At 34.4% G+C, this 57,671-nt stretch carries 42 protein-coding genes and 3 tRNA genes (2 of these 45 cut by a window edge); 23 read left to right on the forward strand and 22 right to left on the reverse strand.

Features of this window, described 5'->3' with window-relative positions; all coding sequences use genetic code 11:
• Positions 1–1,560: the 3' portion of a GAF domain-containing protein gene (locus tag NJT12_RS02440; protein WP_271334347.1), read on the forward strand. Its footprint begins 810 nt before the window's first position; the window shows 1,560 of its 2,370 coding nt (coding positions 811–2,370); the start codon falls outside the window, past its left edge; its stop codon occupies positions 1,558–1,560.
• Positions 1,561–1,572: 12 nt separating this feature from the next.
• Here NJT12_RS02440 and NJT12_RS02445 read toward each other — a convergent pair whose 3' ends face one another.
• Complete coding sequence (locus tag NJT12_RS02445; protein ID WP_271334348.1) at positions 1,573–2,754, reverse strand: Pycsar system effector family protein; 1,182 nt, start codon at positions 2,752–2,754, stop codon at positions 1,573–1,575.
• Between the two features lie 26 nt (positions 2,755–2,780).
• On the opposite strand from NJT12_RS02445, the gene NJT12_RS02450 reads away from it, so the two are divergent.
• Positions 2,781–6,515, forward strand: a complete 3,735-nt coding sequence (locus NJT12_RS02450; protein ID WP_271334349.1) for a metallophosphoesterase — start codon at positions 2,781–2,783, stop codon at positions 6,513–6,515.
• A 214-nt stretch (positions 6,516–6,729) separates the two neighbouring features.
• Here NJT12_RS02450 and NJT12_RS02455 read toward each other — a convergent pair whose 3' ends face one another.
• Together NJT12_RS02455 and NJT12_RS02460 are read right to left on the reverse strand one after the other, a co-directional pair.
• Positions 6,730–7,590 (reverse strand): SdiA-regulated/phytase-like domain-containing protein, encoded by an 861-nt coding sequence (locus tag NJT12_RS02455; RefSeq protein WP_271334350.1) that lies wholly within the window; start codon positions 7,588–7,590, stop codon positions 6,730–6,732.
• A gap of 85 nt (positions 7,591–7,675) precedes the next feature.
• A complete protein-coding gene (locus tag NJT12_RS02460) occupies positions 7,676–8,728 on the reverse strand; it encodes a hypothetical protein (RefSeq protein ID WP_271334351.1) in 1,053 nt (350 codons plus the stop codon).
• Between the two features lie 95 nt (positions 8,729–8,823).
• Between NJT12_RS02460 and NJT12_RS02465 the strand changes: the two genes are divergently transcribed.
• The 4 genes from NJT12_RS02465 to NJT12_RS02480 all read left to right on the forward strand — a co-directional run bounded on the left by NJT12_RS02465 (position 8,824) and on the right by NJT12_RS02480 (position 15,495).
• On the forward strand, positions 8,824–9,732 hold the full coding sequence (locus NJT12_RS02465; RefSeq protein WP_271334352.1) for an ABC transporter ATP-binding protein: 909 nt from the start codon (positions 8,824–8,826) through the stop codon (positions 9,730–9,732).
• A 7-nt stretch (positions 9,733–9,739) separates the two neighbouring features.
• Entirely contained in the window at positions 9,740–10,576 is an 837-nt protein-coding gene (locus NJT12_RS02470; RefSeq protein ID WP_271334353.1) for an ABC transporter permease, read from the forward strand.
• A gap of 72 nt (positions 10,577–10,648) precedes the next feature.
• Positions 10,649–12,937, forward strand: a complete 2,289-nt coding sequence (locus NJT12_RS02475) for a T9SS type B sorting domain-containing protein (RefSeq protein ID WP_271334354.1) — start codon at positions 10,649–10,651, stop codon at positions 12,935–12,937.
• A 116-nt stretch (positions 12,938–13,053) separates the two neighbouring features.
• Complete coding sequence (locus NJT12_RS02480) at positions 13,054–15,495, forward strand: T9SS type B sorting domain-containing protein (protein ID WP_271334355.1); 2,442 nt, start codon at positions 13,054–13,056, stop codon at positions 15,493–15,495.
• A gap of 115 nt (positions 15,496–15,610) precedes the next feature.
• Here the strand turns inward: NJT12_RS02480 and typA are convergent, their stop codons facing one another.
• Positions 15,611–17,407 carry a translational GTPase TypA gene (gene typA / locus NJT12_RS02485; RefSeq protein ID WP_271334356.1) on the reverse strand — a complete coding sequence of 599 codons (1,797 nt, stop codon included), beginning with the start codon at positions 17,405–17,407 and terminating at the stop codon, positions 15,611–15,613.
• A gap of 168 nt (positions 17,408–17,575) precedes the next feature.
• Between typA and NJT12_RS02490 the strand changes: the two genes are divergently transcribed.
• Complete coding sequence (locus tag NJT12_RS02490; protein ID WP_271334357.1) at positions 17,576–19,285, forward strand: PAS domain-containing sensor histidine kinase; 1,710 nt, start codon at positions 17,576–17,578, stop codon at positions 19,283–19,285.
• Between the two features lie 5 nt (positions 19,286–19,290).
• Positions 19,291–19,704 carry a response regulator gene (locus NJT12_RS02495; RefSeq protein WP_271334358.1) on the forward strand — a complete coding sequence of 138 codons (414 nt, stop codon included), beginning with the start codon at positions 19,291–19,293 and terminating at the stop codon, positions 19,702–19,704.
• A 339-nt stretch (positions 19,705–20,043) separates the two neighbouring features.
• Here the strand turns inward: NJT12_RS02495 and rpsT are convergent, their stop codons facing one another.
• The 5 genes from rpsT to proS form a co-directional block, all read right to left on the reverse strand.
• Positions 20,044–20,295, reverse strand: a complete 252-nt coding sequence (rpsT, locus tag NJT12_RS02505) for a 30S ribosomal protein S20 (RefSeq protein WP_271334360.1) — start codon at positions 20,293–20,295, stop codon at positions 20,044–20,046.
• Between the two features lie 155 nt (positions 20,296–20,450).
• A tRNA-Glu gene (locus NJT12_RS02510) sits at positions 20,451–20,522 on the reverse strand.
• Between the two features lie 44 nt (positions 20,523–20,566).
• Positions 20,567–20,638 (reverse strand) — tRNA-Glu (locus NJT12_RS02515).
• Between the two features lie 45 nt (positions 20,639–20,683).
• Positions 20,684–20,755, reverse strand: a tRNA-Glu gene (locus NJT12_RS02520).
• Between the two features lie 77 nt (positions 20,756–20,832).
• Positions 20,833–22,311: a proline--tRNA ligase gene (gene proS / locus NJT12_RS02525; RefSeq protein ID WP_271334361.1), complete on the reverse strand. Its 1,479-nt coding sequence runs from the start codon at positions 22,309–22,311 to the stop codon at positions 20,833–20,835.
• A gap of 101 nt (positions 22,312–22,412) precedes the next feature.
• On the opposite strand from proS, the gene NJT12_RS02530 reads away from it, so the two are divergent.
• From NJT12_RS02530 to NJT12_RS02555, 6 genes are all read left to right on the forward strand, one after another.
• Complete coding sequence (locus NJT12_RS02530; RefSeq protein ID WP_271334362.1) at positions 22,413–23,414, forward strand: hypothetical protein; 1,002 nt, start codon at positions 22,413–22,415, stop codon at positions 23,412–23,414.
• A 54-nt stretch (positions 23,415–23,468) separates the two neighbouring features.
• Positions 23,469–24,971: an OmpP1/FadL family transporter gene (locus tag NJT12_RS02535; protein WP_271334363.1), complete on the forward strand. Its 1,503-nt coding sequence runs from the start codon at positions 23,469–23,471 to the stop codon at positions 24,969–24,971.
• Between the two features lie 12 nt (positions 24,972–24,983).
• Positions 24,984–25,115 (forward strand): hypothetical protein, encoded by a 132-nt coding sequence (locus NJT12_RS02540; RefSeq protein ID WP_271334364.1) that lies wholly within the window; start codon positions 24,984–24,986, stop codon positions 25,113–25,115.
• Positions 25,116–25,190: 75 nt separating this feature from the next.
• The gene (gene rimO, locus NJT12_RS02545; RefSeq protein WP_271334365.1) at positions 25,191–26,504 is read left to right on the forward strand and encodes a 30S ribosomal protein S12 methylthiotransferase RimO; all 1,314 of its coding nucleotides are present in this window, start codon (positions 25,191–25,193) and stop codon (positions 26,502–26,504) included.
• A 42-nt stretch (positions 26,505–26,546) separates the two neighbouring features.
• Positions 26,547–27,116, forward strand: a complete 570-nt coding sequence (locus NJT12_RS02550; RefSeq protein ID WP_271334366.1) for a hypothetical protein — start codon at positions 26,547–26,549, stop codon at positions 27,114–27,116.
• A 34-nt stretch (positions 27,117–27,150) separates the two neighbouring features.
• On the forward strand, positions 27,151–28,056 hold the full coding sequence (locus NJT12_RS02555) for an N-acetylmuramoyl-L-alanine amidase (protein WP_271334367.1): 906 nt from the start codon (positions 27,151–27,153) through the stop codon (positions 28,054–28,056).
• Positions 28,057–28,604: 548 nt separating this feature from the next.
• Here the strand turns inward: NJT12_RS02555 and NJT12_RS02560 are convergent.
• The 7 genes from NJT12_RS02560 to NJT12_RS02590 all read right to left on the reverse strand — a co-directional run bounded on the left by NJT12_RS02560 (position 28,605) and on the right by NJT12_RS02590 (position 39,667).
• The gene (locus tag NJT12_RS02560) at positions 28,605–29,699 is read right to left on the reverse strand and encodes an outer membrane beta-barrel protein (protein ID WP_271334368.1); all 1,095 of its coding nucleotides are present in this window, start codon (positions 29,697–29,699) and stop codon (positions 28,605–28,607) included.
• Positions 29,700–30,293: 594 nt separating this feature from the next.
• The gene (locus NJT12_RS02565) at positions 30,294–31,259 is read right to left on the reverse strand and encodes a glycoside hydrolase family 5 protein (protein ID WP_271334369.1); all 966 of its coding nucleotides are present in this window, start codon (positions 31,257–31,259) and stop codon (positions 30,294–30,296) included.
• An 11-nt stretch (positions 31,260–31,270) separates the two neighbouring features.
• Complete coding sequence (locus NJT12_RS02570) at positions 31,271–32,503, reverse strand: glycoside hydrolase family 27 protein (RefSeq protein WP_271334370.1); 1,233 nt, start codon at positions 32,501–32,503, stop codon at positions 31,271–31,273.
• A gap of 102 nt (positions 32,504–32,605) precedes the next feature.
• A complete protein-coding gene (locus NJT12_RS02575) occupies positions 32,606–33,646 on the reverse strand; it encodes an IPT/TIG domain-containing protein (RefSeq protein WP_271334371.1) in 1,041 nt (346 codons plus the stop codon).
• Positions 33,647–33,665: 19 nt separating this feature from the next.
• Positions 33,666–35,264 (reverse strand): RagB/SusD family nutrient uptake outer membrane protein, encoded by a 1,599-nt coding sequence (locus NJT12_RS02580; RefSeq protein WP_271334372.1) that lies wholly within the window; start codon positions 35,262–35,264, stop codon positions 33,666–33,668.
• Between the two features lie 13 nt (positions 35,265–35,277).
• Positions 35,278–38,475 carry a SusC/RagA family TonB-linked outer membrane protein gene (locus tag NJT12_RS02585; protein ID WP_271334373.1) on the reverse strand — a complete coding sequence of 1,066 codons (3,198 nt, stop codon included), beginning with the start codon at positions 38,473–38,475 and terminating at the stop codon, positions 35,278–35,280.
• A 313-nt stretch (positions 38,476–38,788) separates the two neighbouring features.
• Positions 38,789–39,667, reverse strand: a complete 879-nt coding sequence (locus tag NJT12_RS02590) for an AraC family transcriptional regulator (protein WP_271334374.1) — start codon at positions 39,665–39,667, stop codon at positions 38,789–38,791.
• Positions 39,668–39,972: 305 nt separating this feature from the next.
• On the opposite strand from NJT12_RS02590, the gene NJT12_RS02595 reads away from it, so the two are divergent.
• The 6 genes from NJT12_RS02595 to NJT12_RS02620 all read left to right on the forward strand — a co-directional run bounded on the left by NJT12_RS02595 (position 39,973) and on the right by NJT12_RS02620 (position 48,286).
• Positions 39,973–41,109 carry a glycoside hydrolase family 26 protein gene (locus NJT12_RS02595; RefSeq protein ID WP_271334375.1) on the forward strand — a complete coding sequence of 379 codons (1,137 nt, stop codon included), beginning with the start codon at positions 39,973–39,975 and terminating at the stop codon, positions 41,107–41,109.
• Positions 41,110–41,397: 288 nt separating this feature from the next.
• Positions 41,398–42,789 carry an MFS transporter gene (locus tag NJT12_RS02600; RefSeq protein WP_271334376.1) on the forward strand — a complete coding sequence of 464 codons (1,392 nt, stop codon included), beginning with the start codon at positions 41,398–41,400 and terminating at the stop codon, positions 42,787–42,789.
• A 28-nt stretch (positions 42,790–42,817) separates the two neighbouring features.
• On the forward strand, positions 42,818–44,008 hold the full coding sequence (locus tag NJT12_RS02605) for a glycoside hydrolase family 130 protein (protein ID WP_271334377.1): 1,191 nt from the start codon (positions 42,818–42,820) through the stop codon (positions 44,006–44,008).
• Between the two features lie 6 nt (positions 44,009–44,014).
• On the forward strand, positions 44,015–45,205 hold the full coding sequence (locus NJT12_RS02610; protein ID WP_271334378.1) for an AGE family epimerase/isomerase: 1,191 nt from the start codon (positions 44,015–44,017) through the stop codon (positions 45,203–45,205).
• Positions 45,206–45,209: 4 nt separating this feature from the next.
• Positions 45,210–46,445 (forward strand): glycoside hydrolase family 26 protein, encoded by a 1,236-nt coding sequence (locus NJT12_RS02615; RefSeq protein ID WP_271334379.1) that lies wholly within the window; start codon positions 45,210–45,212, stop codon positions 46,443–46,445.
• A gap of 554 nt (positions 46,446–46,999) precedes the next feature.
• On the forward strand, positions 47,000–48,286 hold the full coding sequence (locus tag NJT12_RS02620) for a glycoside hydrolase 5 family protein (RefSeq protein WP_271334380.1): 1,287 nt from the start codon (positions 47,000–47,002) through the stop codon (positions 48,284–48,286).
• A gap of 129 nt (positions 48,287–48,415) precedes the next feature.
• Here NJT12_RS02620 and mgrA read toward each other — a convergent pair whose 3' ends face one another.
• Positions 48,416–49,372, reverse strand: coding sequence for an L-glyceraldehyde 3-phosphate reductase (mgrA, locus tag NJT12_RS02625; protein WP_271334381.1), 957 nt, complete (start codon positions 49,370–49,372; stop codon positions 48,416–48,418).
• 110 nt (positions 49,373–49,482) lie between these two features.
• On the opposite strand from mgrA, the gene NJT12_RS02630 reads away from it, so the two are divergent.
• The gene (locus NJT12_RS02630; protein WP_271334382.1) at positions 49,483–49,713 is read left to right on the forward strand and encodes a DUF433 domain-containing protein; all 231 of its coding nucleotides are present in this window, start codon (positions 49,483–49,485) and stop codon (positions 49,711–49,713) included.
• Positions 49,713–50,048, forward strand: a complete 336-nt coding sequence (locus NJT12_RS02635) for a DUF5615 family PIN-like protein (RefSeq protein ID WP_271334383.1) — start codon at positions 49,713–49,715, stop codon at positions 50,046–50,048. The genes NJT12_RS02630 and NJT12_RS02635 overlap by 1 nt, the downstream gene beginning before the upstream one ends.
• 182 nt (positions 50,049–50,230) lie before the next feature.
• Here NJT12_RS02635 and NJT12_RS02640 read toward each other — a convergent pair whose 3' ends face one another.
• From NJT12_RS02640 to NJT12_RS02655, 4 genes are all read right to left on the reverse strand, one after another.
• Entirely contained in the window at positions 50,231–50,833 is a 603-nt protein-coding gene (locus NJT12_RS02640; protein ID WP_271334384.1) for an HdeD family acid-resistance protein, read from the reverse strand.
• A gap of 342 nt (positions 50,834–51,175) precedes the next feature.
• Positions 51,176–53,473: a beta-glucosidase BglX gene (gene bglX, locus NJT12_RS02645; RefSeq protein WP_271334385.1), complete on the reverse strand. Its 2,298-nt coding sequence runs from the start codon at positions 53,471–53,473 to the stop codon at positions 51,176–51,178.
• Positions 53,474–54,079: 606 nt separating this feature from the next.
• Complete coding sequence (locus tag NJT12_RS02650) at positions 54,080–55,459, reverse strand: sialate O-acetylesterase (protein ID WP_271334386.1); 1,380 nt, start codon at positions 55,457–55,459, stop codon at positions 54,080–54,082.
• Entirely contained in the window at positions 55,449–56,543 is a 1,095-nt protein-coding gene (locus tag NJT12_RS02655; protein ID WP_271334387.1) for an SGNH/GDSL hydrolase family protein, read from the reverse strand. Before NJT12_RS02655 ends, NJT12_RS02650 begins: the two co-directional genes overlap by 11 nt.
• Positions 56,544–56,762: 219 nt before the next feature.
• Here NJT12_RS02655 and NJT12_RS02660 point away from each other — a divergent pair, with 219 nt between their 5' ends.
• Positions 56,763–57,272, forward strand: coding sequence for a C40 family peptidase (locus NJT12_RS02660; protein ID WP_271334388.1), 510 nt, complete (start codon positions 56,763–56,765; stop codon positions 57,270–57,272).
• A gap of 295 nt (positions 57,273–57,567) precedes the next feature.
• Here the strand turns inward: NJT12_RS02660 and NJT12_RS02665 are convergent, their stop codons facing one another.
• A protein-coding gene (locus NJT12_RS02665) for a L,D-transpeptidase family protein (RefSeq protein ID WP_271334389.1) crosses the window boundary here: on the reverse strand, positions 57,568–57,671 show its 3' end. It continues 1,477 nt past the right edge of the window; only the last 104 of its 1,581 coding nucleotides appear in the window; its start codon lies off the right edge, out of view; its stop codon occupies positions 57,568–57,570.

Genomic DNA, 57,671 nt, shown 5'->3' on the forward strand with positions numbered 1-57,671 from the left:
TATAATCCTGAAGAAGAAAAATTCATCAGACCCATAAAATTCGACAATCAGCTTCAGAGTTTCCTGCTTTCAAAAGATCAGGAAGTCGATTGCAAAAATGCTTTCTTCGGATGTTCATTTGAGAATTTATTAGATAATAAAGAACCTTTTATAATTTCTAACGTAAATAAATTCATTGAACAATCATCTAATAAAAAACTTGGCGAACATTTACTAAAACAAGGCATTCAGAGTTGTGTTTTTGCACCTGTTATCAAAGACGATCATTTATTAGGGATTGTTGAATTGGTTTCTAAAAATGTAATGGACTTAAATAGTGTCAACGCGACAAAACTCGAATTGGTACTTCCCTACTTAACAGATACAATCGATCGCTATAATACAGATATGCAGCATCAGATTGCATCTATTATTCAGCGTGAATACACGACAATTCATCCAAGTGTATATTGGAAATTCAAAAAAGAATCCCAAAATTATTTTCAGAATGCAAACCATACCAAAGATTATATTTTTAAAGAAATAGTCTTTAAAAATGTGTATCCTTTATATGGCCAAATCGACATCAAAGGCTCTTCTGAACATAGAAACGAAACGGTTAAAAAAGATCTTAAAAATCAATTAACAGCTCTATTAAAGATTTTCGAATCTCAGGATCCTAATACGAACTTAGTACTTCTGGAGCAAAGAAAATTTGAATTGGAATCTTTTCGAAATGATTTAGATTCTCCTTTAAAAGCAGATACAGAACAGTATATTCAACGTTATATCGAAGAAGAGATTCATCCTCTTTTAAAGAACACACCCGAAACTCAAAAGAGTAAAAAACTAGAGCGTCAGTATTTTGAAAGTCTTGACGAAAAAAGCGGCTTATTTTATCAGGAAAGAAAGAAATTTGATAATGCAATGTCTATTATCAATAAAAGACTGGCGACTATTTTAGATAAAAAGCAAATCGAAGCACAACAAATTTATCCACACTATTATGAGCGTTTTAAAACCGATGGTGTTGAGCATAATTTATATATAGGAGCCTCTATTGCGCCTACAAAACCTTTTGATATCATGTATTTGCACAACTTGCGTTTGTGGCAATTGCAGACTTTATGCGAAATGGAACTGGAGCATCATCAACTTAAGGAATCTTTGCCGTATGAGTTGGATGTAACTTCATTGATTTTGGTATTTAGTGCTGCGCTTTCGATCCGTTTTAGAATGGACGAAAAACGTTTTGATGTTGACGGAACTTATAATGCCCGATATGAAGTGGTAAAAAAACGTATTGACAAATCGAATATTAAAGGCACAAAAGAGCGTATTACAGAAAAAGAAAAGATTACGATTGTCTACTCTCAAAATAGCGAAGAGGCAGAATATCTAAAATACATCAAATATCTGCAGCACAAAAAAATCCTTGAACCATCAATTGAACAATTTGAGGTTGAAGATCTTCAGGGTGTTTCAGGCTTGAGGGCCATTCGTGTAAAAGTGATTAACAACAATACAAATCCGGTAAAACAAAAAATTACTTATCAGGACTTATTAGATGAGCTTAACTAATTATAGTTAAGCTTATTGAATAGTTTTAAATGCGATTACAAAAGCAACAACCGTCACAATGATTCCAATCATGAAAAAGTTGTAAGCAATACGCAATAAATTATATTTACGCTGTAGCACTAATCCCAGATAATATAAATCCTTGATCATGGTTGAGTATAAATAATCCCGATCTTTCATCATTTCATTCATTGCCCAGTCATACTCTTCTAAAGGCATTTTGTAGAAATTCCCAAAAAATAATAAATTTATCTTTTTAGCCTCGATATCTTCTCGGGTAAAAACTCCCGTCGTAACTTTTGGTCTTGTCGAAAGAATCGCAAAGATGATAGTAACGACACTAGAAATTAACATTATAAATGTTGGGATCACCAAATGCGCATTCTTCGGACTGTCTAATTTTGGAATAATAGATGAAAGTGCGATCGAAATAATAATTGCATTTACAGACAATAAAATATTCGCTTTACTATCAGCAATTCCGCTTAATCGCGTATGATTTCCCAGAGTAACACGAAACAAAGTATCTACGCCACGATCCGGTTTCTCTATTTTATCTTTCTTTTTATTTTCGTCTTCGATTTTATCTGCCGCTTTCTTTTGTTGCTTTTCAATTTTCTTTTGCACAAGTAGTAAGTTTTTCTCTTTTAAAGGTTGCCATTTTCTCAAGGCATAATCAGTATAGAACCGATGTTTGTTCATTAAAAAGTTTAAATTTTCTTTCGCCCATTCTGAATTCGAAAAATTTAAGTTCCAGGTATTTTTTAATTCAATACGCAATAACTCACAAGTAGTTGCATATTCATTTCCCATAAGGTGCGCAAAATCAGCATCTTTAATTATTTTTTCTAAATGAGTTTTTGGAATATACTCTTTTACCGTGGCCATAATTAAACTGGAAACGGTTGCAATAAACTCATCAGATTGCTCTTTTTCTTTCAAAAAAGCTGTTGCAATTTTCACACTTTCTTCTTCATGATTTTCATAACCTTCTACATATCCGGTGTCATGAAACCAAGCCGCAACAAGAAGCTTTTCTTTATCATTTTCTTTAACATCTTCTTTTTTACAGAGCTCTTTTACGGCATTTACTACCGATAAAGTATGGTTAAAATTATGATAAGAATATAAATTAGAAAGTTTATCTTTGAGTAAATTACTGACGAAATCTTCGGATTGTTCTATTAAATTCATAGAGAATATTTTTACACCACTAAATTATGAAATTGTTTTTGGATAATCATTTTATTACTAAAATTAAAAACTGTTCTTTAGCAATAGTTACATTATTACTTGCCTATTCCTGTGCGACGCATAAAGCACAATACGGGAAAAATGTGAGCGCTAACGAGACAGAAAACGCAACTGATACTATAAAAATTGCCCATACTCTTTATTTAGTTGGCGATGCAGGAAATGCAGATGAACTTCAAGCACAGCAAACACTTGAATTGTTGCATAAAAAATTAAAAAAAGCGAGCAAAAAATCGACTTTGATATTTTTAGGAGATAATATATATCCTAAAGGTTTTCCTGCTAATGATGATGCTTCAGAGAAGGCTTTGGCAGAAACAAAATTGACAAACCAATTAAAATTAACAGAAGGTTATCGAGGAAAAACAATCGTTATTCCCGGAAATCACGATTGGTATAACGGTATCAAAGGTCTTGAACGCCAGGCTGATTTTGTAACGAAATACCTAAATGATAAAAAATCATTCCTGCCAAGAAAAAGTTGTGCTATAGAAGATGTCAAAATCGACAGCACCACTACCATAATTACAGTTGATAGTGAGTGGTTTCTGGAAGACTGGGATAATCATCCTACAATTAATGACAATTGCGACATTAAAACCAGAGAAGATTTTTTTGATGAATTAGAAAGTCTTTTAAATAAAAATCAGGAAAAAACAGTTATTCTTGCTATTCATCATCCTTTGATGAGTAACGGAACTCATGGCGGACAATTCTCATTAGAGAAACAATTGTTTCCGTTAGAACAAAAAATACCATTACCCATAATTGGCTCTTTTATCAATTTATTGAGAAAAACATCCGGAGTAAGTCCGCAGGATATTCAGAACAAGCAATACACTATATATGCCAAGAGAATTAAAACGCTTTTGCAAAAGCAGAAAAATGTAATCGTCGTTTCCGGACACGATCACAATCTGCAATATGTTAACAAGGAAAACATTAAGCAAATTATTAGTGGTGCAGGATCAAAATCTGAAGCTGCCAGAGCTATAAATCCTACTGAATTCTCTTATGGAGGAAATGGTTATGCAACATTGACTTTATTTAAAAGCGGTGATGCAAAAGTGTCTTTCTACGGAAATGAAAACAACAAAGAAAAGCTGCTTTTTGAGCATGAAATCATTAAGGCAAAAGAAATTAATTGGGCTGCAAAAGTCGATAATAAATTCCCTGCAACGGTTACCACTTCAATCTATTCTGAAAAAATGACCCAGAAAAGTATTTTTCATAAATTCTTATTCGGAAATCATTACAGAAAATATTACAGCTTACCAATTGAAGCCAAAGTTGCAACCGTAGACACATTAATGGGTGGTTTGAAGCCTATTCGTGAAGGCGGAGGACATCAGTCAGTTTCTTTACGAATGTCAGATCCTAAAGGCAGAGAATATGTAATGCGTGCATTGAAAAAAAGTGCAACCGTATTTTTACAATCTGTTGCATTTAAAGATCAATATGTTGTTAACGATTTTGAAGATACATATGCCGAAAATTTCCTTTTGGATTTTTACACCACTTCTCATCCTTATACTCCTTTTGTGATAGGGAATCTGGCTGATCATTTAGGAATTTCCCACACAAATCCCATTCTATATTATATTCCGAAACAAAATGGCTTAAAAGAGTTTAATTCGAATTTTGGAGATGAATTATATATGGTTGAAGAAAGACCGGCTGATAATCATCTGGATGCGAAAAATTTTGGCAACCCGACTAATATTATTAGTACCGGTGATATGATGAAGAATCTTCATAAAGACGAGAAATACTCGGTTGATGAAAAAGAATATATAAAAGCACGTTTATTTGATATGCTTATTGGCGACTGGGACAGACACGATGATCAGTGGCGTTGGGGTGAATATAAAAAAGAGGGAAAGGTAGTTTACAAACCTATCCCGCGTGATCGTGATCAGGCTTTTTCAAAATATGACGGAACTTTGCTTTCGTTGTTAATGAACATTCCTGCGCTTCGCCATATGCGTAGTTTCAAAAAAGAAATCGATAATGTAAAATGGCTTAACAGGGAACCATATCCAATGGATTTGGCTTTCCTGAAAACTGCCGAAGAAAAAGACTGGATTGCCCAGGCGAAATATATTCAGGAAAACTTATCAGACAGTGATATCGATAATGCATTTAAAAGCCTTCCAAAAGAAGTTCAGGATGAAACGATTGAAGATATCAAACGAAAATTAAAAAACAGAAAAAAGGAACTTCAAAAATATGCTTCGAAATATTTTGATGTTTTGAGTCGTACTGTAATGCTTGCGGGAACAGATAAAAAAGATAAATTCATAATTAATCATGATGCTCATAAAAGTATCGAAATCAAAGCATACCGAATTAAAAAAGACGGTGATGAATTGGTATACACTAAAAAAGTGACTGATGCCAAAACTAAAAATTTATGGATTTATGGTTTAGATGACAATGATGTATTTGAGGTTGTTGGGAATCATAAATCAAAAATTAAAATTCGTTTAATTGGTGGTCAGAACAATGATACTTACAACATTGAAAACGGAAAAAGAGTTATTGTCTATGATTTTAAATCAAAACAAAACACTTATAATCTTGACGCTAAGACTAAAACAGAATTGACTGATGATTATGATGTGAATTTATACAATTACGAAAAACCAAAGTATAATGTGATATCAGGATTACCAAACATTGGTTATAATCCTGACGATGGTGTAAAAATGGGTGTAAATTTAAATTATACCGTTAACAATTTCAAACAGAATCCCTATACACAAAGACACGTTTTAAACGCATTCTATTATTTTGCAACAGGAGGTCTTGAATTTAATTATGCTGCACATTTCCCGGGATTATTGGGTAAATGGGTTATTGATGTTGACTCTCAATATACAACTCCAAATTTTGCAATAAATTATTTTGGATATGGAAATGAAACGGTAAATAATACTGATGCCTTTGGGATGGATTATAACCGTGTTCGTATTCAGAAATTTAATGTTTCAGGAGCGATCAGGCATGTTGGCAGATACGGAAGCGAATTTAGCTTTCAGCCTATGTTACAACAAATGAGGGTCGAAGAAACTAAGGACAGGTTTATTGACGCACCAAATATTATAAACCCAAATGTTTTTGACAGTCAGGTATATGGTGGGGCAAAAATTAAATATTCGTTTAAAAATGCTGACTTTGCTGCAAAACCTACATTAGGAATGGCTTTTATGGTTTCCGCAGCCTGGATGGCGAATTTAAGTGATTCTAAACAAAACTTTCCAACTATAGAAAGCTACTTAGGTTTTACGCATAAAATCGACCATAACGGCAAATTAGTACTGGCTTCTATCGTAAAAGGAAAAGCTATTTTAAATAATAACTATGAGTTTTACCAAGGGGCAACTTTAGGCGGCGATACTGATTTACGTGGTTATAGAAATGAACGCTTTTTAGGAAGTTCGTATTTTTCTCAAAGTACGGATTTACGACTGAGCATTGGTAAAATTCAAAAAACAATTGCGCCTTTGACTTACGGAATCCTTGGTGGTTTTGACTATGGAAGAATATGGCTTGATGGTGAAAGTTCCAGAAAATGGCACCAGGATTATGGTGGCGGACTTTGGATTAATGCTATCAATGTTCTGACAGCAAGAATATCTTATTTTAAATCTCCTGACGAAGAAGGCAGGGTGATTTTTGGAGCTGCATATAGCTTTTAGTAACGTACTGAGGTGCTAAGCTGTTAAGCTTCTAAGTATTTTTTTAGCTTAGGGTAAAAGCAGCAAAGATTTTAGCCACGAATTTCACTAATATATAATTTATGGAGATTCGTGAAATTCGTGCCAAACTTTTTTATTCTTAATTTGTTTTGTCAGTTGAAACTTCTTTTTGTAAAGCTTAATGACTAGAAGCTTAGCAACTCAGAACCTTAAATTACTTTAATTTAAACTCGTAAACGTTCCCTCCTACTTTTTTTGTTTTTTCGTCGGCGATCAGTAATGTATTGTTGTCTTTAAAAACAACTGCTTCTTTTTGCGAATAGTGATTTAGTTTTATTTCTGTTTGAGTTCCTTTGTGAAACAAATCATCTTTGAAACCAGTAAATAAAACAATCTTATCATGACTTAATAAAACTACTTTTTTTCCATCAGGACTAATTGTTGCTCCGGTTAACACACAATGACTGTAATTATCACAGGTTTTAAATTCACCAATTTTAGTCGCTTTTTGAGTTCCTGCAGCATTTAATATTTTATAAACAAAAGCTGTTCCGTCAAAATCTTTGCTTCGGTTTTTAGTAAAAAGGTAAAAATAATTTCCATGTTCAAAAAAACCTTCAACATCAAAGAACATTTCTTTTTTCTTTGGCGGAAATTCAGTTTGTTCCGGATATGAGAAAGAAATTTTATATTCGGCCACAGCAAGATCTTTATTCAATTGGTCTTTATTCACTTTATAAATACACAAATCTTTGCGTTCATTATCATTGTTTCCAAAATCTCCAATATAGATATTGCCGCTTTTATCTTTTGTAATATCCTCCCAATCTACATTTGTAGCGTTAGAAATGGTGATAGTTTTAGCCAATTTACCTTCTGAATTAATAGCGTAGATTGCATTTTTATTTCCACTGTCTTCTAAAGTATAAATTAAATTTGTCTCTGGAAAATAGGTAATTCCAGAAACCTCCTTTAATTTTTTAGGAAGCGCATAAAGTGTCTTAAAATCAGTATTTGATTGTTGCTGACAAGCCAGTAAAGCAATAGAAACCCCAAGTAAAAAAAACTTTTTCATAATATTATTTTTATTTTCAATCATATAATATAATTTAAAAACATTACGTTGATATGAACTTATTTAACTTATATGGTTAATAATTTTAAATCAAATTTGTGTTTTTAAAGTTGCGCGTGATAAACTCAAACGCTGCATACATAATATGCCCCATTGATTTGGCATTTTTAAACTTCATATCATTTGTATAACGGTACAATTCCATTTTTAGTTGATTCAAATGCTCTTCGGTCGAAATAGTATCGTGACACATTATATTCAATAGTTTTTTGATTCTGTTTTCTGCAGAATGAATACGTTTAGCAAGAATTGCTCTTTCTTCGTCTTTGTATTGAATAATAGATCGGTCTTCTAATTTTTCTTTGATCAGTTGTATCATAGGATAATTTTCCTTGAAAAACTGGGGACGATAAACTTTAAAATTCCCTTCGTAACATTGTTGGTCAAAATCAATTGGACGAATTTTATAAACTACCTGATCAAAATCGTGAATTGGCACAATCACATAATTATAAGCTCGCATATCGCCCAAAAGTCTGATCATACAACGTTCATTAAACTTCACGAACTCTTTTGCAATCTGGGATTTTTCAGTCTCGGTGCAATTATGCAACAAAGTGTCCATAAAAACATCACCCGGAATCCCTATAATATGTTCCTCGATTAAAGTGTCTTTGTAGACCAAGAAGTTAATTTTATCAGGCGAAAGAATATCCTCTAATTCCAGTCCGTAAATTCTCGAGGCATCAGCTTTTTTAATATAGAAATGAACATAATTATCATTGAGAATATTTCGAACTTTAATTCTAAAAGGTTTTGAGTTTCCAAAAGTGCAATAATCAATCGCATCAACATTCAGGAACTGGATGATCTCGCTATTTCCGTCAGAATGCAAAAGCGAATAGATTTTTTTCAGATTTAAGTCAATTTCGCTTCTTTCGAATTCATTATAATAAACCCTAATCCACAAAGTATCCGTTTCATTTTTATCATATACATTTACAGAACCTGAAAATCGCAATAAATCATCATAGAAGACAGACACTTTCGAAATGCGCTCGTATCTTTCTAAATAACTTAAAAGCGATGGTATTAAGGGATAAGATGGTTTTTTTAAAACCATTAAAGGTTCACTCATTTTGAATATCTTTATTACAAATTTACATTAAATAAAATTTAGCGTAACAATATACAGACTGAATCGTCATACTAAAAACTAAAACTGAAATAAATTTGGAAACCATACTTACTATTGAGAATCTTCATAAAAGATACGGGCGAATTCAAGCCTTAAAAAATGTTTCTTTTGAAATACAAAAAGGCCGCGTTTATGGCATTTTAGGACCAAACGGAAGCGGTAAATCGACCACGTTAGGGATTGTTTTAAATGTTGTAAACCGTACATCAGGAAGTTACAGCTGGTTTGGAGGAAAAGTTCAGACTCACGAAGCCCTAAAAAAAGTTGGGGCTATTATAGAAAGACCTAACTTTTACCCGTACATGACTGCCGAAGAAAACCTGAAATTGGTTTGTAAAATAAAAAGTATCAATTATGCTAAAATCAACGAAAAACTTGATTTAGTAGGTTTAACCGAAAGAAAAGAGAGCAAATTCAGCACTTTTTCTTTAGGAATGAAACAACGTCTTGCGATTGCATCAGCCCTTTTAAACGATCCCGAAATTTTGATTTTAGACGAACCTACAAATGGTTTAGACCCTCAGGGAATTCATCAGATTCGTGATATCATCAAAAAAATAGCTTCGCAGGGAACTACAATCTTACTTGCTTCGCATTTATTAGATGAAGTCGAAAAAGTTTGCTCGCATGTAATTGTTTTACGAAAAGGCGAAATTCTTTACTCAGGTTCAGTAGATGCCATGTCTGCAAACGAAGGCTTTTTTGAAGTTATGGCAGATGATAATACTACACTAAAAAGTATCCTGATAACACACGCAGCAATAGACAGAATTGCAGAAGAAGACGGGAAAATTTTGGTTTATTTAAAATCAGATTTATCAGCATCAGAACTCAATCAGTTTTTATTTTCTAAGAATATTACATTAAATCATTTAGTAAAACGTAAAAACAGTTTAGAAGCTCAATTTTTAGAATTAACCAAAAACACCACTACCAAAAACTAACTAAGCCATGAACAGACTTCTCTCTATAGAATTACAAAAAATCTGGAAAAACAAAGCCAGCCGTGTCCTTACTTTAACTTATTTCATATTACTTTCGTTCATTGCATTAATTGCTTCAATAAAGTTTGATATAGGACCAATTCATATCGACCCATCCGAAATGGGAATTTTTAATTTTCCGTTTATCTGGCATTTTACTACTTATTTTGCAGCAGTGCTTAAATTTTTTCTGGCCATAGTTATTGTATCCATGATGGCCAATGAATATAGCTACGGTACTTTGAAACAAAATCTAATTGATGGCTTAAGCAAAAAAGAATTTATTTTATCTAAATTTCTAACTGTTGTCCTTTTTTCTTTAGTCTCTACTGTTTTCGTTTTTATTATGAGTTTAATCCTCGGATTGTGTTTTTCATCCTATAATGAATTTGGCATAATTTTCAGTGATTTGGACTACCTGTTGGCTTTTTTCGTAAAATTATTAGGATTCTTTTCTTTTTGCCTTTTTCTGGGAATTTTAGTCAAAAGATCTGCATTTGCACTTGGTTTTTTATTAGTCTGGGTATTTATCGAATCAATAATAAAAGGTCTTTTAGTTTTTAAAATCTTCCCAAATAGCAATACAGGCTCGTATATCACACAATTTCTTCCTTTAGAGGCAATGTCAAACTTAATTGTTGAACCTATTTCAAGATTACAATTGATAAAAACCATTGGCACACAAATGGGCGTTGAAAATACTAAAGATTATAGTGTACATTATTTCTCGATTTTAATCGTTTTGGTCTGGACATTTTTATTTATTTACTTTTCTTACAAACTATTAAAAAATAGAGATTTATAGTATATTTGCTACGCTATGAATTATTTTAAAGTTTTTTCCTTTGTTTTGTTTTTCTGCTGTTCATCCGTAAAGATGAATGCGCAAAATATTACCGTAGATGATACAAGAACTCCCCAACAGCTTATTGAGAATACTTTAGTAAACAGCTCTTGTGCTGCTGTTTCAAACTCAACAGGCAACGGAGATACATTTAGGCCAGGGAAGCAAAGTTTTGCTTATTTTAATAGAAATGGAAGCAGTTTTCCTTTTGAGGAAGGCGTAGTATTACTAACGTCAACAAGTCAAAGTGCGGTTGGACCATTTGTTAGCAATGCTAACGACGGTCAGGATGACAATACTGGATGGGGACGTGATAGCGATCTGGACGATATACTGGGAATCACTTCTGTAAATACTACAGTTTTAGAATTTGATTTTATAGCTTACACAAGTTCCCTGAGTTTCAATTATATTTTTGCTTCAAATGAATATCAATATAATTATCCTTGCGACTATTCTGATGGATTTGCTTTTTTAATCAAAGAAACCGGAACTACTGATCTTTACAAAAATTTAGCCGTATTACCCAATACAAATACCCCCGTTTCTTCTGTAAATATTCGCCCAAAAATTGAACCTGGAGTAAGACCGGGCGGCATTGCTTACACAGGCTGCGAGGCTTCAAACCTAAATTATTTTAATGGAACAAATGGCAGTACAAGTCCGGTAAATTACGCTGGGCAAACTGTAGTTATGACCGCAGAAGGCACAGTGGTTGCAGGAAAAACATATCATGTAAAATTGGTAATTGGTGATGCTACGATTAAGTTGCAAAATTCAGCTATTTTTCTTGAAGCCGGGAGTTTTGCTTCAAAAATTGTACTTGGAGGAGATCGTACCATAGCTACTAATAATCCTGCATGTTTTGGAGAAAAGATTATTTTAGACAGCAAACTAACAGCTGCTGATTATAATTTTAAATGGTCAAAAAAAAGTGATCCTACAGTTACTTTGGGTACAAATTCAACTTTTGAGGTTACAGATGCCGGAAATTACATAGTAGAAGCCACTGTAAAAGGCACAACATGTATATTATCCGGGCAAATTAAAATTGAGTATGCTCCCGAAATTCTATCAACTAATACGACCTTACTACAATGTGATGCTGATACAGACGGAATTACAGTTTTTAATTTAACAAAAGTTGACAATATCGTCAAGAATAATGTAGCAGAGAACCTTAATAAAGGATATTATGAATCATTAATTGATGCTCAGGCAAAAACAAATCTAATAGGAACACCTCAGAATTATACAAATAAAATTCCTGACCAAATTCTTTTCGCCAGAATTGAAAACCAATACGGCTGTTTTAAAATTGCCGAAGTAAAATTACAAGTTCCCACCACAGCAATTCCGGATCAAAATCCAATTGCGACTTGCGACGGAGATGACAAACAAGATGGTTTTTATCAATTTGATTTTAGTGCAGAAGTTACTCCACAAATTTCAGCAGGTTTACCCGGAGGATTAGTTTTTAATTATTACTTAAATACTAATGACGCATTAAATGATATGAATGTTCTACCAAACATCTTTAAAAATACCGTTGCTTTTAACCAAATTATTTATGCTAAAGCCACGAACGGAGCCGATTGTTTTGATATTACTCCAATTACTCTTGTTGTAAATACTTTTGATCCTCCAAGTTTTCAGGATGAATCAATATATTTATGTAAAGGAGAAAATACAACACTAACTGTTGCTACAGGTTTTACCAGTTATTTATGGAGTACAGGAAGTACTGCCAATTTCATCACCGTAAATTCTGCCGGTGATTATTCCGTAGTTGTAACAGATGTAAACGGTTGTGAAAAAACGAAAAAATTTAAGGTAACTTTATCTGAACCTGCTTTAATAACCGAAACTGTTGTTAAAGATTTTTCAGGGGTTGATAACTCCGTTTTAATAAAATATACCGGAAGCGGTAATTACGAATTTTCTTTAGATGGAAATGTTTTTCAGGATGATCCGTTGTTCACTAACGTAAAACCGGGAATCTATAATGCAATTGCGAGAGATAAAAATGGTTGTGGATTGTCTAATTCACTTATTACTTATGTTCTGGACTATCCAAGGTTTTTTACTCCAAACGGAGATGGCTATAATGATTTATGGCTTATCACAAACATAGATAAGCTTCCTGATTATAAAATCTATATTTTTGATCGTTATGGCAAATTTTTAAAACAGATGGATCAAAATAGCAGTGGCTGGAATGGTCTTTATAATGGCCAGCAGTTACCCGCAGACGATTATTGGTTTACTTTAGAATTTGTAGACGGCAAGACTGTGAAAGGACATTTTAGTTTAAAAAGATAATTTTTTTGATTTTAAAAAATATTGATTCTGCAAAATATTAAGAATTGAAATAAACATTTTTTTACAAATAACCAAAAATAACTGATTTATCTTATATTTACATCTTACTTAACAAGATGGGACCATTTAAATTATCATTTTTTTTATTTTTTATTTCAATACATTTTTACGCACAAAATGATTGCACTGATGCAATTACTGTCTGCGGAAATTCAGGGTTTCAGGGTTTATCTGTTAGTGGATACGGGAATGTTAATGAGTTTTCTTTTTCAAACAGTTGCATGCAACGTGAAAATAATAGCATTTGGCTAAAACTTTCTATTAAAACCGCAGGAACTTTAGGGTTTATTCTAAAACCGGACAGCACAAATCTAAATGAAGATTTTGATTTTATAATCTTTGGACCCAATGCAACATGCAACGCTCTTGGCAATGTATTGAGATGCTCAAGCACAAATCCGTTAGAGGCACAACTTAGTAATAATTACACCGGAATGACCGGCACAGCTACAGATATCTCTCAAGGTCCGGGACAAAATGGGAACGGCTATGTTAAGTGGATAAATGTTAATCCCGGCGAATCTTATTTTCTTGTCATTGACAGACCAATAGGAACCAGTAATTTTTCACTGGACTGGCTCGGAACAGCAACTTTTAATACTCCTCCGGATCTGAATGTCTTAAATCATACTGCTCTTAACATGGAAGACGCAGATATCAGCGGGACTGAAAATCAATCGTTAACTTTTGATTTAACGAAGAACAACGCTACAATAATTGGAGGACAATCTGATGTCAAAGTAACTTTTCATTTATCTTCTAATGATGCCATAACAAATTTAAACCCTATTGCAAATCCAACGCAATATAAAAACATTCAGAATACGCAGATCATTTTTACCCGAATTACGAACACTATAACTAATTGTTACAATTGGACATCTTTTACTATTAAAGTTAGCGACAAGGTTATTTTCCCGAAAAACAAATACGAAACCTGTGATGAGAATGATGCAAATGGTAAAGATGGAAAAACAAAAATAGATTTAAACAAAGTTACGGCTGCCATTTTTGATAATAAAAATGTATCTAACCTGACCATTAATTATTATTTCTCAGAAAATGATGCAAAAAACAATACTAATCCAATATTAAATAATTTTATAAATAATATCCCTTTTGAACAATCGCTCTTTATCGCAGCCTTTAGCGAGAAACTAAGCCGTTCTATACAAGAAATTAAATTAATTATAAATCCTCTTCCTGACATTATAAATTACACATTGGTACAATGTGAAACAGGAATATCCCCAAAAGGTTTGTCTCTTTTTAATTTAAATGAAGCTAATTCGGCTTTTAATACGAGTCCGGATGTTACAACAACTTATCATATAAGTAATGAAGATGCTTTAGACAATAAAAATCCTTTAAACGCCACGTATACAAATATCAGTAATCCGCAAACAATATTTGCACGCAATACAAATCAAAATACTACTTGCGCCACCATTAATAATTTGACATTGAAGGTGAATGCAATTTCAGAAACAGTATACAGCTTAGATCCTGCTTGTGACGATGATGGCACTGAAGACGGATTATACAGTTTCGATTTAACAAAATCAAACATACCAATTCCGGCCAGCCAAACTTTAAAATATTACTCAAACGAGAATGATGCCTTATTAGAACTTAACCCAATTCAAAATCCTGCATCTTATCACAATGAAACTCCCTATAATCAAGATGTATTCGCCCGAATTGAAGAAGGAAATGATTGTTATGCAATCAGCAAAATTAGATTAGAAGTAAACAGACTTCCTAATCTTAAAACAAATACGACTACAAATGTATGCGAAGATAACCCGGCATATTCTACAATTTTAGAAGCAGGATTATTAGATAGCACTACTTCGTCCAGTGATTTTACTTACCAATGGAAAAAAGATGGTGTAGAAATACCAAACAAAATTACTTCAAGTTTAGAAGTAAATAAAACCGGCATTTATGAAGTGACGGTAAGAAACAAATCAAACTGCACAAAAACAAGGACTACTGAAGTTACTGCATCAAATCTTGCAAAAATTCTAAGTATTGATATTGAAGATTTAATGATGGGCGATTCTAATAAAATAACTATAAATATTGTTGGAAAAGGAGATTACGTATACAGTCTTGACACACCAAATGGTCCTTATCAAGAGTCAAACGTTTTCGAAAATATAACTTCAGGTATTCATGAAGTTTACGTAAATGATAAAAAAAATTGTGGTACAACAAATAAGATAGTTGCCGTCATTGGTGCTCCAAAATTTTTTACGCCAAATAACGATGGTTATAATGATTACTGGAATATTAGCGGACTTACTGCTACAAATAAAAATGCCACTATTTATATTTATGACCGCTTCGGGAAATTATTAAAACAAATTCGTCCGTTAGATCCAGGATGGGACGGGCTATTTACCGGAAATCCTCTTCCGGCAGATGATTATTGGTATACATTAAAACTAGAAGATAACCGGGAAGTAAAAGGTCATTTTAGTTTAAAAAGATAATCGCTATAAAATTCTAAATATTTAATAACAGATTCTCGAATATCAGTACGGGATCAAAAAAAATCCCAAACTCCTTAATTGGAATTTGGGATTTTTATATTGAAATTTAAATTTATTAGAATTTAAATCTTTTTCTATCAGTTTCTGTCAAATAGATTTTTCTCAAACGAATAGATTTTGGTGTAACCTCTACATATTCATCTTTTTGAATATACTCTAAAGCTTCTTCAAGAGAGAAAATAATTGGTGGGATGATTCTTGCTTTTTCATCATTTCCAGAAGAACGAACGTTAGATTGTTTTTTCTCTTTAGTTACGTTTACACACATATCATCGGCACGAGAGTTTTCTCCAATTACCTGACCTTCGTAAATTTCAGCATTTGGTTCAACAAAAAACTTACCACGATCTTGTAATTTATCGATAGAATAAGGAATCGCTTTTCCTTTTTCCATAGAGATCAATGAACCTTTGTTACGTCCAGAAATTTCTCCTTTGTATGGCTCATATCCTATAAAACGGTGTGCCATAATAGCCTCACCTGCTGTTGCAGTAAGTAATTGATTACGCAATCCAATAATTCCACGAGATGGAATATTAAATTTCACAATCATACGTTCCCCTTTAGTTTCCATAGAAAGCATTTCTCCTTTACGCAATGTAACGAATTCAACTGCTCTTCCTGAAAGATTTTCTGGCAAATCGATTGTCAATTCTTCAATTGGCTCACATTTTTTACCATCAATTTCTTTGATGATAACTTGTGGCTGACCAATTTGTAACTCATACCCTTCTCTTCTCATTGTTTCAATAAGAACAGATAAGTGAAGTACTCCACGACCAAAAACCATGAATTTATCAGCAGAATCAGTTTCACCTAACTTCATAGCTAAGTTTTTCTCTAATTCTTTTGTCAATCTTTCTCTAATATGACGAGAAGTTACAAATTTACCCTCTTTACCAAAGAATGGTGAATCGTTGATTGTAAACAACATACTCATTGTAGGCTCATCAATTGCGATAGTTTGTAAAGCTTCAGGATTTTCAGAATCGGCGATTGTATCTCCAATTTCAAAACCTTCAACTCCAATAATAGCACAAATATCTCCAGCGATTACTTCTTGTACTTTTTTACGGCCTAAACCTTCAAAAGTATGTAATTCTTTAATACGTGATTTTATAACTTTACCATCTCTTTTTACCAAAGAAATTGGCATACCTTCTGTCAATACACCTCTTTCAAGACGACCAATAGCGATACGACCTGTAAATGCAGAGAAATCTAAAGATGTAATCAACATTTGTGGTGTTCCTTCAGATACTTTAGGAGCCGGTACGTTTTTGATAACCATATCCAATAATGCTTCAACATTATCAGTTACGTTTTCCCAATGATCAGACATCCAGTTGTTTTTAGCAGAACCATAAACAGTTGGAAAATCTAATTGCTCTTCTGAAGCACCTAATTCAAACATTAAGTCAAAAACTTTCTCATGAACTTCTTCAGGAGTACAGTTTTCCTTATCAACTTTATTGATAACTACACAAGGCTTAAGACCTAAATCAATAGCTTTTTGTAATACAAAACGCGTTTGTGGCATTGGACCTTCAAAAGCATCAACTAGCAAACATACACCATCGGCCATGTTTAATACACGTTCTACTTCTCCTCCAAAATCGGCGTGACCAGGAGTATCGATAATATTGATTTTTGTTCCTTTATATTGAACTGATACGTTTTTTGAAGTAATAGTAATACCTCTCTCACGCTCTAAATCGTTATTATCAAGAATTAAATCACCTGTGTTTTCGTTGTCACGAAATAACTGACAGTGATACATAATTTTATCAACCAAAGTGGTTTTACCGTGATCGACGTGGGCAATAATTGCAATATTTCTAATAGATTCCATCTGAGATTTTTAATGGGTGCAAAGGTACACTTTATTTTGATATAAAAAACGTTTCTGCGATAGTTTGCGTCTAGACAAGTAATTAGTTCATCAAAACAACGTAAATTTTACCATCGAAATGAACTTTCCTTATTGTTTAATTATAGTTAATTTAACTATATTTGAGTAATGAAAAGTAAAACTCTCCAAATTACTCTAGTTTACGTTATCATATCGCTAATTGTGGCTATAATCTGCCATAAAATACTTACTACCTACTTTTCTAAGATAGAATACTTTTATTTATTTGTTATAAAAGACGTCCTTTTTATACTCATTACAGGATTAATTTTCAGATACATACTATCGAAAAATGAAAAGAAAAACATCTCTATTTTCGAAAAATTAAAAAAAACAAATGAAGAGATCAAAGAATCGAACGAAAAATATGACATTGTTGCAAAAGCGACTAGCGACACTATTTGGGATTGGAAAATTCAGGAAGACAGTATTAATTGGAACAAAGGAATCGAAAGCGTATTTGGATATAATCCCGCAGATGTAGGAAACACATCAAAATGGTGGTTTGATAAAATTCATCCTGAAGACAGTATCAGAATGTCTATCAAATTATATTCATTTATTGAACAAAAAACTGAAAAATGGCAGGATCAGTATCGCTTTAGATGTGTTGACGGAAGCTATAAATACGTACTTGACCGGGGGTTTTTATTGAAAGATGAAAACGGAAGAGCCATTAGAATGATTGGAGCAATCCAGGACATTACCAAACAAAAAGAAGAAGAACAACGATTAAAACTTCTGGAAACTGTAATCACACAATCTAAAGATTCTATTCTAATTACAGAAGCGAATTCAACAGATCGTAAAATCCCTAAAATAGTATATGTAAATCCCGCTTTTTCACAAATGTCCGGATATCTCTCTCATGAAATAATTGGGAAATCTCCAAATATTTTCAAAGGACCAAAATCAGACTCAGAAGAATTAAAAAAACTATTAAGAGCAATAAAGAATAAAGAAGAATGCTTAATAGAAACCATTAGTTATACCAAGAAAAAAGAAGAATATTGGGTTCGATTTTCAATGATCCCCATTTTTAATAATGAAGGATCAATTTCGCACTGGATTTCTATACAGCGAGACATAACAGATGAAAAAAAATTAGAAACAGAAAAAGAACATCTTATCAGGGAACTAACCCAAAACAACAAGGATTTAAAACAGTTCTCCTATATAACATCACACAACCTGAGAGCGCCTTTATCCAATTTAATCGGACTATTAAATTTAATAGAAGATATTCCTGTTGAAGATCCGGAACTTCAGGAAATCCTTGCCGGCTTTACCAAATCAACACATTTATTAAACGAAACCATAAATGATCTGGTAAAAGTCATCATCATCAAAGACAATCCTTCTATGCAAAAAGAAGAAGTTTCTTTAAAAGAAGTTTTTGAGAATGTCTTTAGCCAATTGTCTTTCCAGATAGAATTACACAAACCGATAATTAAATTAAATTTCGAAAAAGTTCCACTGCTAAACACAAACAAGGCTTACATCGAAAGCATCTTACTTAACCTACTGACTAACTCCTTAAAATACAAATCGGAAAACAGGAAATTAAAGATATCGATTACCGCCGAACAAATAGATCACAAAGCTATCTTAACTTTTAAAGATAACGGAATTGGAATTGATCTGGACAGGAATCGAGACAAAGTTTTTGGCCTCTATCAACGATTTCACAATTATCCTGACAGCAAAGGACTAGGCTTATACCTTGTAAAATCACAAGTAGAAACTATGGGAGGAACAATAACCATTGAAAGCGAAGTCAATAAAGGCACAACATTCACAATAACATTCAAAAATTAATTCACATGCTCGAGCAAATTTTATGCATTGATGACGACCCAATCACGCTCATGTTATGCAAAAAAGTAATTTCGAAATCATCATTCTCTAAAGAAATCATCACTGCTCAAAATGGTGAAGAAGCACTGATGCATTTCAACACTTTAAAATACACCAATATTAAAAACAAAGTAAACAAAAAACCAGAATTGATCTTCTTAGACCTGAACATGCCAGTCATGGGTGGCTGGGAATTTTTAGACCACTTTACGTCTCCTGCTTACGCAGAATTCAACACTGCGAATGTCATTGTATTATCTTCTACTATTGACCCTGAAGATTTAGCCAAAGCAAAAAAATACCCTATTATCATAGACTTCCTCTCAAAGCCTGTTACTCTGCCAATGCTTGAATACCTTAAAAAGAAAATAGGAATTTAAAAACAAACCCATTGCAAACTAAACAACAATAGAAGGTCAATTAAATAAAAATCCAACATTACAATAAAACCGAAACAAATCAAGCAGGAATTGAAATGGATTAAAACAAACGCTTCAGCAGAATCTTTTAATGCCAAAGTAAAAGCATTTAGAAGTCAATTTAGAGGAGTACGAAAAGTAGATTTTTTCTTATTCAGATTATGCAATCTTTTTGCGTAATCCCCAACTTTTGCGTTTGATCCCATTTAACATAGACACTTTGGGATTTTCATTTTTATTCAAACAAAAAAAAGTCCTCTAAAGAGGACTTTTTTTATATATTTAGGAAATTGTAATTAATTACAATTTAGCAACATGTTTAGTTAATTTAGACTTCAAGTTAGAAGCTTTATTATCATGAATGATGTTCTTTTTAGCTAATTTATCTACCATAGAGATTACAGTTGATAATTTTGAAGCTGCATCAGATTTATCAGTAGCTAATCTTAATGCTTTAATAGCGTTACGAGTAGTTTTGTGTTGGTATCTGTTAAGAACTCTTCTTTTTTCGTTACTTCTGATTCTTTTTAATGCTGACTTATGATTTGCCATTTTTTTTAATTTTTAGATGTAATAATTATTATAAATACTAGTTAAAAAAGAAAAACCTCCCACAATTGAAAAACAATCACTTTGGTTTTAACTAATAAAACAAAAATCGAGACACCAACTTTTATTTTACAAAACTTATTTACAACTAATTGTAGTAGTCTGTAAGGGAATCGAACCCCTGTTACCAGGACGAAAGCCTGGAGTCCTAACCCCTAGACGAACAGACCAGTATCCTCTAAGTTTTCTCCAATTTTAATAAATTGAAATTTTGTAGCCCGTAGCGGAATCGAACCGCTCTTACATGGATGAAAACCATGCGTCCTAACCGATAGACGAACGGGCCATTTTAATTCTCAGTATTTCAAGAAAAAATTCGCAGTAAAAGTAGTAGCCCGTAGCGGAATCGAACCGCTCTTACATGGATGAAAACCATGCGTCCTAACCGATAGACGAACGGGCCTGCTTCTCTAATGCGGATGCAAAAATACAACTATTTTTAAGATGTACAATACCTGATGCAAAAAAAATTAAAAAAAATTAATACGCCTTAGCAAACAACACTCTTTTTGAAGAAGGATTACCAGTAAACACACAGGTTCCCGCCTCTTCTACAGCATCTAATGGGATACAACGAATCGTTGCTTTTGTCAAGTCTTTTATTTTTTCTTCAGTAGCGGCTGTACCATCCCAATGAGCAGATACAAACCCTCCTTTACCATCTAAAACTTCTTTAAATTCCTCAAAGCTATTTACTTCCGTGATATGAGTATCACGATAATTTAATGCTTTATTAAATAAATCAGTTTGTATTTGCTCAAGCAAGTCATTTATATAAGTAACGATTCCTTCGCCGGAAACAGTTTCTTTTGTCAATGTATCACGTCTGGCAACTTCAAAAGTTCCATTTTCTAAATCTTTTGGACCAACAGCAATTCTTACAGGAACACCTTTTAATTCCCATTCAGCAAACTTGAATCCTGGTTTTTGAGTTGTTCTGTCATCATATTTAACTGAAATTTTCAACTTTTTAAGCTTAGCAGTTAAGTCATTTACTGCCGTTGTAATCTCTGCTAATTGCTCATCTGTTTTATAAATAGGCACAATAACAACTTGTATAGGTGCCAAATTAGGAGGCAGCACTAATCCCTGATCGTCAGAGTGCGTCATCACCAAAGCTCCCATTAAACGAGTAGAAACTCCCCATGAGGTTCCCCACACGTGTTCTTGTTTCCCTTCGGCATTTGCAAATTTCACATCAAAAGCTTTTGCAAAGTTCTGACCTAAAAAGTGAGATGTTCCTGCCTGTAATGCTTTTCCGTCCTGCATTAATGCTTCAATACAATAGGTTTCATCGGCACCGGCAAAACGCTCCGTTTCAGTTTTTATACCTTTAACAACCGGAATAGCCATAAAGTCCTGAGCAAAATCAGCATATACATTCATCATCTTTTCAGATTCTTCTAGTGCTTCTGCCTTTGTAGCATGTGCTGTATGCCCTTCCTGCCATAAAAACTCAGCAGTTCTTAAAAACAAACGCGTACGCATTTCCCAACGAACAACATTTGCCCATTGATTAATCAATAAAGGCAAATCTCTGTACGATTGTACCCATCCTTTATATGTAGACCAAATAATTGCTTCACTGGTAGGACGAACAATAAGCTCCTCTTCTAACTTCGCATTTGGGTCAACCATTAATTTTCCAGGTCTGTCCGGATCATTTTTTAATCTATAATGTGTTACGATAGCACACTCTTTTGCAAATCCTTCTGCATTTTTTTCTTCCGCCTCAAACATGCTCTTAGGCACAAATAAAGGGAAGTACGCATTTTGATGTCCTGTTTCTTTAAACATTCGGTCTAACTCAGCCTGCATTTTTTCCCAAATAGCATATCCGTACGGCTTAATAACCATACATCCTCTAACGCCTGAATTTTCAGCTAGATCTGCTTTTACAACCAGCTCGTTATACCATTTTGAATAATCTTCTGATCTTGTAGTGAGGTTCTTACTCATATTGAATAGTTTGGCACAAATTTTGTTTTAATAATTTTAACTAAATAGTTTGACAAAACTAACTATTTTTGTAATGTGCAACAATAAAAAACTCCACAGATATGAAAACTTATACAACTCTCCGCCAAAACTCAAGTCATTTTTACTTAATTGGATTATTGAGTTTTCTACTAGCATCATGTGGTTCTTACCAAAATACTTCTTATCATGACAATGATGGAGTATACGGCGGCTCACCAAGAACCTATGCTCAAACAACTACCACAAATACAAATAATCAATATAAGGATTACTTTAGATCATTGCAAGATGACAATCAGTCAACTGAAATTTTTACAGATGTAGATAATTATGGTAATTATTCTGACAGCGATAGTATACAATCAGTCGCAAATGCTTACCCAGCCTGGGGAAGCGCCAATTCAGACGTTTCTGTAAATATTTATTCTGACCCTACATGGTCAATGGGATTCGGACTTGGATTTGGATATCCTTATTACGGATGGGGTTACGGAGGAGGATGGGGTTATCCTAACTACTGGGGACCTGGATGGGGCTACCCGGGATGGGGTTATCCTGGATATTGGGGACCTGGCTACAATAGATACAACAATTACTCATATAGCTACGGAAGAAGAGGATCTGCATCTTATTACGGAGACAGAAACTATGCTTCTAACAGAGGAGGTTACACCAACAGAAGCTTTACAACGAACAGAAGCTATACTACCAGAAATTCTAATTCTGACAGAAACTACAATTCAAATAGAAACTATACAACCAACAGACAAAGTGGTTATACAGATTTCAGAAGAAGTTCTGGCACAAATGGAAGAACCTATGATTCTTCAAACCCTAATTTTACAAACAGAAGAAGTTCGTCAACTCAAGGACAAAACAACAGCTACGACTATTCTAACAGAAGATCAAGTAGTTCTACTTCAACCAGAAATTACAATAGCAGCAACGGCAATGCTCCATCAAGAAGCTACTCTCCTAGCCCATCACGTTCTATGAATAGTGGCGGCGGAAGCATGAGATCATCTGGCGGCGGTGGCGGTGGCGGAAGATCTTACGGTGGAGGTGGAGGCGGAAGAAGATAATCCCTTCTTTCACTTTTCACTTATACAAAAAAAATAAACTAAAAACTTATCCAAATGAAAAAAATATTATTCCTATTTATTACAGGATTAACTGCCAGCGTCTCACACTCGCAAGAAGTTTCAGACGCTCTTCGTTACTCACAAGACAACCTAACGGGAACAGCAAGATTCAGAGCAATGAGTGGCGCATTTGGAGCAGTTGGCGGAGACTTATCGTCTCTGAGTGTCAATCCTGCAGGATCTGCTATTTTCACAAACAACCAGACAGGAATAACTTTTAGTAATCAGAGCATTAAAAACAACTCAAACTATTTTGGCACTCAAACTAGTGATAAAGAAAATACATTTCTTCTAAATCAAGCAGGAGCTGTTTTTGTTTTTCATGATCATAACCCGAATAATAACTGGAAGAAAATTTCTATTGGAGTAAATTACGAAAACACGAACAATTTCAATAATAGTGTTTTTTCTGCAGGAACAAACCCGACGAACTCCATTGATAAATATTTCTTAGCCTACGCCAACGGAGTACCTTTAGGAGATATAAAACGCTTAGACTATAGAGATATGTCCTACACGCAACAGCAAGCCTTTTTTGGCGGAGAAGGCTATGTAATCAATCCCGTTACAGCCGATAACAACAACACCCAATATACTAGTAACGTACCAGCAGGAGGTAATTATTACCAGGAAAACAACATTTACACGAGCGGATACAACAGTAAATTAAGCTTTAATATTGCAACCTCATATAAAGACAGAATTTATTTTGGAGCGAATTTAAATGTACACATCACTGATTACAGAAGATCAAGTAGTTTTTACGAACAGAACAGCAATCCACTGCAACCAAACGAAACTATATCTGATTTAGAATTCAACAACAATCTTTACACATACGGAAATGGCTTCTCTTTTCAACTTGGTGCCATCGCAAAAGTTACAGACTCATTCAGACTTGGTTTAGCATATGAATCTAATACTTGGTACGACCTATACGATGAAGTTTCTCAGAGCCTCTATACTACTACGCAAGCTTTGGGCGGACAACCAATAAACAACACGGTTAACCCAAAAATTATAAACGTTTACGATTCTTATACTCTGCAAACTCCCGGAAAAACAACTTTTAGTGCAGCTTATGTATTTGGAAAATCCGGTTTAATTAGTGTTGATTACGCTATTAAAGATTACGGAAACGCTAAATACAAACCAACAAACGATGCCGGATTTAGAGGTGTAAACAATGACATCAGCAATCAATTAACAAACGCGGGCGAATTGAGAGTTGGTGCTGAATACAAGATAAAACAATTAAGCCTTCGCGGGGGATATCGTTTTGAAGGAAGCCCATATAAAAACGGAACTACAATTGGAGATTTAAACAGCTACTCAGGAGGTCTGGGCTATAACTTTGGAGGGACTAAACTAGATTTAGCTTACTCGTATTTAGAAAGAAAATCGAATCAGGGCTTTTTTGCCAAAGGATTTACAGATGGCGCTAACATTACATCGAAACTAAATAATGTTTCTTTGACTTTATTATTTGAATTGTAATTAAGTAAATAGATGAATGGAAATTTCCGTCAGGCATTACCTGACGGATTTTTTTTTAACGCTAATAAAAGAAAATCTCTTTATGGCGTTCACGAAACTTCGGCAACTATAAAAGATAGAACAACTACCGAATTACCTTCATAAAAAACACGTAAAAGAAACCCAAACAAGCGGTGTTTGGATAAAAAAGTGTAATTTTGCACTCCAATTTATAAAAGTATGAGAACCAAGTCTTTAAAAAAGAACAAAATTAACGTAATCACTCTTGGGTGTTCGAAAAATGTATATGACAGTGAAGTGTTAATGGGTCAACTTCGTGCAAACGGAAAAGAAGTTGAACATGAAGCTCCAGCAGAAAGAGAAGGAAACATTATCGTAATCAACACTTGTGGGTTTATTGATAACGCTAAAGCAGAATCAGTAAACATGATTTTGGAATATGCAGACAAAAAAGACAAAGGATTAGTTGACAAGGTTTTTGTTACAGGATGTTTGTCTGAGCGTTACAGACCTGATTTAGAAAAAGAAATTCCTAACGTAGATCAATATTTTGGTACAACAGAATTACCTCAGTTATTGAAAGCTTTAGGAGCAGATTATAAACATGAATTATTAGGAGAACGTTTGACTACTACTCCAAAAAATTATGCTTACCTGAAAATTGCCGAAGGTTGCGACAGACCTTGTAGTTTTTGTGCGATTCCTCTTATGCGTGGTAAACACGTTTCTCAAACTATCGAAAAATTAGTTAAAGAAACTGAAGGTTTAGCTAAGAATGGCGTAAAAGAATTGATCTTAATCGCTCAGGATTTAACTTATTATGGTCTTGATATTTATAAAAAGAGAAATCTTGGAGAACTTTTAGAAGCATTGGTAAAAGTAGAAGGAATCGAATGGATTCGTTTACACTATGCCTTCCCTACAGGTTTCCCGATGGATGTTCTTGAAATAATGAAACGCGAACCTAAGATTTGTAATTATATTGATATTCCGTTACAACATATTTCGGATTCTATATTAAAATCGATGCGTCGTGGTACTACTCAGGCTAAAACAACTCAATTATTAAAAGATTTCCGTGCTGCCGTTCCAGGAATGGCGATCAGAACTACTTTGATCGTTGGATATCCCGGAGAAACTCAGGAAGATTTTGAAATTTTGAAGGATTTCGTTCAGGAAATGAAATTTGACAGAATGGGATGTTTTGCTTATTCTCACGAAGAAAACACGCATGCTTATTTACTGGAAGATGATGTTCCGGACGATGTAAAACAAGCCAGAGCAAACGAAATAATGGAATTGCAATCGCAAATTTCATGGGATATGAATCAGGAGAAAGTAGGCCAGGTTTTTAAATGTATTATTGACAGAAAAGAAGGCGCTCATTTTGTGGGAAGAACTGAATTTGATAGCCCGGATGTTGATAACGAGGTTTTAATTGACGCATCTAAACATTATGTAAAAACAGGGGAATTTGTTAATATAAGAATAATAGAGGCTACAGAATTTGATTTATACGGAGAACCTGCTTAAATTTACGCTAAAGAATTATCAATTTTAGATAAAAACATTTTTATGAAACCTACACTATCTTTATTTCTTTTGGTTTTTACCTTATTCTGCTTCAATTCTGTTTCGGCTCAATACGGAAACGGATATAATAATGGTTACGGCGGTGGAGGAGGCTATGGCGGCGGTAACGGATATGGAAGAGGCGGAGGAATGGGTATGGACAGAAGTATGATGGGAGGACCGCAAGGAAATACCAGCAAACCTAAAGAAACACCTCCGGAAGAAACAGCTGCTAAAATTGTAGAACAAATGAAACCGGTAGTAAATCTTGATGAACTTCAGGCAATTGCTATTGCAAATGTTTTTACTGACAGCATGAAAGAACAAGGAATTCTTTTGAAAAACGAAAGCAGCAGTCAGGATCAAAAATTAGAGCAAATTAAAGCTTTAAGAGAAAGCACTACTAAAAAAATAACTGCTTTTTTGAATCCTGATCAGGTAGAAAAATACACTGCTTTTATGGCTGATTTTAAAGAGATAAAAAAGCCATCTAAATCAAAAAAGAAAAAAGATTCTAAAGATAAAGACACAAAAGAAGTCAAAGAAGATACTGAAACAAAGATTCAAGAATAATTGTTTCAGTCTTATCTAAAAAAACGTAACTATTATGGCAAAAAAACATTTTTGTTATCTGATTTTAGCCCTTATCATTACTGGTTGTTCAACAAATCCTTACAAAAGCACAGAGAAGGTTTATGATCAGCAGCTTAAAACTTTAGAAAATCAAATTACGAGTAAAGAACCTCAACCAATTCCTCCGGTAAGCCCTGTAGTTATTGATACTACATATGCTCAACAGCTTGGAATTGTAAAAGATACTTTATCAAAAACGGGATCTACTTATTTACTAAACGGCATTAATACAGAATGGATCGGTACTGTAAATTTTAATTTAAGGAAACCAAGTTTTATCATTATTCATCATACTGCCCAGGATTCTATTCAGCAAACGATTAAGACGTTTACCAAAACTAAAACACAGGTAAGTGCACACTATATAATTTCTGAAAATGGAAATGTAGTTCAAATGCTAAATGATTATTTAAGAGCATGGCATGCTGGAGCTGCAACTTGGGGGAAAAATACAGATATCAATTCTTCTTCAATTGGGATAGAGCTTGATAATAATGGCTTTAAACCTTTTACAGAAGCGCAGATTGGAAGTTTAGTCGCTCTTTTGACAAAATTAAAGAAAGACTATAACATCCCGACGCAAAACATATTAGGGCATGCTGATATCGCTCCAGGCAGAAAACAAGACCCGAGTGCTTTATTTCCCTGGAAAACATTAGCAGAAAAAGGATTTGGAATTTGGCCGGATGCTGTTTTAGAAGAAGCTCCATTTGATTTTAAAATTGAACCCGCATTGAGAATTATAGGATATAATACCAAAAATCTCTCAGCAGCCATTATGGCATTCAAATTACATTATATTCAAACTGATGTAACTGCTACTTTAGACCGAAAAACAATAGATACGATTTATTCGATTTATAAAAAGCAGGTTCAATAAAAAGAGAAAATACTCAAAATACAAACGCGTTTCTAAACATTTAGAAACGCGTTTTTTTTTATTGAAGTTGCCGCAAATTGCACAAGTTGGAACAAATTAAGAATGCAGAATTTAGTGACTGATTACTGGAATTAAAAAGATTAATTTTTCTTTATGAAACTTTTTTTTGCCACAAATGCGCAAATTAGCACAAATTAAAAAGCTGAATTTAGTCGCCGATTTCTGTTGTCAAAAACAATTAATCTTCCTTAGGCAACTTTTTTTTTGCCTCAAATGCGCAAATTAGAACAAATTGAAAATACTGAATTTAGTCAATTACAATAGCTATCCGGATAAAAGTTTAAAGCAGGTTAAAATGATTTACTCCCTGGATTTAGTGATAAATATATCTGCCAAAATCTTTTTTAAATCTGCGTGAAAAATATTTTACTTCATTTATTTACCAATGCTTGAGTCGTAACAAAAAAAGCTCTCAAATAAAAAAGCTGCCAAAACATTAGTGTGTTTCGACAGCTCCAAAAAAAAAAAAAAAATATCAATCTTTATCTCTAGAAAGAGTATGTTGTAGCAATTAATGCGTAGAACGAACCACCTGTTGGCATAGCATCTTTATCTAAAAAGATATCTTCAGATGCGGCATCGTATCTTAACTCAGGAATTATAGTCAGTTTACCTACTTTATAATTCAAAGAAACTGTATTTGCAAAAACGTTTGATCCCATTAATGTTCCCACATTGGCCGCAGCATTTTTAGCATCAAAATATTCCATTCTGTAAGCTAAGCTCAAAGATGGTTTGAAAGCATAATTAGCATAGCCTACAAGTGAAAACCAATCACCATCTAAAGCACTGTCAAAGTCATTTTTAGTTTTAGCATATGTCGCATTAAATCCTAAAGAAAAAGCATCTGTTATTGTTTTAGAAGCCACAAAATCAATTTGTGTTTTATTTTCATCAGACGGAATCACTAATGTTCCCGGAGTAGGATTAGTACTTCCTGATGTAAAGTTTAAATATGCACTTCCTGTCTCGCCAATATAACCCAATTGCGCTATAAAAGTTTTTTGAGTCGAGCCGGCATCCATAGCTGATTTAAAATCAGTAGGATTTGTAATTCCGGCCATTGCAGTAAACTTTCCTGAGGTATATTGTGCTTTTACACCTGTATTAAAAAATGGTCCATAAGAAAATGCGTAAGACATACTGTAGTTTTTATTTCCTATTGCATCTAATACTTCATATCCTATATGTGTACCAAAACTACCTGCCACTACCTTAAATTCATCTGTAATCTGATACGTAAAAAACAATTGTTTAATTAAAAATTTTGCGTCAATATCTTTATCTGTTGTTTCATTATATGAAAACTCTCCTGCTCTCTTCCCGAAACCTAAGTCTACAAAAACGGAGGCCTTCCCAAACGTATGCGCTGCCTGAACGGAAGCCATTCCTAATTCGAATGAATCTTGCGAGTTGGTAAAGCTCGTTAATCCATTCATTTGTTTTGAAAAATCATACTTATAATAAGCGTCTGCCGATCCTCCCCAAGTAGTTGCTGGTGAAACTGAAGTGTCAGTATCATCTTGGGCAAAAGCAAAAGAACTCGTTAACATCGCGGCTAAAATGTGTACTACTTTTTTCATGTTTTAATTGGTTTTTAGTTATTAATTGATTCTGGTTAGTTAATCTTTTATATATCTATTTAATAGTATAAGTCATTTCTAAAACCTCTTATTCGTCTCTCAAACACCCTCATTTTCATTAGCGAATTTATTAACTTTTGTATGAGTAAAAGAATTGAAATTCATTTTTTTGACGAATTCAGGGAAGAATTACGGATTACAAAAATTAGAATAACAATAATCATGATATGACATTTATACTTCTTTATTTTTGAAAATTTGACAACCATTAAAAACTAAAAACACTAGAAAATTAGACATCAAAGCCAAATAGGAACTAAAAAACAAGATAAAAACACAATAAAATGTCTAAAAAAAAAATCAACCCTATAAAAAATAGGGGGTCAAGTACAAAAACAAAAAAATAAACACAAAATACAGCATGACGTAAAAAATTTAAAAAGCAATAAAACAAATTGTATAAATTCCTACAAAAATAAAAATAAACAAAATAGGAGTAATTCATAAAAAGCAGTTGTTATTTCAGAGTTAAAAACAAACAAAAAGCCTGTTCAAGATTGAACAGGCTTTCCTTAAAAAATCACGCAAGCAATGCTAATCTTGCGTATTGTATTTCCTTAAAAACTCACGAACTTTAATTCCTGATTCTTTTAAATCTTCTTCTTTCCATTTTCCTTCTGACTTAGCCGACTTTTTTAAAATTGAGCAAGTTTCATCTTTATCAGAAACAGACCAGGTAATCCAGCTCAATTTTCGGTCTTCCATCCAGTCGATATATTCCTGCCAGGCTTTGAGATCGAGAGATCCATCGCCAGAAGCTTCCATTCCCGCCGATTCTGAAACAAAAATAGGCAAACCACTTTTTATAGCATTATCCGTTCTATCCCGTAACTCCTTACCATGTGTTGCCGCATAAAAATGCATGGTATACATAATATTATCAAACCCTTTTATTGGATCAGCAGCCGGAAGATCTACATCCTGATCCCAATGCGGAGAACCAACTAAAATAATATTATGGGCATCATTTTCCCGGATTATCTTAATTACCTCTTCGGAGTATGCCTTTACCTCTGGCCATGATTCATGATCCGGCTCATTGAATATCTCATAGATTATATTAGGATACTTTGCATATTTTTTAGAGACCTCAGCAAAAAACTCTTTAGCTTCCTTCAGATTAATATTATGACTGTGCCAATCAATAATCACATAGATATCAGACTTTATAGCTCCGTTTACAACTGCTTCTATTTTTTGTTTAGAAAACTCAGGATTCTTTACATACGACCATTCTCCAAGTTCAATTCCCATTGCAGCGCGAACCACATTACAATTAAAGTCTTTTTTTAACCAACTCACCGCCTTTTCATTATAAAACCTGGGCCACATACTATGCCAGCCAAAACTCATACCACGCAAAACAATCGGATTATTGTTTTTATCTACCAATTGTGTTCCACGAACATTGAGCTGACCATGATTTTTAACAAATTGAGCATTCGCTATAGAAAACATTAATAATAAGGTAAGAGCAAAAAAGTGTTTTTTACTATTCATAATAAAATGATTTAAGGAATTAGTCGTAATGTAATCACATCATGAGGAACAATATCTGCAGTAAAATTCTTTTTTGTGGTACCAGATTCTTTATTCTTCCAAAGATCTTTAAGCTTAAAAACTGTTTTACTAAAATCAGCTTCATATCCAAAATCAGCATCTTTAATAACATGTTTTTTCCAATCAAAATTGATTTTTTTAGGCACTTCACTTCTATTCAAAAAAGTTACGGCCCAATTTCCATCTGATAAAGGTTTCACCCAAACTTCTAATCCATCTTCAGCAGAATATTTAAAACCCTGAATTCCCAGTTTATCCTGATCAACGGCAATTAATTCTTTGTTCGTTAAAATTGCCAGCGTTTCTTTTGACATTTTTCTGAAATCATTTCCCGCAACAAGTGGTGATGCCATCATGCACCACATTGCAAAGTGCGCTTTATCTTCGGTATCATTCATCTCATTCCCCACTTCCATCATATCAAAATCATTCCAATGATCGGGACCGGAATATTTACGAATATCTTTTCGCATTTCTACAATTTTCATGAATCCCCAGGACGACCAATTTTCAGGATGTTTAAACTCACAATCGAAACAAGGATAAATATCTCCGGAAATTCTCCATAAATTCCCAACAGGTTTCCCCCATTCCCATGGCTGATTATCTCCCCACTCGCAAAGACTAAATACAATAGGCCTTCCGGCTGTTTTTAGTGCATTACTCATTGTCGTATAAGCTTCTTTAGCTGTAATTCCCTGTGTATTGCACCAATCATATTTTAAAAAATCAATCCCCAGTTTAGCATAAAAACGAGCATCCTGATATTCGTAACCACGTGTTCCCGGATAACCGGCACAAGTTTGTGTTCCTGCACAATTGTACAAACCAAATTTTAATCCTTTGCTATGAACATAATCTATTACCGCTTTCATCCCGTTAGGGAATTTAACCGGATCCGGAATCAAATCCCCGTTAGCGTCTCGTTCTCTGGTCATCCAGCCATCATCAAGTACAATATAATTGTATCCGGCAGCTGCCATCCCGGAAGAGACCATAATATCTGCCGTTTCTTTTACTAATTTTTCATCGATACTTGTTCCAAAAGTATTCCATGAATTCCACCCCATTGGAGGTGTCATCGCGAGGCCTTCAAATTTTCCTGCTAATTGGGTATGTGTATTTCCCTGACTAAAAACTAAACCTGAGATGCTTAAAGCGACTACTAAAATGATTTTTTTCATTATTAAAAATTCAAATTAATTATTAAAAAAAAAGCATTCCCTAATTGAGTAGATTAGGGAATACTTCAAACAAAACTCAAACCAAAGAGATTTCCTTAAAAATTACTTCAGAATAAAACCAATATTATCTAAGTAATATGTTGACTTATTACCTGTAAAATCTTTTAGAACAATATCCTGCAAACTTGTCACAGCAAAAGGCCAGGAATTCCATGGCAGATTATATTCTTTCCATTCCGTCGTTACATCAATCACTTTAGCATCAGGATCACTCCAGTGTCCGTTCAGGATAATAGCCACTTTACCTGCTTTTTCACCTTTAATAAACAATCTGATTCCGCTATAATTTGCCATATCCAAAGTTCCCCAATCTTTATTTCTAAAGCGGTTACCACCCCATCCGTCATTAATTGATTTTATCATTACATTTCCTTGTGCAGCGCCTGAACTTTCCAGAGAGACTTTATCATCTCCTCCGTCATAAAACCAGTCGTTGTACCATACATCATCAAATAATGCTGTACCAATTGCTTCTTTTGAAGTAGCCGAACCTGAAATATTAGTAACTGTTACATATTTATTGGCAGCATTGGCCGGCATTTTAAATTTCAATTCTGTTAAACTTGAAGAAATTACAGGTACATCTACGGTTCCTACTTTTACAAGAGGATTTAGAAAATAATCTCCGGAAACTGTTACGATATCTCCTTCAACAGCATTGATAGGATTATAACTTACTAATTTTGGTGTTGGTGGCGAAATCATAAAATCATAAAGTATCGTTCCGAATTTCGTCACTACTTTTAATTTATTGCTTGAATTTGCATAAGGCGTTTTTTCATCGATTAAAACGAAAATTGCAGTATCTGTAACCAGCACAGGATTGAAATAAGTATCAAAATCATTGAAGTAAATTTTTGAAACAGTCGAAAGTCCTGTACCCTGAATAATATAATAATTTTTAGGATCACCAACCGTAACAGGAACTAAATCCCCTTCTTTAGATAATGCGACACTGGTAATTGCAGGATTACCGGATCCGCCACTGGCAGCATCATCGCTGTTGCAGGAAGAAAACCCACCCACCAGTACAAATGCTGTTGCAAAAAAAGAAAAGAGGTATTTTATTTTTATATTTTTCATAATATTTAAATTTTAATAATTATTTAAAAGTATACGGAACTGGCGGCTGTAATAACTTTGGATTTTTAGCTACCTCATTATCCGGATAATCCATATAGAAATCATTTGCGGCGTGATCTTCACTATATCTGGGTGTATAATGAATCTCAGCATATCGGTCTCCCCTATTTTGCGCAGACATAATAGCAATCGCTTTTGTTTTATCGATACGCCCTAAATCGAACCAATAATCTCCTTCGAAGCACAATTCTTTTCTTCTTTCTAAAAAGATTGCATCAAAAGTTACCGTAGTTAAACTAGCCAGACCTGCTCTTTTTCTAACAGCATTTATCGAATTTAAAGCAGCCGGATCAGATGTGCTTGATCCTCCTGCTAACACAGCTTCGGCGTGAATTAATAATAACTCAGCATAACGCATTACATAAGAATTATTATCCATCATTGCCCAACTATCAATTTGACCGGTAGCATTTCCGTTTACAACTCCGATACAATATTTTTTAATCGCTCCTCCGGATGCCTGAGCCAGATCTTTATCTGCAGGCACTGTAAATCCAACTCCTTGTGTTGTTTTTATATTTGGATAAGTAGCTCCGGGAACCATTACAGTTTCATGCTTTCTTAAATCTCCGTCGTCATATAAAGAAAGAAGCACTTCCTGACTTGGACCAAAAACTCCCGCATAAGCTGCATTTGAAGTTGATAATGTTCCGTCCTGAAAACCAAACTGTGTATTGCAATTATTTCCGGATCCGTAGTTACCATCTGTTTTCCATTGAAGCGCAAAAATAGATTCTTCGTTATTATTGTTTGGATATGTAAACAAATCAGCAAAGCTTTTTCCCGGTAATTGATCCCCTCCTAATAATTTAAATTCACCACTATTGATAACACTTTCTGCCATTGCTCTGGCATTTGCATAATCCTTTTGATACAAATAAACTTTTGCCAGCATTGCTTTTGCAGAACCTTTAGAAACATGTCCGTTATTGGCATAATTAGCTCCTCTGGTTTTATCAGCCAATAAGTCAATCGCTTTTAAATAATCCATTGTGATTAATTTATAAACATCTGCAACAGTATTATTATTTATATAAGGATTACTTGTATAATCCAGAGGATTTTCGATAATTGGCACCGGCCCCCAAAGTCTCACTAAATCAAAATACGAAGTAGCTCTTAAAAAATAAGCTTCTCCAATTGTATTGTCCAAAACATTTTTAGAAACATCCGGTCCTACTCTGGATTTCAGGAAATTAATAATCATATTTGACTGCTGCACATTTGCCCATAACGAAGACCAGCCGTTTACCAATTCAGGATCACTACCGTTAATCGAGAAAGTTTTTAATCCGCTTACATCACCAGAGCCAGAATACATATTACCGGAACCCACTTCGAGTGCCCACCAAAATTTATTATACATTTGAAACCAAGTCCTGCTGTACATTCCGTTTGTAGCAGATGATACCTGATCATTTGTACTATAATAAGAATCTAAACTAATTCCGTCCTCAGAAGGTCTGTCAGTAAAATCATCCTGACATGATCCAAAAGTCAAAAATGCTGTTGCTATAAGAAGCAAACTATATCTATTTAAAAAAGATTTCTTTTTCATTTTGTTTTAATTTTTAAAATTCTACGTTAAGTCCAAATAAAAATGTTCTCGCTACCGGATATCTTCCGTTGTCAATTCCTGATAAAAGCACATTTTGATTGAATGAACCTATCTCCGGATCATAACCAGAATAGTTGGTGAACGTGTATAAATTTTGTGCGGTTCCGTACAATCTTAATCTTGATATTTTATATTTTGAAATAATATCTTGTGGTAATGAATACCCGATAGTTACGTTTTGAATCCTTAAATAAGATCCATCCTCTACATAACGATCTGAAATAAGTAAATTATTATTTGCAGAATCTGCGATTGGTCTCGGGTTATTGCTTCCTGTATTTGTAGGCGAATAATAATCCATTGCTTGTACTAACTGATTATCATATAAAGATGCATTTGTTGTTCCTCCTCTTCTGGTTAAGTTCATTACATCATTTCCGTATGATCCCTGCAAGAATACAGAACAGTCTACATTTTTATATTTAAAGTTATTGGTAAAACCAAAAGTGAATTTTGGATGCGGATTTCCGATAAAAGTTTTATCACTTGCATCTATTTTACCATCGTTATTTACATCGACATATTTTACATCTCCCAAAGCTGTTTGACCGGCAGCAGTTCCTACAGCCTGACCAAACTGAATTGGCGCACTATTCAAAGTAGCCTGATCTTTAAACAATCCATCTGTTTTGTATCCGTAAAATAAACCAATAGGATTTCCAACTGTAGTATTGGTCACTACAACAGGCTGATATCCGTTTGTATTTACTTCCTGAGTCAAGACAATTCCGTTAGCGATTTCATCCAAATTATTTTTGTATTGTGATATAACCAAAGAGGTATCCCAATTAAAATTACCTGCTGATCTCATATCGTAACCCACAGTAAGATCAAATCCTTTGTTGCTCATTGTTCCTAAATTAGAATATGGCGCAGAAATTCCTCCGTATTGTCCTCCACCTCCGGTTAAATAAAGCGGCAATGGCACCTGAAACAAAAATCCTTTTGATTTTTTATCATAGACATCAAAACTCGCAGAGAGTTTATTATTCAGCAGTGTAAAATCGATACCTAAATTGGTCTGATTTAGTGATTCCCAAACCAAATTAGGATTAGGATAATTGGATGGTAAAAAGCCGCTTCCTAAACCGGAATTCTGAGCTCCTAACATGGCAGAATAGCTGTTGTTCGGGATTTGCTGATTTCCTGTTTCTCCATAACCTGCTCTGAATTTGATATTATCAACATACTTGCGGGTTCCCTCCATAAAAGACTCGTTTGATAATTTCCAGGAACCGGAAATCGCATTAAAAACTCCTTTTTGATTTCCAGTTGTAGGATCAAACTTAGACGAAATATCTTGTCTGACAGAAGCTGTAAGACTGTACTTATCATTGAAATCATAAATAATACGAGCAAAAAGAGAAGCAAGTGAAGCGCTGCCTTTATATTGTGTAATCGTATTATTATCGACATCAGCCAGGTTAATAGTATGAATAGAATTTGTCTTAAAACCTTGCGCTGATGCAACTAAACCTTCCCAATGCGAATCATTTGCTTCCTGACCTGCCAAAAGTGTAACTCTGTGTTTACCGAAAGTTTTATCGTAAGTCAATAAATTTTTGATGTTTGTAGAATACCAATTTTGTCTTCGCACATCAAGATCTGCCAATAAATTTACCTGGCTTCCCCATGCATAAGAAGGTCTGAAATCATCATTTTCAGAAAACTCCGTATTGGCTGCAATTTCAATTCGGTATTTTAATCCTTTAAAAAGATCCACTTCAGCATAGATATTCCCTAAGAAATTCTTTCTGACCAATTTATTTTCTCTGGTCAAGGCCTCAGCAACCGGATTATAATATGTAACACTTTGTTCTGATGAAGGAGGTCCGGCAAATGAACCATCAGAATTTCGAACAGGAATATCCGGAGATTGTAATAAAGTATTCGAAATCAATCCTGAATAACTTTGATTCACTGTAATCTTCTCGTTTGTAATACCTCCCGTAAGATTTCCGCCAATTCTTAACCATGGTTTAATTTTCGAATCTAAATTCAATCTTACTGTATATCTTTTTAATCCTGAATTTATAATCGTTCCCTGATTATCTAAATAACTTCCTGACAGGTAGTAACTAGTTCCGTCTTTAGCACCAGAAAATGATAACTGGTGACTTTGAGAAACTGCTGTTCTATATACTTCGTCCTGCCAATTAGTTCCTGGACCCAATAATTCAGGATGCGAAAATTCCTGACGTGTCTGAAATCCCCATAATTTAGCCAAATCTGTTTTCAACGTTGCGTATTGAGGCAAAGTCAAAACATCCAGTTTATTAGTAACTGAACTCATAGAAGTGTAGTTCTCGTAAGAAACCTTTCCACCACCTTTTCTACCGGATTTTGTTGTAATTATGATAACTCCATTTGCACCTCTCGAACCATAAATAGCTGTTGCAGAAGCATCTTTCAAAATATCCATAGATTCGATATCACTTGGATTAATCATCGACAAAGGGCTCATAGCCGTGTTCCCGCTTCCTCCTGAAGAAGAAAACCCGTCTTTACCGGCCAAAGTTTGCCCGCTTGTAGATTTTCCTGTAGCATCTCCTGATATTGGCACACCATCGATAACATACAAAGGCTCATTTGTTCCCGTGATAGAAGTAGTTCCTCGTATCCTTACAGAAGCTGCACCTCCCGGCTGTCCTGAATTGTTTGTTACAGAAACCCCGGCGGCTTTACCCTGAAGCATTTGGTCTATAGAAACTTGTTTTATGTTCTCTAAATCTTTTGCTTTTACTGAAGATATTGCACCATTTACGTCTTTCTTTTTCTGAGTTCCGTAACCAATTACAACAACTTCTCTTAAATCCTCAGAGCTCGACACCAGAGAAACGTTAATTTTTGTTCTTCCTGCGATCCCCATTTTTTGAGAATCGAACCCAATAAATGACACCACTAATGTTCCGTTAGAAGGCGCATCAATAGTATATTTACCATCAAAATCTGTAGAAGTAGTCGTTTTAGATCCAACAATCGAAATGTTGGCTCCAGGAATTGTCATTCCTTTACTGTCAGATACCGTTCCTGTTACTGTTAGTTTTACCTGAGCCGTAACAAAATTACTCGTCAGTAACAAAAATAAAATCAGAGGAACCGCTTTGTGGTTAGCATTCCAATGAATGAAGTTAGTCATTAGTTTTTTCATAATAAATGTTTGGTTAGTTTAAATTTGTTATCCTAATTCAAGTTATAAATAGAGTCCTATTTTATTTCTTAAATTATTTAACAAATCTATAACACAACAAAACATTAAATCAATAGTATTATATCATTTAACGATAATATTTTTACTATGAATCAATAAAAAAACACATATTAAAATAAAACACATAAAAAATTGAATTATTCGCAAACCAAACGTATCAAATCACTGTAGCTAATAAACAAAAATTAACGAATCAGCCAAAAAGCAAACGATTTCGTTAAAAATAATATTTGTTTGTGCAAAAAAAGTATCACTATAAAATACGCTTTAATCCAGAGAAATCTTCTCTATACTGGCTTGGTGTACAGTTTTTAATCGCTTTAAAACTACGGTTGAAGTTTGCTATATTATTAAACCCGGATTTAAAAGCAACTTCAGAAACACTCATATCTTTTTCTACCAGCCAACGAGCTGCATATCCAATTCGAATATCATTTATATAATTGACAAATGTTTTTCCGGTACGTTTTTTAATAAACCGATTGAATGAAATTATAGACATACTGGCAACACCGGCAACATCTTCTAAAGTGATCTTCTCAGCAAAATGTTTCTGTACATATTCATAAACCAATTTCATTTTATCATAATCATCAAACGTGTCATAATCTACTGTATAAGTAGAAAGCAAACGCTGGTTTCTGGAATTCGCCAAATCATAAAGCAATGAAGTAATTTCTAAAAAATAGTCCATACCATCTAATTTAGAAAGCCTTACCAACCGTGGAGTCAATTCTTCGGCTATTTTTTTCGAGAATAAAATACCGTGAATCGAACGATTGAACATATCCCGAATTGGGTTCATAATACGCCTGGCAAGAAATGATTCATGAAACAAATCGTTATGAAACTGAATGGTTATTTCGTGGATTTTTTTGCTTGTACATTTATTTAATTCCCAACCGTGATATAAATTCGGACCAATCAAAACCAGTTCAACATTATCGATTTCTTCTATATTATCCCCTACAACCCGCTTTACTCCTTTTCCGTTTAGTATAAAATTGATCTCAAATTCCGGATGATAATGCACCGGAAAATCAAAACTATCTTTCACTCTGTCAAAAACCAAAAAGCTGTCTCCAGCAGATAACGGAGCGATTTCTCTATAAAAATTTTTAGTACTGCCCATCTTTAAAATCTATTTTAAGAAGTAATATTCGTTTTTTTTATTGCAATAATATGATATATAATTGATAAAATAATATTAATTATACCAGAAACATCCGATTATCTTTGAAAAATAGAATTATCATTTTTACAAAAAGAGTATTAATAATAAACATTAATCATTTTTAATGTAATAACTTTTTATAGTTTTGATAGTTTTAGTCCAAAAATAGTTCTGAATTTTCGATTATAAATTTGAGCCTTTTTTTGACAACTATACCTTTTATAAATTTGCAGTTATTGCACTGAACAACAAGTATATTCATAATGAAAAAACATATAATAGTACTAATATCAGCTCTATTCATAGGAACTTCTTGTTCTGCAAACCCTATTATCACTAATACTAATTTGTCACTATCAGATAAAAAAGCTACACCTGAAACTGTTTCATTATACAAAAAACTGCATCAATTGTCACAAAAAGGATACTTATTCGGGCATCAGGATGATCTTGCCTACGGTGTAAATTGGAAATACGAAGACGGTCGCAGCGACATAAAAGATGTTGTTGGCGATTATCCTGCCGTTTACGGTTGGGACATTGCCGGACTGGAAAAGGATGACCTAAATAATATTGACGGTGTTCCTTTTGCGAAAATGAAACAATACATTAAAGAAGCGAATGCAAGAGGCGGAATTTCTACCGTAAGCTGGCATCTTGATAATCCTGCAACTGGGAAAAATGCCTGGGACAATACTCCAAATGCAGCAAAAACAGTTCTACCAGGTGGAGAAAACCATAAAAAATTTACGATCTGGTTAGACAAAGCGGCTGATTTCTTTTTATCCTTAAAAGATAAAGAAGGAAAAAACATCCCGATTCTTTTCAGACCTTATCACGAACTTACCGGTGGCTGGTTTTGGTGGGGAAAAGGAAATTGTACTCCCGAAGAATTTAAAACCTTATGGAAATTCACTTTTGAATATCTGCAGAAAAAAGGAGTTCATAATTTAATTTATATTTACAACACAAGCAGTTTTAGCTCAAAAGAAGATTTTCTTACCAACTATCCCGATGATAGTTATGCTGATATTTTAAGTTTTGATTCTTACCAGAATAATGACGACAAAGAGGGCAAAAAATTCATAAATGAAGTTCAAAGTCAACTTAAAATCATAGATGAAATTGGTACAAAACAAAATAAATTAATTGCGATAGCCGAAGCGGGTTATGAAGCGATTCCAGACCCGAAATGGTGGACAGGAACTTTGTCTAAAGCGATTGGCGATTATAAAATCTCTTATGTTTTATTATGGAGAAATCACGGCTGGCAGGAAAAAGAACAAAAAATGCATTATTACGCACCATATAAGGGACAAGTAAGCGAGAAAGATTTTATTGATTTTTATAATCTGGATAAAACCTTATTCGAAAAAGACATTAATAAAATTAAAAAATGAGAATTAAAAAACCTCTAAAATCCGTGTCATCTGCATTTAAAAAAAGAATATTAAAAAGAAACATATTTCTTTCACCTAGCTCGGCTATGTTTATTTAAATAAGTGAAATGCCTTTTAAGTTCAAAAAAATCTATGTTTCTATGTGTTTAAATATCGTATTCAAAATAAAATCTGTTTTTATCCGTGTTTTTACGAAGTAAATCCGTTTTATCCGCGTCAAAAAAAATCAACAAATAGAAACATTAAACAATCGACCAAATCTAAATTACAACCATTAAAAAAAGTCTAATGCACGACAAAATTAGTTTAAAAGAAAAAATAGGTTACGGTCTTGGAGATGCCGCATCATCGATGTTCTGGAAAATTTTCAGCATGTACCTTCTCTTTTTCTATACCGACGTTTTCGGGTTGGCGCCTGCTGTTGTAGGAACCATGTTCTTGATTACCAGAATCTGGGATTCCTGTTTTGATCCGATTGTGGGAATCATCGCCGACAGAACAAAAAGCAAATGGGGAAAATTCAGACCTTATTTATTATGGGTTGCCATACCTTTTGCCGTGATTGGAGTTTTGACTTTTTATACTCCTGATTTTGATGAGAAAGGAAAAATAATTTATGCCTACGTGACGTACTCCGCCATGATGATGATTTATTCGTTGATCAATGTGCCGTATGCATCACTTCTGGGCGTAATGTCATCTGACCGAAAAGAAAGAACTACTTTATCATCGTATAGAATGGTTTTTGCCTTTGGGGGAAGTCTCCTGGCACTCTGGCTAATAGAACCGTTAGTAAATTATTTTGGAGGAAGCCTAAATTCAAAAACTGGATGGCTGGCAACAATTTCTGTCTTTGGAGTTATTACAACTGCTTTTTTCTGGGCCTGTTTTTTCTTTACTAAAGAAAGAGTAAAACCAATTTCAGACGAACAAAATAATCTAAAAGAAGATCTAAAAGATTTACTAAAAAACAAACCGTGGTGGATTTTACTTGGAGCCGGAATTGGTGCTTTAGTTTTTAATTCAATCCGTGACGGAGCTGCCGTTTATTATTTTAAATATTATGTCAGCAGCAGCGTAAACTTTGATTTCTACCTTTTTGGAACTGATTTTCATATGACACCCACTTCTATTTATCTAGTTTTAGGACAAGCTGCAAATATCATCGGAGTAATTATCGCGACTCCAATTGCGAATAAAATTGGTAAAAAGAAAACTTTTTTTGGTGCCATGGCGTTAGCCGCAATTTTGAGTTTGGTTTTCTATTTCTTCGGAAAAGAAGATGTTTTCTTAATTATGAGTTTTCAGCTTTTAATCAGTATTTGCGCCGGTTGCATCTTCCCGTTAATCTGGTCGATGTATGCAGATAGCGCTGATTATTCAGAGTGGAAACAAGGTCGCAGAGCAACAGGATTAGTTTTCTCAGCATCGTCAATGTCTCAAAAATTTGGATGGACAATTGGTGGAGCCGGAGCCGGATGGCTTTTGGGTTATTATGGTTTTCAGGCCAATGTAGAGCAAACTGCCACTGCTCAAAACGGAATTCAATTAATGCTAAGTATACTTCCTGCAATCGCAGCCATAATATCAGTCGCTTTTATAGCATTCTATCCATTATCCGAAGAAAAACTTCAGGTAATAGAACAAGACTTAAACGAAAAACGAGACCAGACAAATTAAAAAAAAACAGATACAGAAATCTATTTATATGACAGCAATAGCCTCTTCAACTACATTTCAGGATAGAAAAGTAGCACTAGAAAACGAACATAAAATACTGATCGAGCAAAAAAATACTCCTCAGGACAATGCCGGAAACGGGATATACGAACGCTATAAAAACCCGGTTGTTACGGCAGCTCATGTACCATTGAACTGGCGTTTTGACCTCAACGAAAAGACAAATCCGTTCTTGCAGGAAAGAATTGGGATGAATGCAGCTTTTAATGCCGGCGCCATGAAATGGAACGAAAAATACCTGCTTGCTGTTCGTGTAGAAGGAATTGACAGAAAATCATTCTTTGCTATAGCAGAAAGTCCAAATGGAGTCGATAACTTTAAGTTTTGGGAGAAACCATGCGTGATTCCGCAAACCGAAGAACCGGACACCAATGTATATGATATGCGTCTAATCAACCATGAAGACGGTTGGGTTTATGGTATTTTTTGTACCGAAAGAAAAGATCCAAAAGCACCAAAAGGCGATACAAGTTCGGCTGTAGCCAATGCTGGAATCGTTCGCTCGAAAGATCTGGTAAACTGGGAAAGATTGCCTGACTTAATTTCGAATACAGGGCAACAACGCAATGTGGTTCTCCACCCCGAATTCGTAAACGGAAAATATGCTTTATACACGCGTCCGCAAGATGGTTTTATCGATGTTGGAGCTGGTGGTGGAATTGGTTTAGGATATGTCGAAGACATGACCAATCCGGTGGTAAATGACGAAAAAATCATTTTTGGCAAACAATATCATACTATTTATGAATTAAAGAATGGTCTTGGCCCTGCTCCTATTAAAACTGAAAAAGGATGGCTGCATCTTGCACACGGAGTTCGAAATACTGCCGCGGGATTGCGCTACACCTTATATATGTTCATGACAGATCTGAACGATATTACGAAAGTTACCCACGTTCCGGCCGGACATTTTATGGGACCTGAAGGAATTGAAAGAGTGGGTGATGTATCGAATGTTTTATTTTCAAACGGATGGATTGAAGATACTGACGGAACTGTTTATGTGTATTACGCATCATCAGATACAAGAATGCATGTTGCAGTTTCGTCTGTAGCAAAATTGGTTGATTATGTAACAAATACTCCCGCAGATACTTTTATTTCAGCAGGTTCAGTAAAAACGATCATCAATCAAATCGAAAAAAACAATACAATTTAATTTACCGTGTCAATACAACTAAAGCAACTTAAATCTGAATTATCAGCGGAACTTGATTCCATTCTAAAATACTGGTCAAAACATACCTTAGATAATGAAAATGGTGGTTTTATAGGTCAAATTGATTTCAACGATCATATTATTGCTAATGCTGAGAAAGGTTCTGTTTTGAACGCCAGAATTCTTTGGAGTTTTTCAGCAAGTTATAAAGTCACTGAAAACGAAGGTCACAAAAAGATCGCCAAACGTGCTTTTGAGTTTCTTTCAAATCACTTTTATGATCCTGAATTTGGAGGTTTATTTTGGAGTATCAATCCTGATAAAACGCCAAAAGATACCAAAAATCAAATTTATGCTTTAGCTTTTGCGATCTACGGATTATCTGAATATTATGCTATTTCTAAAGACGATAAAGCTTTAGAAATAGCCATTAACCTCTATCTAAAAATTCAGGAATACAGTTATGATCCGGCAAACCAAGGCTATTTAGAAGCTTTTACCCGAGATTGGCAGTCTATCGAAGATTTACGTTTAAGCGATAAAGACGCCAACGAGAAGAAAACCATGAATACGCATTTGCATATTGTCGAGGCTTATGCAAATTTATTTAAAGTTTGGAAGGACAAAACGCTTCAAAGTGATATTGTGGAATTATTAGAAACGATAGAAAAACATTTCATCAATACCGAAAATGGTCATTTGCGTTTGTTTTTTGATGAAAACTGGATCGAAAAACCGGACGTTATATCATACGGTCATGATATTGAAGCGGCCTGGCTTTTATTGCAATGTGCCGAAATTTCTAAAAATCAAACCTTAATTGAAAATTATACCAAACATGCCATTCAAATGGCTGAAGTTACTAAAGAAGGACTAGATACTGATGGTGGTTTATGGTATGAATTCGACCCTAAAAAGAATGAGTTAGTTGCCGAAAAACATTGGTGGGTTCAGGCCGAAGCTTTGATTGGTTTTTATAATGCGTACCAATTAACAGGCGATAAAAATTACCTGAATATCGTTTATAAAAACTGGAAATTTATAAAGAAATATATTTTAGACACCGAAAACGGAGAATGGTTCTGGGGAATTAACCGGGATTATTCTTTGATCGAAAAAGACAAAGCCGGTTTTTGGAAATGTCCCTATCATAATAGTCGCGCTTGTCTTGAACTCATTAACCGAATTAATACATAACCATATGAAAACTACGTTTCTGAAAATAGCATTTTTAAGTTTATCGATTTTGTTCCTTTCAAGCTGTTCTTCAAATGATGAATCTGGTCCTGAAATTATCGTTGAACCGCCAGTTATAGTTCCAACTGATCCGTTGACTACGCAAAACGTGACAACTTATATGGTCGATGCAAATGCTACCAAAGAAACCGTAGCTTTATTTTATAATTTAAAAAAACTGGCCAAAACTAAAGTCGCCATTGGTCAGCAAGACGCTTTTAATAGTTATTATCAGGACAATGGCGGAGATTCTGATATCAAAAAAAACACAGGTTATGATCCTGCTCTTTTAGGTTTGGATTTTATGTTTATTACCGATAAAAATAATAACAATCAGGCTGATAATTGGTTTTATCAGCAAGAGGAAAAAATGGTAAACGATGTAAAAGCTGCTTACGCAAAAGGAATGATCAACACTTTTTGCTGGCATTTAAGAGAGCCTAATAAAGAAGATAGTTTTTATGCAGCTGATATGACTGCAGATCAAAAGGCAACTGCTTTTAAAAGTATTTTACCGGGCGGAGCAAATAACGAATGGTACAAGAAAAAACTAGACAAAATTGCCAGCGTAGTTTTGAATTTAAAAGGTTCAAATGGAGAATTAATTCCTATAATCTTCAGGCCTTTTCATGAATTTGACGGAAGCTGGTTCTGGTGGGGCGCTAATTTTGCTACTGCAGAAGAATATAAAACAGCTTATCAGTTTACTGTTGATTATCTAAAAAATACCAAAGGCGTTCATAATATTTTATATGCTTTTTCGCCTGATAACTCATACACAACAGAAGCCAATTATCTAAGCAGATATCCCGGTGATAAATATGTCGATGTTTTAGGAATGGATAATTATGGCGATTTTGACAATCAAGTGCAAGCTGGTGCCACAAAAGCCAATTCTAAACTAAAAATAATTGCTGATTTGGCTAAAACCAAAGTAAAAATTGCAGCATTAACAGAAACCGGTTATCAGGTTACAAGTACAAAAACTCCAATTACCAATTGGTTTTCGGATTATTTATATAGCGCCTTAACAGCAAATAATATTGAGGTGAGTTATGTCATGTTCTGGAATAATACTAAAGATGGTTATTATGTCCCGAACAGTTCTGTTGCGAATGCTGCAGATTTCAAGACATTTACCGCTAAACCAAAATCGGCATTGGTGAATTCTTTGCCGAAGATGTATGAATTGCCGAAGTAAGATTTTGTAATTTAATGGCACACGGATTTTACAGGTTAAACGGATTGACACGGATTTTTTGTTTGCTTTTGTCAGGCTAAACGGAGTCGAAGCTCCGCAAGTAACTTGACAAAGCGGGAAATTAAGCTCATTTTATGTCATTTTAATCCCGAAACTTCGGGAGAGAAATCTCATCAAGAGAACAACGAACTTCGAATCCGCAGTGTCATTTCGACCAAAGGGAGAAATCACATCCAGAGAGCAACGAAACGTTAATCCGCAGTGTCATTTCGACCAAAGGGAGAAATCGCATCCAGAGAGCAACGAACTGTGAATCGGCAGTGTCATTTTCGACCAAAGGGAGAAATCGCATGAAGAAAGCAACGAACTGTGAATTCCTAAATGACAAACTTTGCGATGACAATACCTAACAGGTTTTAGAAACCTGTTAGGAGAAAAAACATCTCATAAAACGAAAATCCCTAGCCCTGATAGAAGCGGCATCCTTTTGTTTTTTTCTTTAAAAAACAAAAGATAAAGCGGATAGCAGGAAATAGCTCCTAAAAAAACAAATAATGAAAAACAGATTTCTAAAAACCATCGGATTGGCTTTGATTGTTACTACAATGGCGTGTCAGGCGCAGGAAAGAATTACAGTAAAAGGAACGCAGTTTTATAAAGGCGATAAACCTTACGCTTATATTGGTACGAATTATTGGTACGGAAGTTTATTGGCTTCGAAAAAAGTGGGCGACAGAAAAAGATTGCTTCGTGAACTGGATTTGATGCAGAAAAACGGAATTGACAACTTGAGAATTATCGTTGGTGGTGATGGGGGAAAATATGATTTTACGGTTCGTCCTGCGTTGCAATACGAACAAGGAAAATATGACAATGATTTGCTTGACGGACTGGACTTTCTGATCAATGAAATGGGCAAACGCAAAATGTACGCTGTTTTATATTTAACAAACAACTGGGAATGGTCGGGCGGAATGTCGCAATATTTAGAGTGGAATGGCAAAGGGGCAATTCCGGTTCCGAATATTGCGCCGAATACATGGCCGCAATTTATGTCTTATACAGAACAATTTCATAGTTGTGAACCTTGCATGAAAGCTTTAGAGAATCATGTAAAGTTTATTATGGGAAGAACGAACAATTATTCGAAAAAGAAATATACTCAGGACAATACCATTATGTCGTGGCAGGTAGGGAATGAACCCCGAACTTTTACGCCTGAAAACGAAGCTAAATTTACTTCATGGCTAAATAATATTGTGAATTTGATAGATAGTCTGGACAAAAATCATTTGGTCTCGACAGGTTCTGAAGGAAAAAACAGTTCGAATGATAGTATGGAAATTTTTGAAAGAACACACCAAAATCCTAATATTGATTATCTGACTATGCACATCTGGCCAAAAAACTGGAACTGGTTTAAGGCTGATAATGCCGAAGCAACTTTACCTACAACGCTCGAAAATGCCGGTAACTATATTGATGATCATATTAAGGTTGCCAATACTCTAAAACGTCCAATAATTATTGAAGAGTTTGGTTTACCGCGAGAAAACGAAAATTTAGCTGCAGGATCTTCTGTTGCAAATAGAGATGTTTTTTACAATTATATTTTTAATCGGGTTGCCGAAAGCGTTAAAAATAATGGTCCGTTACAAGGGGCTAATTTCTGGGGATTTGGCGGCGAAGGAAAAGCAATTACCAAAGACGGAAAATGGAATCCGGGAGATCCCCTGACAACAGATCCTCCGCAGGAACCACAAGGGTTAAACTCTGTGTTTTCTTCGGATAAATCGACTTTGGATATAGTGAAGAAGTATAATCTGGAATTGAAAAAATAATTTAAAATACTATAATATATTATATGTCAAACCCGACAGGTTTCAAAAACCTGTCGGGTTTACTGTGTGTCTTACACATGACGGAGGCGCATTGCTGTGCGCCTCTACAGTATGTATTTATCAAATAATTTATGCGAGGATTTTCTCAATTACATTCAACTCGTCTGAAGAAAATGCTAAGTTTTGCAAGCATTCAATATTATTATTTAATTGTCGTACCGAACTTGCACCTATTAAAACGGATGTAATTCGCTTGTCTTTTTGCAGCCATGCCAATGCCATTTGCGCCAGGGATTGATTACGGTTTTGAGCAATTTCATTCAGCTGAACTAACTTCTGAATACGTTCATTCGTAACCTCATCTTCTTTCAAATGTCCGTTTGGATTATGTGCTCTTGAATTTTCAGGAATTCCGTTTAAGTATTTATCGGTTAAAAGTCCTTGTGCCAAAGGTGAAAAGGCAATACAACCTACTCCTTTTTCTTCCAGAACATCCAATAAACCATTTTCTACCCAACGCTCCAACATCGAATATTTGGCCTGATGAATTAAACATGGCGTTCCTAATTGTTTTAAGACATCAACTGCAACGCGGGTTTGTTCTGCCGAATAATTGCTTATTCCAACATATAACGCTTTTCCGGATCTTACGGCGTAATCAAGTGCCATCATGGTTTCTTCAATTGGAGTTTCCGGATCAGGACGATGGGAATAAAAAATATCTACGTAATCTACTTTCATTCTTTTCAGACTCTGATCTAAACTAGATAATAAATATTTTCTTGAACCCCAATCCCCATAAGGTCCGTCCCACATGGTGTAACCGGCTTTGGTTGAAATGATAATTTCATCACGTAAATTTCCCTGAAAATTATGCCACAGAATTTTACCAAAATTAGTTTCTGCAGAACCTGGAACAGGTCCGTAATTGTTCGCTAAATCAAAATGAGTGATTCCTTTATCAAAAGCCTCTACAGCAATGCTCTCAGCATTTTCGAAATTATCTACTGATCCGAAATTGTGCCACAATCCTAAAGAAATTTCAGGTAGTAATAACCCGCTCTTTCCACATCTGTTATATTTCATGTTCTAATTTAAAATTGGAAGTTTATAGGTTTTAAAGGTAAAAACAAACCATACAACTTTAAAAGTAAATTTGAATTTAATTTGTGTAAATTTGTGTAAATAATAAAATTATGGAAAATAACTGGCAAAATTTAATTTCGATAAACCCTGATATCCGATTTGGGAAACCTATTATTACGGGAACTCGAATTTGTATTTCAGATATTCTTTCATGGCTATCTACCGGAATGTCCTTTGAAGAAATTATTGAGGATTTTCCTGAATTAAAAAGACAGCATATTCTTGCTGCTTTGGCCTTTGCTGCAAATAGAGAAAATATTACAAAAATAATTGCCGCATAATGAAATTACTTCTTGATGCAAATATTTCATGGAGAATAATCAAACTTGTTGGAGATAATTTTCCAGATTCTTTACATGCAAAAGATCTAAAGATAAATCAGCCGGCTAAAGACATTGAAATCTGGCAATTTGCAAAACAAAATAATTTTACCATACTTACTCATGATGATGACTTTGAAAAACTATTACTTTTAAAAGGAGTTCCTCCAAAAGTAATAATTTTAAAAACTTTCAATAAAAACACAAAACAAATTGCTGAAATTCTGATTTCAAAAAAAGAAACTATTGAATCATTTATAGTAAACGATGAACTAATGATTTTAGAAGTTTATTAATCATTTCATTGTTCCTATTGATTTTTTTACCCTGCGTGTTTCTCTAAATCTATTAACTAAATTTGTTTTTTCTAATCGCTAAAAATCGCTAAGATGCAAAGAAAATAAAGCTTTGCGTCTTAGCGACTTTGCAAAAAATTTATATGATAAATTTTATCTTTTCGACAACCCAAAAGTATTCTTTACAAATGAATCTTTTCTTTTAGCTCATCAATTTTTTCAGGAATATCGTGTATCTTTTTTAATTTGAAAGAAAGATAAATATAGAAAATACCAAGTGCTATAAAAGCAAAAGCAGTCCAGTACACTAATGATAGTCCTGCAAAAAGAGGGTTCCACAATAATATCAGAGAAAAAATTGTTCCAAGGATTCCTAAAAACAAAAGATTCTTCCAATCCGGCACTGAATAACTCTTTAAATTAAAAGCAATAACAATAGCCATAATAGAGCGGAACAAAATAACAAAACCTACATATAATGGCAGTAATGTAATCGAAATCAATGGATTTGTAACCAGTAATATCCCTACAATCAATCCTATAATACCTGACGCCAGCGTCCAGCCCCAATTGTCTATTTTTTTTCTGTTCGAAAGCGCAAAAATAATGTCAAAAATTCCAGTAGCCAGAAATGAAATACTAAACAAAAATGCAAGTGTTATATAAGCAGCCAAAGGCGTTATAAAAGACCAAACTCCGATTCCAACAAAAAGTATTCCCACAAGTAATGGAATGTACCAATAATCAATTGCGATTTTTACTTTTTTAAATAAAGAATTTTCCATACGAATATTTTAAAATCATGCTTACTCTATAAAGTTTTCAGCTTACCTTTAAAAATTAACCTCTTCAGAAAACTTGTAATGAGTTCTATTCAAACGAAGTTATCTCAAAGATAACGATTAAAAATAATATTCATAATCATTAACTTACAAAAAAAACTTTTCCTTCTAATTTTTCTATTATTACAATTAAAAAGAGAAATTATTCCTGCCGCTATGTCATTGGTAGTCTAACATAACAAAACAATCTCGCAGATCTAACATATTTAGGTAGATAAAATAATCTGCCGAATCTGCTAAATCTGCGAGAAAAATATTTTAATCAAATTTTGCCTGATTAAACTTTTACTCTTTTATCTCGAAACCACTTTCCAGTCCTTTATTAGAACTTCCGCCAACCATAATTTTAAAAGTTCCCGGTTCCACTAAATAATTTCCTTCATTATCATAAAACCCAAGTTCGTTATTAGTCAAGGTAAAACTTATCGTCTTAGTTTCCCCTTTTTTAAGGTCTACCAATTCAAAGCCTTTCAGTTCTTTAACCGGTCGAATAATGCTGGCATATTCATCATGAAGATACAATTGTACCACTTCTTTCCCGTCATAATTTCCTGAATTGGTAACCTCAACGCTCACTTGTACATCTTCGCCTTTTGCAAAAGCAGATTTGTTTACCTTCAGATTCTTATAATCAAATTCTGTATAGCTCAAACCAAACCCAAACGGAAACTGAGGCGTTTTCTCTACATCTGTATAGTGCGACCAGAAAACATTTTTATCACTGTCTATTGGCCTTCCTGTGCTGTATTTATTATAATAAACAGGAACCTGACCCACATTTCTCGGGAAAGACATTGGCAATTTTCCACTTGGGTTGTAATCGCCATACAAAACCTGAGCAACTGCATTTCCGGATTGAGTACCTAAATGCCAGGCTTCTACAATCGCAGGTACGTGTTCTGCGGCCCAAGGGATACTTAACGGACGGCCATTATTTAAAACCAAAACAATATTTGGATTCACTTTATAAATTTCTTCTAACAATTCCTGTTGCAAACCAGGCAAATTAAGATCTGTTCTACTGCGTCCCTCCCCACTCTGAAAACCATGTTCACCTAAAACCATCACTACAACATCTGCATCTTCAGCAGCTGTTTTGGCCGCTTCAAATCCGCTTTTATCTGTGGTATTAAAAACAACCTCATCTAAAAATGATATTTTTCCCACCGTGAGATCAGCACCTTTTTCAAATGTCAGCTTATTATCTTTGTACTGCTGCATACCTTCTAAAACCGAAACCGCAGTATTATTATCAGATGCTATTCTCCAACTTCCCAAAGGACTATTTTTATCATTTGCCAAAGCCCCGATCAAAGCAATTTTCTGTCCGGATTTTTTTAGCGGAAGCAAATTTCTATCGTTCTTCAGCAATACAATAGATTTTTTCGCCATATCGAGAACACCTTCATTATTGGCTTTACTTCCAACAACCGCTTTCTCACGTTTCTCATCACAATATTTGTAGGGATCATCAAACAATCCCAATTCAAACTTGACACGAAGGATTCTACGAACCGCATCATCAACCAGAGCTTCTTTTACCTTTCCGTCTTTTACTAAACCAACCAATTTTGCCACATACAAATACGATTCCATATCCATATCAGAACCTGCAATTACAGCCTTTGCAGTAGCATCGGCTTCGTCTTTTGCATAACCGTGCGCAATCATTTCGCGAATCGAAGCATAATCTGAAATTACAAAACCATCAAACTTCCATTTTCCTTTCAGGATATCTCTTTGCAGGAAAATATTTCCAGTCGCAGGAACACCGTTTAATGTATTAAACGAATTCATAAACGTACGAACTCCGGCGGCAACAGTCGCTTTAAAAGGCGGCAAAACCAAGTTGTACAATTTAGAATTACTCATATCTACAATATTATATTCCAATCCTGCCTCTACATAACCATAAGCCGCAAAGTGTTTTGCACAAGCTGCAATTGTATTCACTTTCGTCAAATCGGCAATAGTTTCACCCTGAAAACCATGCACTCTGGCAATTGCAATTTTGCTTCCCAGATAAGGATCTTCGCCTGCACCTTCCATCACACGTCCCCAACGCGCATCGTTTGCAACATCTACATTTGGACCAAAAGTCCAGTTAATTCCGGATGCCGAAGCTTCATTAGCTGCAATAGCCGCTGATTTCTTAATCGCTTCTAAATCCCAACTTGCGGCTTCTGCCAGCGGAATAGGGCTCAAAGTTTTATAACCATGAATGACATCAAAACCAATAATCAACGGAATCCCCAAACGCGTTTCTTCCACCGCAATTTTCTGTACCGCACGAACTTCCTTTACACCACGAACCGTCAGCATAGATCCCACCCAGCCTTTTCGCAAATGTTCGTATTTTAGCTCCGCAGATCCACCTTTTGGCGCTGGTCCCGTAACATCCCAAAATCCGTTGTATTGGTTCATTTGCCCCACTTTTTCCTCCAAAGTCATCAAGGGCAAAAGCAAGTCGATACGTTGCTCAATTGTTTTATTTTTATCCAGATACGGCTTTTTCTGTGCATTCATATTTCCAACAGTAAACAGGGCAAAAACCCCAATAGTTATTATTTTTTTATTTTTCATAATGGTATAATGGTCAGATATTTCTATAATTTGGGCGTGTCGCTTGGCCGAAAAAAGGCAAACGTCAGGCTTTCGGCTTTATCTTTTATTCCGTTTCACTTCACAAAAGGATACCGCCTCTATCCCTCACGCAAATAGGTCAACGAAAACTTTTCGATTTCTTAGATTTTCTCGCAATCTTGTTGTTTCACAATCTTGTCATTTCGAGACAGGAGAAATCACACAAGAAACTCCGCAAAGAAGATTGCCAATCTGTATCGATTTACGAATGTGATTTCTCCTTCGTCGAAATGACAAAGAAACTCCCCACAAGAAATTTTAAATCTTTGTCAATCAACTAATGTGATTTCTCCTGCGTCGAAATGACAAAGAAACCACCCAAAGAAGATTGCCAATCTGTATCGAGTTACGAGTGTGATTTCTCCTTCGTCGAAAAGACAAAGAAACCGCGCAAAGAAGATTGCCAATCTGTATCGAGTTACTTGCGGGGGTTCGACTCCGCTCAGCTGACAAAACAATAAAAAACCAGCACCAATCCGTTTAAACCCGCACAATCCGTGGGCAAAAATTCTAAAATCTATCTCGCAACTTCGAGGCTAAAATCCTTTACTCCGTTATAAAACAAGAAGCAGGTAAATTCGCTTTATTAAACAAATCTGACTGTATGGTATTTCCCCAGGCAAATCTCACTTTTGCAGGAGCAGCTACTTTTTTACTCACCAAAACCACCTGATTATTTTTTATAGAAGCTTCTGCGGGATAAAAAACACCATCGGCTCCAGCTAATTCAAACTGATTTGATATTTTGTTTTTAAAATGTAATCCTTCAGCATAATCAAACGAAACAATCGCTTTATTTTTATCGATCTTTAAATCTCTAAATAACGGACTATTCACTAAACCAGATTTGACTTTGTATATATCAGCCAAAGCCAGATTTGCCAAACGAATTCCCACCGATTTTTTATTCTTTGGATGAATATCAATCGTATCGGAAATATCACTGATTATCACCATTCCGGTCTTTGCAACTTCATTCAAAATTTTGCGTTGAGAGTTTCTTACCGTTACATTTGAGAAGTTATTACTTCCTGTTTTATAAGGTGCAATCTGAACGAAGTAAAACGGAAATTCTTCTTGCCAGACTTTCCTCCACGAGGTAATCAGGGCAGATAACGTTTGATCATAAACCAACGAACCAACATTCGATTCGCCCTGATACCACAGCGTTCCGGCAATTTTAAACCCTGAAAAAGGATAAATCATTGCGTTGTACGCACGTCCGGGTTGACGCGGTCCGTATTCTTGTTCATTAAGTTTTTTTGCATTTTCTAGTAAAACAGGATCGTTCTCAACTACTTCTTCCGGCATCCAGATTTCAGCAGGAGTTCCGCCCCAGTTCGAAGAAATCAATCCGATTGGGACATTTTTTAAATCTTCTTGCAGGCGTTTGGCAAAAAAGTAACCAATCGCACTGAAGTTTTTCATGGTTTCCGGAGTCGATTCAACCCAGTTTCCAAGTAAATTATTTTGTGGTGTTGTTGCAGTTAGTTTCGGAACGGTAAAAAATCGAATATTAGGATTCGCAGCTTTTTTCATTTCTTCCTCGCCATTGTCAATCCCCCAACTTACCGACATTTCCATGTTCGATTGTCCGGCACAAACCCAAACTTCTCCAATTAGAATATTTTTAAGAATGACTTCGTTATATCCTTTTATAGAAATAATATAAGGTCCTCCGGCTTGAGGCGTTTTGATATGAAGTTCCCATTGCGCCTGATTATTTGCCACAACTTTATATTCCTGATTGTTCCAGCCCGAAACCAATCTGATTTCTTCTTTTGGATTCGCCCAACCCCAAATTTTCACTTCAGAGTTGCGTTGTAAAACCATATTATCACCAAAAATATTCGGAAGTGTAACGTTTGCCATCATAGTACTGGAAATCAACAGAAAGAAAGCAAACTTAAATATATTATTTTTCATTTAGCAGCTTTTTTAAAAAAGGAGCATATTCATTGGCCAATACTTTATGATCTGCAACATCAGGATGTCCTGAACAACCTTTTGGTGTCATAGGTTTAAATTTGAAAATCGCAATGGGTTTATGGGTTTTATCAGATGCAAAAGCCTCTTTGACTTTGTTCAGACAATCTTTAAAAACAACTGCCTTTTGTCCGTTAACCATCGGACTATTAGTAATCACGATTTGTGCTTTTGGATTGTGTTGGTACAACATTTTAATAAAGTTGATATAATTCGAAACATACTTTTCCGCATTAAAAGGTAAACGCTCTTTTTTACCATCTCCACCAGAAAAATCATTAGTTCCTAATGCAATACTGATAATATCCGGTTGAAAAGCAAAATCATATTTAGGTTTTGAAGCCTCTTTTGTTAAATACAGATTCTGATACACATCCGGCATAATCGCTTCATCTTTGTTCTCATCATTCCAATTGCGGTACATCCCAATTCCCGAAACAGAACTCATTAGATAATCGACACCAATTGCTCTTGAAAGAACTGGCCCATAAGCGTAATATCCGTTATGATGATCAAAATATTCACCTTTATCACAAGGAACGTCAGACGGATCGCTCGCTGCGCCACAAGTTATAGAATCTCCTATAAATTCAATTTTCCTTTTCTTTTTGGCAGTAATCGAAGTCAGTTTTGCAGTTGTTCCGGCAAATAGAATTCCGCCACTATGTGCTTCTGTAGTTTTATAAATTTCTAAAGTGTGTTCTTTTCTATTTGAAGTAACTTTTATCGGGAAAGATTGCGCTGTACCTTTTTCGATCCTCAATTTTCCTATATATTTCCCATCCAAAACCAATGAAACATAATTATGATGTTCCCAGGAATCAACACTTTGCAACGAAATCGAGCATTCATTTCCTGTAAAATTTAAAGTCACAGAAGAAGCCGTTCCTATTAACATAACTTTATTATCCGAAAGTTTTTCAACCCGACCCTGATAAAGAAAAGTTTTTGTTTTGTTTTGTGAAGTCGAAACAAACGAAATCAGCAAAAACGAAATTAAAAATGATATTTTTTTGAGAAACATAATTTATTTGTTAAAATATAAATACGATTCACAAATATATCTGAAATTCAACAGACAAAAAGATACTAAAACATCAAAAAGTAATAAAAAAACACCAAAATAAAAAGACGTATCTTCGGTTATTATTACCCATCCATAGCTGTCTTTGCAAAATATCGCTTTGATATTCAAAAACAACATCCTATTTTTATCAATTAAATCTTATAATTTTTTCTAAAGATGAAATTAACTCTCTATATAGCATTTGCAAGCATTATTTTATGCTCTTCTTTTACTTTAAAAAAAGAAAAAAAAACTGTTAGTACTCCAATCGAAAAAATACAAATAACTATAGATCGTGATTCTCTTATTTCCTATTCTAAACAATATCTGGGAACACCTTACTTATACGCAGGAAATAACCCAAAAAGAGGATTTGATTGTTCAGGGTTTGTCAATTACGTTTTCCAGCATTTTGAAGTTACCGTACCAAGAAGTTCAAGCGGTTACAAAAATCTGGGAACCGCAAAAAAATCCGAAGATTTTAAAGTTGGAGATGTTTTAGTTTTTTACGGTTACAGGAACAAAACTATCGTAGGACATGTCGGGATCATTTGTGAGGCCAATGGTATGCATTCAAAATTCATTCACGCTTCTTCCGGAAAAGCCGGCAGCGTAACCATTAGCGATTTAGATTCTGATCATTACAGTAAACGTTTTTATAAGTGTGTCGATGTATTGCCTAAATAGATTTTTGCCAATAATTTCATCGATTTATTTCACGCAGATTTAAAAAGATTTTAGCAAATAAGCGCAGATTTTTTTTTTGATAACTTAAAAAAAAACCAATTAAATCTCCTTTAATCTGCCAAATCTGCGTACAAACAACTGTAGTTATCGACAAACTGTTGTCCCTTTTATAAATGTCTTGATGTGATTTCCAAATAGGTTTTTAGACCCTAATTACACGAATTTCCGCAAATTATCTTTCAATTTGTAGATAAAAATTAGTGCAAATTCGTGTAATTAGTGGCAAACTTTTTTTTTATTCTTCCGTAAGAAGTTTTATCAAACTGTCATCTCTTTTGTAAACGTCTTTATAAAAATTCAAATTTCCATTTCTGTCTACCCAAGCTGTGAAATAACCAA

The organism is Flavobacterium azizsancarii (assembly GCF_027980145.1).
GTDB classification, from domain to species: Bacteria; Bacteroidota; Bacteroidia; order Flavobacteriales; family Flavobacteriaceae; genus Flavobacterium; species Flavobacterium azizsancarii.

Coding starts and splice junctions, on each gene's coding strand:
- NJT12_RS02445 (WP_271334348.1), bottom strand. CDS start 2,754: ATGAATTTAATAGAACAATCCGAAGATTTCGTCAGTAATTTACTCAAA.
- NJT12_RS02450 (WP_271334349.1), top strand. CDS start 2,781: ATGAAATTGTTTTTGGATAATCATTTTATTACTAAAATTAAAAACTGT.
- NJT12_RS02455 (WP_271334350.1), bottom strand. CDS start 7,590: ATGAAAAAGTTTTTTTTACTTGGGGTTTCTATTGCTTTACTGGCTTGT.
- NJT12_RS02460 (WP_271334351.1), bottom strand. CDS start 8,728: ATGAGTGAACCTTTAATGGTTTTAAAAAAACCATCTTATCCCTTAATA.
- NJT12_RS02470 (WP_271334353.1), top strand. CDS start 9,740: ATGAACAGACTTCTCTCTATAGAATTACAAAAAATCTGGAAAAACAAA.
- NJT12_RS02475 (WP_271334354.1), top strand. CDS start 10,649: ATGAATGCGCAAAATATTACCGTAGATGATACAAGAACTCCCCAACAG.
- NJT12_RS02480 (WP_271334355.1), top strand. CDS start 13,054: ATGGGACCATTTAAATTATCATTTTTTTTATTTTTTATTTCAATACAT.
- typA (WP_271334356.1), bottom strand. CDS start 17,407: ATGGAATCTATTAGAAATATTGCAATTATTGCCCACGTCGATCACGGT.
- NJT12_RS02490 (WP_271334357.1), top strand. CDS start 17,576: ATGAAAAGTAAAACTCTCCAAATTACTCTAGTTTACGTTATCATATCG.
- NJT12_RS02495 (WP_271334358.1), top strand. CDS start 19,291: ATGCTCGAGCAAATTTTATGCATTGATGACGACCCAATCACGCTCATG.
- rpsT (WP_271334360.1), bottom strand. CDS start 20,295: ATGGCAAATCATAAGTCAGCATTAAAAAGAATCAGAAGTAACGAAAAA.
- proS (WP_271334361.1), bottom strand. CDS start 22,311: ATGAGTAAGAACCTCACTACAAGATCAGAAGATTATTCAAAATGGTAT.
- NJT12_RS02530 (WP_271334362.1), top strand. CDS start 22,413: ATGAAAACTTATACAACTCTCCGCCAAAACTCAAGTCATTTTTACTTA.
- NJT12_RS02535 (WP_271334363.1), top strand. CDS start 23,469: ATGAAAAAAATATTATTCCTATTTATTACAGGATTAACTGCCAGCGTC.
- NJT12_RS02540 (WP_271334364.1), top strand. CDS start 24,984: ATGAATGGAAATTTCCGTCAGGCATTACCTGACGGATTTTTTTTTAAC.
- rimO (WP_271334365.1), top strand. CDS start 25,191: ATGAGAACCAAGTCTTTAAAAAAGAACAAAATTAACGTAATCACTCTT.
- NJT12_RS02550 (WP_271334366.1), top strand. CDS start 26,547: ATGAAACCTACACTATCTTTATTTCTTTTGGTTTTTACCTTATTCTGC.
- NJT12_RS02555 (WP_271334367.1), top strand. CDS start 27,151: ATGGCAAAAAAACATTTTTGTTATCTGATTTTAGCCCTTATCATTACT.
- NJT12_RS02560 (WP_271334368.1), bottom strand. CDS start 29,699: ATGAAAAAAGTAGTACACATTTTAGCCGCGATGTTAACGAGTTCTTTT.
- NJT12_RS02565 (WP_271334369.1), bottom strand. CDS start 31,259: ATGAATAGTAAAAAACACTTTTTTGCTCTTACCTTATTATTAATGTTT.
- NJT12_RS02570 (WP_271334370.1), bottom strand. CDS start 32,503: ATGAAAAAAATCATTTTAGTAGTCGCTTTAAGCATCTCAGGTTTAGTT.
- NJT12_RS02575 (WP_271334371.1), bottom strand. CDS start 33,646: ATGAAAAATATAAAAATAAAATACCTCTTTTCTTTTTTTGCAACAGCA.
- NJT12_RS02580 (WP_271334372.1), bottom strand. CDS start 35,264: ATGAAAAAGAAATCTTTTTTAAATAGATATAGTTTGCTTCTTATAGCA.
- NJT12_RS02585 (WP_271334373.1), bottom strand. CDS start 38,475: ATGAAAAAACTAATGACTAACTTCATTCATTGGAATGCTAACCACAAA.
- NJT12_RS02590 (WP_271334374.1), bottom strand. CDS start 39,667: ATGGGCAGTACTAAAAATTTTTATAGAGAAATCGCTCCGTTATCTGCT.
- NJT12_RS02595 (WP_271334375.1), top strand. CDS start 39,973: ATGAAAAAACATATAATAGTACTAATATCAGCTCTATTCATAGGAACT.
- NJT12_RS02600 (WP_271334376.1), top strand. CDS start 41,398: ATGCACGACAAAATTAGTTTAAAAGAAAAAATAGGTTACGGTCTTGGA.
- NJT12_RS02605 (WP_271334377.1), top strand. CDS start 42,818: ATGACAGCAATAGCCTCTTCAACTACATTTCAGGATAGAAAAGTAGCA.
- NJT12_RS02615 (WP_271334379.1), top strand. CDS start 45,210: ATGAAAACTACGTTTCTGAAAATAGCATTTTTAAGTTTATCGATTTTG.
- NJT12_RS02620 (WP_271334380.1), top strand. CDS start 47,000: ATGAAAAACAGATTTCTAAAAACCATCGGATTGGCTTTGATTGTTACT.
- mgrA (WP_271334381.1), bottom strand. CDS start 49,372: ATGAAATATAACAGATGTGGAAAGAGCGGGTTATTACTACCTGAAATT.
- NJT12_RS02630 (WP_271334382.1), top strand. CDS start 49,483: ATGGAAAATAACTGGCAAAATTTAATTTCGATAAACCCTGATATCCGA.
- NJT12_RS02635 (WP_271334383.1), top strand. CDS start 49,713: ATGAAATTACTTCTTGATGCAAATATTTCATGGAGAATAATCAAACTT.
- NJT12_RS02640 (WP_271334384.1), bottom strand. CDS start 50,833: ATGGAAAATTCTTTATTTAAAAAAGTAAAAATCGCAATTGATTATTGG.
- bglX (WP_271334385.1), bottom strand. CDS start 53,473: ATGAAAAATAAAAAAATAATAACTATTGGGGTTTTTGCCCTGTTTACT.
- NJT12_RS02650 (WP_271334386.1), bottom strand. CDS start 55,459: ATGAAAAATAATATATTTAAGTTTGCTTTCTTTCTGTTGATTTCCAGT.
- NJT12_RS02655 (WP_271334387.1), bottom strand. CDS start 56,543: ATGTTTCTCAAAAAAATATCATTTTTAATTTCGTTTTTGCTGATTTCG.
- NJT12_RS02660 (WP_271334388.1), top strand. CDS start 56,763: ATGAAATTAACTCTCTATATAGCATTTGCAAGCATTATTTTATGCTCT.